57 protein-coding genes (2 of these 57 running past the window's edge) are annotated in these 55,265 nt (G+C 69.5%); 22 read left to right on the top strand and 35 right to left on the bottom strand.

Translation table 11 applies throughout. The features are described from left to right. From HF024_RS05725 to HF024_RS05685, 9 genes are all read right to left on the bottom strand, one after another. Nucleotides 1–968 carry the 5' portion of an argininosuccinate synthase gene (locus tag HF024_RS05725; protein WP_085370009.1) on the bottom strand. Its footprint begins 229 nt before the window's first position, so only the first 968 of its 1,197 coding nucleotides appear in the window; its start codon is at nucleotides 966–968; its stop codon lies off the left edge, out of view. 44 nt (nucleotides 969–1,012) lie between these two features. Then, nucleotides 1,013–1,942 (bottom strand): ornithine carbamoyltransferase, encoded by a 930-nt coding sequence (gene argF / locus HF024_RS05720; RefSeq protein ID WP_168688939.1) that lies wholly within the window; start codon nucleotides 1,940–1,942, stop codon nucleotides 1,013–1,015. Next, the gene (locus tag HF024_RS05715; protein WP_168688938.1) at nucleotides 1,939–3,153 is read right to left on the bottom strand and encodes an acetylornithine transaminase; all 1,215 of its coding nucleotides are present in this window, start codon (nucleotides 3,151–3,153) and stop codon (nucleotides 1,939–1,941) included. Before HF024_RS05715 ends, argF begins: the two co-directional genes overlap by 4 nt. After that, nucleotides 3,150–4,085, bottom strand: coding sequence for an acetylglutamate kinase (gene argB, locus HF024_RS05710; RefSeq protein ID WP_168688937.1), 936 nt, complete (start codon nucleotides 4,083–4,085; stop codon nucleotides 3,150–3,152). The genes HF024_RS05715 and argB overlap by 4 nt, the downstream gene beginning before the upstream one ends. Nucleotide 4,086: 1 nt before the next feature. Beyond that, nucleotides 4,087–5,259, bottom strand: coding sequence for a bifunctional glutamate N-acetyltransferase/amino-acid acetyltransferase ArgJ (argJ, locus tag HF024_RS05705; RefSeq protein WP_168688936.1), 1,173 nt, complete (start codon nucleotides 5,257–5,259; stop codon nucleotides 4,087–4,089). Continuing rightward, the gene (argC, locus tag HF024_RS05700) at nucleotides 5,256–6,299 is read right to left on the bottom strand and encodes an N-acetyl-gamma-glutamyl-phosphate reductase (RefSeq protein WP_168688935.1); all 1,044 of its coding nucleotides are present in this window, start codon (nucleotides 6,297–6,299) and stop codon (nucleotides 5,256–5,258) included. Before argC ends, argJ begins: the two co-directional genes overlap by 4 nt. 279 nt (nucleotides 6,300–6,578) lie before the next feature. Next, the gene (pheT, locus tag HF024_RS05695) at nucleotides 6,579–9,122 is read right to left on the bottom strand and encodes a phenylalanine--tRNA ligase subunit beta (protein ID WP_168688934.1); all 2,544 of its coding nucleotides are present in this window, start codon (nucleotides 9,120–9,122) and stop codon (nucleotides 6,579–6,581) included. Beyond that, the gene (gene pheS / locus HF024_RS05690; RefSeq protein WP_168688933.1) at nucleotides 9,122–10,162 is read right to left on the bottom strand and encodes a phenylalanine--tRNA ligase subunit alpha; all 1,041 of its coding nucleotides are present in this window, start codon (nucleotides 10,160–10,162) and stop codon (nucleotides 9,122–9,124) included. The genes pheT and pheS overlap by 1 nt, the downstream gene beginning before the upstream one ends. Before the next feature lie 24 nt (nucleotides 10,163–10,186). Next, nucleotides 10,187–10,834 (bottom strand): TetR/AcrR family transcriptional regulator, encoded by a 648-nt coding sequence (locus HF024_RS05685; protein WP_210724028.1) that lies wholly within the window; start codon nucleotides 10,832–10,834, stop codon nucleotides 10,187–10,189. Nucleotides 10,835–10,936: 102 nt separating this feature from the next. Between HF024_RS05685 and HF024_RS05680 the strand changes: the two genes are divergently transcribed. Then, nucleotides 10,937–12,448 carry an MFS transporter gene (locus tag HF024_RS05680; protein ID WP_168688931.1) on the top strand — a complete coding sequence of 504 codons (1,512 nt, stop codon included), beginning with the start codon at nucleotides 10,937–10,939 and terminating at the stop codon, nucleotides 12,446–12,448. An 87-nt stretch (nucleotides 12,449–12,535) separates the two neighbouring features. Here the strand turns inward: HF024_RS05680 and HF024_RS05675 are convergent, their stop codons facing one another. From HF024_RS05675 to infC, 4 genes are all read right to left on the bottom strand, one after another. Next, nucleotides 12,536–13,351, bottom strand: coding sequence for an RNA methyltransferase (locus tag HF024_RS05675; protein WP_168688930.1), 816 nt, complete (start codon nucleotides 13,349–13,351; stop codon nucleotides 12,536–12,538). A gap of 86 nt (nucleotides 13,352–13,437) precedes the next feature. Then, entirely contained in the window at nucleotides 13,438–13,824 is a 387-nt protein-coding gene (rplT, locus tag HF024_RS05670) for a 50S ribosomal protein L20 (protein WP_055891081.1), read from the bottom strand. A 33-nt stretch (nucleotides 13,825–13,857) separates the two neighbouring features. Continuing rightward, entirely contained in the window at nucleotides 13,858–14,052 is a 195-nt protein-coding gene (gene rpmI, locus HF024_RS05665) for a 50S ribosomal protein L35 (protein ID WP_055891076.1), read from the bottom strand. Continuing rightward, a complete protein-coding gene (gene infC / locus HF024_RS05660) occupies nucleotides 14,052–14,708 on the bottom strand; it encodes a translation initiation factor IF-3 (protein WP_085369999.1) in 657 nt (218 codons plus the stop codon). Before infC ends, rpmI begins: the two co-directional genes overlap by 1 nt. Nucleotides 14,709–14,976: 268 nt before the next feature. Between infC and HF024_RS05655 the strand changes: the two genes are divergently transcribed. Beyond that, complete coding sequence (locus HF024_RS05655) at nucleotides 14,977–15,339, top strand: DUF1844 domain-containing protein (protein ID WP_085369998.1); 363 nt, start codon at nucleotides 14,977–14,979, stop codon at nucleotides 15,337–15,339. A 29-nt stretch (nucleotides 15,340–15,368) separates the two neighbouring features. Here HF024_RS05655 and HF024_RS05650 read toward each other — a convergent pair whose 3' ends face one another. Together HF024_RS05650 and HF024_RS05645 are read right to left on the bottom strand one after the other, a co-directional pair. Then, complete coding sequence (locus HF024_RS05650; RefSeq protein ID WP_168688929.1) at nucleotides 15,369–16,772, bottom strand: pyridoxal-dependent decarboxylase; 1,404 nt, start codon at nucleotides 16,770–16,772, stop codon at nucleotides 15,369–15,371. Between the two features lie 19 nt (nucleotides 16,773–16,791). Then, the gene (locus HF024_RS05645; RefSeq protein WP_168688928.1) at nucleotides 16,792–18,219 is read right to left on the bottom strand and encodes an amidase; all 1,428 of its coding nucleotides are present in this window, start codon (nucleotides 18,217–18,219) and stop codon (nucleotides 16,792–16,794) included. Nucleotides 18,220–18,332: 113 nt separating this feature from the next. On the opposite strand from HF024_RS05645, the gene HF024_RS05640 reads away from it, so the two are divergent. From HF024_RS05640 to HF024_RS05630, 3 genes are read left to right on the top strand one after another with little or no spacing between them, the layout of a single operon-like run. After that, entirely contained in the window at nucleotides 18,333–18,695 is a 363-nt protein-coding gene (locus HF024_RS05640) for a GntR family transcriptional regulator (RefSeq protein WP_085369994.1), read from the top strand. Then, the gene (locus tag HF024_RS05635; RefSeq protein ID WP_168688927.1) at nucleotides 18,692–19,609 is read left to right on the top strand and encodes an ABC transporter ATP-binding protein; all 918 of its coding nucleotides are present in this window, start codon (nucleotides 18,692–18,694) and stop codon (nucleotides 19,607–19,609) included. The genes HF024_RS05640 and HF024_RS05635 overlap by 4 nt, the downstream gene beginning before the upstream one ends. After that, a complete protein-coding gene (locus tag HF024_RS05630) occupies nucleotides 19,606–20,382 on the top strand; it encodes a hypothetical protein (protein ID WP_168688926.1) in 777 nt (258 codons plus the stop codon). The genes HF024_RS05635 and HF024_RS05630 overlap by 4 nt, the downstream gene beginning before the upstream one ends. Nucleotides 20,383–20,424: 42 nt before the next feature. Here HF024_RS05630 and HF024_RS05625 read toward each other — a convergent pair whose 3' ends face one another. After that, nucleotides 20,425–20,820, bottom strand: coding sequence for a VOC family protein (locus tag HF024_RS05625; protein ID WP_247597320.1), 396 nt, complete (start codon nucleotides 20,818–20,820; stop codon nucleotides 20,425–20,427). Nucleotides 20,821–20,912: 92 nt separating this feature from the next. Between HF024_RS05625 and HF024_RS05620 the strand changes: the two genes are divergently transcribed. Beyond that, nucleotides 20,913–21,251, top strand: coding sequence for a multidrug efflux SMR transporter (locus tag HF024_RS05620; protein ID WP_168688924.1), 339 nt, complete (start codon nucleotides 20,913–20,915; stop codon nucleotides 21,249–21,251). On the opposite strand, the gene HF024_RS05615 is transcribed toward HF024_RS05620, so the two are convergent. The 5 genes from HF024_RS05615 to HF024_RS05595 all read right to left on the bottom strand — a co-directional run bounded on the left by HF024_RS05615 (nucleotide 21,235) and on the right by HF024_RS05595 (nucleotide 24,868). Then, complete coding sequence (locus HF024_RS05615; protein ID WP_085369989.1) at nucleotides 21,235–21,783, bottom strand: DUF2781 domain-containing protein; 549 nt, start codon at nucleotides 21,781–21,783, stop codon at nucleotides 21,235–21,237. The two genes, HF024_RS05620 and HF024_RS05615, sit on opposite strands and share 17 nt — an antisense overlap. A 56-nt stretch (nucleotides 21,784–21,839) precedes the next feature. Further along, nucleotides 21,840–22,910 carry a hypothetical protein gene (locus tag HF024_RS05610; RefSeq protein WP_168688923.1) on the bottom strand — a complete coding sequence of 357 codons (1,071 nt, stop codon included), beginning with the start codon at nucleotides 22,908–22,910 and terminating at the stop codon, nucleotides 21,840–21,842. A gap of 88 nt (nucleotides 22,911–22,998) precedes the next feature. Next, nucleotides 22,999–23,577, bottom strand: a complete 579-nt coding sequence (locus HF024_RS05605; RefSeq protein WP_085369987.1) for a GNAT family N-acetyltransferase — start codon at nucleotides 23,575–23,577, stop codon at nucleotides 22,999–23,001. 59 nt (nucleotides 23,578–23,636) lie between these two features. Next, nucleotides 23,637–24,290 carry a uracil-DNA glycosylase gene (locus tag HF024_RS05600; RefSeq protein WP_168690787.1) on the bottom strand — a complete coding sequence of 218 codons (654 nt, stop codon included), beginning with the start codon at nucleotides 24,288–24,290 and terminating at the stop codon, nucleotides 23,637–23,639. A 59-nt stretch (nucleotides 24,291–24,349) separates the two neighbouring features. Continuing rightward, entirely contained in the window at nucleotides 24,350–24,868 is a 519-nt protein-coding gene (locus HF024_RS05595; protein ID WP_085369986.1) for a phosphoribosyltransferase, read from the bottom strand. 79 nt (nucleotides 24,869–24,947) lie between these two features. On the opposite strand from HF024_RS05595, the gene HF024_RS05590 reads away from it, so the two are divergent. Next, on the top strand, nucleotides 24,948–26,435 hold the full coding sequence (locus tag HF024_RS05590) for an MFS transporter (RefSeq protein ID WP_168688922.1): 1,488 nt from the start codon (nucleotides 24,948–24,950) through the stop codon (nucleotides 26,433–26,435). 92 nt (nucleotides 26,436–26,527) lie between these two features. Here the strand turns inward: HF024_RS05590 and HF024_RS05585 are convergent, their stop codons facing one another. Then, the gene (locus HF024_RS05585; protein ID WP_168688921.1) at nucleotides 26,528–27,850 is read right to left on the bottom strand and encodes a bifunctional o-acetylhomoserine/o-acetylserine sulfhydrylase; all 1,323 of its coding nucleotides are present in this window, start codon (nucleotides 27,848–27,850) and stop codon (nucleotides 26,528–26,530) included. Between the two features lie 123 nt (nucleotides 27,851–27,973). Between HF024_RS05585 and HF024_RS05580 the strand changes: the two genes are divergently transcribed. From HF024_RS05580 to HF024_RS05550, 7 genes are read left to right on the top strand one after another with little or no spacing between them, the layout of a single operon-like run. Then, nucleotides 27,974–28,753: an SDR family oxidoreductase gene (locus tag HF024_RS05580; protein WP_085369983.1), complete on the top strand. Its 780-nt coding sequence runs from the start codon at nucleotides 27,974–27,976 to the stop codon at nucleotides 28,751–28,753. A 1-nt stretch (nucleotide 28,754) separates the two neighbouring features. Then, nucleotides 28,755–29,456 (top strand): potassium channel family protein, encoded by a 702-nt coding sequence (locus HF024_RS05575; protein ID WP_168688920.1) that lies wholly within the window; start codon nucleotides 28,755–28,757, stop codon nucleotides 29,454–29,456. Nucleotides 29,457–29,496: 40 nt separating this feature from the next. Further along, nucleotides 29,497–30,702, top strand: a complete 1,206-nt coding sequence (locus HF024_RS05570; protein ID WP_168688919.1) for a homoserine O-acetyltransferase — start codon at nucleotides 29,497–29,499, stop codon at nucleotides 30,700–30,702. A gap of 15 nt (nucleotides 30,703–30,717) precedes the next feature. Next, on the top strand, nucleotides 30,718–31,884 hold the full coding sequence (locus tag HF024_RS05565) for an ATP-binding protein (RefSeq protein ID WP_085369980.1): 1,167 nt from the start codon (nucleotides 30,718–30,720) through the stop codon (nucleotides 31,882–31,884). Next, nucleotides 31,881–33,086 (top strand): hypothetical protein, encoded by a 1,206-nt coding sequence (locus HF024_RS05560; RefSeq protein WP_168688918.1) that lies wholly within the window; start codon nucleotides 31,881–31,883, stop codon nucleotides 33,084–33,086. The genes HF024_RS05565 and HF024_RS05560 overlap by 4 nt, the downstream gene beginning before the upstream one ends. Nucleotides 33,087–33,129: 43 nt before the next feature. Continuing rightward, entirely contained in the window at nucleotides 33,130–33,783 is a 654-nt protein-coding gene (locus tag HF024_RS05555) for a response regulator transcription factor (protein WP_085369978.1), read from the top strand. Between the two features lies 1 nt (nucleotide 33,784). Next, nucleotides 33,785–34,465 (top strand): DNA alkylation repair protein, encoded by a 681-nt coding sequence (locus HF024_RS05550; protein ID WP_210724027.1) that lies wholly within the window; start codon nucleotides 33,785–33,787, stop codon nucleotides 34,463–34,465. A 37-nt stretch (nucleotides 34,466–34,502) separates the two neighbouring features. Here the strand turns inward: HF024_RS05550 and HF024_RS05545 are convergent, their stop codons facing one another. From HF024_RS05545 to HF024_RS05530, 4 genes are read right to left on the bottom strand one after another with little or no spacing between them, the layout of a single operon-like run. Beyond that, entirely contained in the window at nucleotides 34,503–35,792 is a 1,290-nt protein-coding gene (locus HF024_RS05545) for an MFS transporter (RefSeq protein WP_168688917.1), read from the bottom strand. 38 nt (nucleotides 35,793–35,830) lie between these two features. Continuing rightward, nucleotides 35,831–36,094, bottom strand: a complete 264-nt coding sequence (locus tag HF024_RS05540) for a hypothetical protein (protein WP_085369976.1) — start codon at nucleotides 36,092–36,094, stop codon at nucleotides 35,831–35,833. Between the two features lie 4 nt (nucleotides 36,095–36,098). Beyond that, nucleotides 36,099–36,407, bottom strand: coding sequence for a thiamine-binding protein (locus tag HF024_RS05535; protein ID WP_085369975.1), 309 nt, complete (start codon nucleotides 36,405–36,407; stop codon nucleotides 36,099–36,101). Between the two features lie 37 nt (nucleotides 36,408–36,444). Further along, nucleotides 36,445–37,794 carry a hypothetical protein gene (locus HF024_RS05530; RefSeq protein ID WP_247597319.1) on the bottom strand — a complete coding sequence of 450 codons (1,350 nt, stop codon included), beginning with the start codon at nucleotides 37,792–37,794 and terminating at the stop codon, nucleotides 36,445–36,447. Nucleotides 37,795–37,895: 101 nt separating this feature from the next. Between HF024_RS05530 and HF024_RS05525 the strand changes: the two genes are divergently transcribed. Continuing rightward, entirely contained in the window at nucleotides 37,896–38,603 is a 708-nt protein-coding gene (locus tag HF024_RS05525; RefSeq protein ID WP_085369974.1) for a YceI family protein, read from the top strand. On the opposite strand, the gene HF024_RS05520 is transcribed toward HF024_RS05525, so the two are convergent. After that, nucleotides 38,584–39,459: an ADP/ATP-dependent (S)-NAD(P)H-hydrate dehydratase gene (locus HF024_RS05520; protein ID WP_168690784.1), complete on the bottom strand. Its 876-nt coding sequence runs from the start codon at nucleotides 39,457–39,459 to the stop codon at nucleotides 38,584–38,586. The two genes, HF024_RS05525 and HF024_RS05520, sit on opposite strands and share 20 nt — an antisense overlap. A 72-nt stretch (nucleotides 39,460–39,531) precedes the next feature. On the opposite strand from HF024_RS05520, the gene HF024_RS05515 reads away from it, so the two are divergent. Further along, on the top strand, nucleotides 39,532–40,149 hold the full coding sequence (locus tag HF024_RS05515) for an HAD family phosphatase (protein WP_085369973.1): 618 nt from the start codon (nucleotides 39,532–39,534) through the stop codon (nucleotides 40,147–40,149). 7 nt (nucleotides 40,150–40,156) lie between these two features. Then, on the top strand, nucleotides 40,157–41,242 hold the full coding sequence (locus HF024_RS05510) for an NADH:flavin oxidoreductase/NADH oxidase (RefSeq protein WP_168688916.1): 1,086 nt from the start codon (nucleotides 40,157–40,159) through the stop codon (nucleotides 41,240–41,242). A 64-nt stretch (nucleotides 41,243–41,306) separates the two neighbouring features. Here the strand turns inward: HF024_RS05510 and HF024_RS05505 are convergent, their stop codons facing one another. The 5 genes from HF024_RS05505 to HF024_RS05485 form a co-directional block, all read right to left on the bottom strand. Then, complete coding sequence (locus HF024_RS05505) at nucleotides 41,307–42,074, bottom strand: alpha/beta hydrolase (protein ID WP_168688915.1); 768 nt, start codon at nucleotides 42,072–42,074, stop codon at nucleotides 41,307–41,309. A gap of 147 nt (nucleotides 42,075–42,221) precedes the next feature. Then, nucleotides 42,222–43,085 carry a hypothetical protein gene (locus HF024_RS05500; RefSeq protein ID WP_247597318.1) on the bottom strand — a complete coding sequence of 288 codons (864 nt, stop codon included), beginning with the start codon at nucleotides 43,083–43,085 and terminating at the stop codon, nucleotides 42,222–42,224. Between the two features lie 30 nt (nucleotides 43,086–43,115). Continuing rightward, nucleotides 43,116–43,493: a VOC family protein gene (locus tag HF024_RS05495; protein WP_085369969.1), complete on the bottom strand. Its 378-nt coding sequence runs from the start codon at nucleotides 43,491–43,493 to the stop codon at nucleotides 43,116–43,118. Between the two features lie 81 nt (nucleotides 43,494–43,574). Continuing rightward, the gene (locus HF024_RS05490) at nucleotides 43,575–44,612 is read right to left on the bottom strand and encodes a hemolysin family protein (protein ID WP_085369968.1); all 1,038 of its coding nucleotides are present in this window, start codon (nucleotides 44,610–44,612) and stop codon (nucleotides 43,575–43,577) included. Then, nucleotides 44,605–45,915 carry a hemolysin family protein gene (locus HF024_RS05485; protein WP_168690782.1) on the bottom strand — a complete coding sequence of 437 codons (1,311 nt, stop codon included), beginning with the start codon at nucleotides 45,913–45,915 and terminating at the stop codon, nucleotides 44,605–44,607. The genes HF024_RS05490 and HF024_RS05485 overlap by 8 nt, the downstream gene beginning before the upstream one ends. A gap of 272 nt (nucleotides 45,916–46,187) precedes the next feature. Between HF024_RS05485 and HF024_RS05480 the strand changes: the two genes are divergently transcribed. Beyond that, nucleotides 46,188–46,553: a hypothetical protein gene (locus HF024_RS05480; RefSeq protein WP_085369966.1), complete on the top strand. Its 366-nt coding sequence runs from the start codon at nucleotides 46,188–46,190 to the stop codon at nucleotides 46,551–46,553. A 1-nt stretch (nucleotide 46,554) separates the two neighbouring features. Here the strand turns inward: HF024_RS05480 and HF024_RS05475 are convergent, their stop codons facing one another. Beyond that, the gene (locus tag HF024_RS05475; RefSeq protein WP_085369965.1) at nucleotides 46,555–47,994 is read right to left on the bottom strand and encodes a GuaB1 family IMP dehydrogenase-related protein; all 1,440 of its coding nucleotides are present in this window, start codon (nucleotides 47,992–47,994) and stop codon (nucleotides 46,555–46,557) included. 136 nt (nucleotides 47,995–48,130) lie between these two features. On the opposite strand from HF024_RS05475, the gene HF024_RS05470 reads away from it, so the two are divergent. Both HF024_RS05470 and HF024_RS05465 read left to right on the top strand, forming a co-directional pair. Then, nucleotides 48,131–51,970 (top strand): multifunctional oxoglutarate decarboxylase/oxoglutarate dehydrogenase thiamine pyrophosphate-binding subunit/dihydrolipoyllysine-residue succinyltransferase subunit, encoded by a 3,840-nt coding sequence (locus HF024_RS05470; RefSeq protein ID WP_210724026.1) that lies wholly within the window; start codon nucleotides 48,131–48,133, stop codon nucleotides 51,968–51,970. A gap of 84 nt (nucleotides 51,971–52,054) precedes the next feature. Beyond that, complete coding sequence (locus HF024_RS05465; protein WP_168688914.1) at nucleotides 52,055–52,822, top strand: VOC family protein; 768 nt, start codon at nucleotides 52,055–52,057, stop codon at nucleotides 52,820–52,822. Nucleotides 52,823–52,858: 36 nt separating this feature from the next. Here the strand turns inward: HF024_RS05465 and HF024_RS05460 are convergent, their stop codons facing one another. Beyond that, nucleotides 52,859–53,101 (bottom strand): zf-HC2 domain-containing protein, encoded by a 243-nt coding sequence (locus tag HF024_RS05460; protein WP_085369963.1) that lies wholly within the window; start codon nucleotides 53,099–53,101, stop codon nucleotides 52,859–52,861. Then, a complete protein-coding gene (locus tag HF024_RS05455) occupies nucleotides 53,098–53,691 on the bottom strand; it encodes a sigma-70 family RNA polymerase sigma factor (RefSeq protein ID WP_247597317.1) in 594 nt (197 codons plus the stop codon). The genes HF024_RS05460 and HF024_RS05455 overlap by 4 nt, the downstream gene beginning before the upstream one ends. A 114-nt stretch (nucleotides 53,692–53,805) precedes the next feature. On the opposite strand from HF024_RS05455, the gene aroA reads away from it, so the two are divergent. Both aroA and rsgA read left to right on the top strand, forming a co-directional pair. Then, on the top strand, nucleotides 53,806–55,173 hold the full coding sequence (gene aroA, locus HF024_RS05450) for a 3-phosphoshikimate 1-carboxyvinyltransferase (protein WP_168688913.1): 1,368 nt from the start codon (nucleotides 53,806–53,808) through the stop codon (nucleotides 55,171–55,173). A gap of 13 nt (nucleotides 55,174–55,186) precedes the next feature. Then, nucleotides 55,187–55,265, top strand: partial view of a ribosome small subunit-dependent GTPase A gene (gene rsgA, locus HF024_RS05445; protein ID WP_168688912.1) — the start only. 980 nt of this gene lie beyond the right edge of the window; only the first 79 of its 1,059 coding nucleotides appear in the window; it begins with the start codon at nucleotides 55,187–55,189; its stop codon lies off the right edge, out of view.

Below are 55,265 nucleotides of genomic sequence, written 5' to 3'. Positions count from 1 at the left end.
AGGGCGCGCTTCAGGCCGGAGAACCAGAGGCCGTCGTAGACGAGCTCCGACCACTTGGCCTCGACGGTCCGCTTGTAGCGGGCGACGTCGCGCTCGACGGTCATGTTCTCGAGCTCCTCGTGGGCGGCGATCAGCGCGATGCCGGCCGGCGACTCGTAGACCTCGCGGCTCTTGATGCCGACGAGGCGGTCCTCGACGATGTCGATGCGGCCGACACCCTGACCACCGGCGACGGTGTTCATCAGCTGGACGGCCTCCAGCGGGGTGACCGGCTTGCCGTCGATGGCCACGGGGATGCCCTCGCGGAACGAGATGACGACCTCGACGGGGTCGCGGGTCACGGCCGGGTCCTGCGTGTAGGTGTACAGGTCTTCGATCGGGGCGTTCCACGGGTCTTCGAGGAAGCCGGTCTCGACGGCGCGGCCCCACACGTTCTGGTCGATGGAGTACGGCGACTTCTTCGACTGCTCGATCGGGAGGTTGTGCTCGGCCGCGTACACGATGGCCTTGTCGCGGGTGAGCGCGAAGTCGCGGACGGGGGCCAGCGAGGTCAGCTCGGGGGCGAGCGCTGCGACGGCGGCCTCGAACCGGACCTGGTCGTTGCCCTTGCCCGTGCATCCGTGGGCCACGCTGTCCGCACCGAGTGCCTTCGCGGTCTGCGCGAGGTGCTTGGCGATCACCGGGCGGCTGAGCGCGGAGACCAGCGGGTAGCGCTTCTGGTACAGGGCGTTGGCCTTGAGCGCCGGCATGATGTAGTCGTCGGCGAACTCGTCCTTCGCATCCACGACCACGGACTCGACCGCGCCGCAGTCGAGCGCGCGCTGACGGATGGCCTCCATGTCCTCTCCGCCCTGTCCGACGTCGACCGCCAGGGCCACGACCTCTTTACCGGTCGCGTCTTTCAGCCAGCCGATGCCGACCGAGGTGTCGAGACCGCCCGAGTACGCGAGAACAACACGTTCCGCCATGATTCTCCTTCAGTTCTGTTTCGTAAAGATTCTAGGGAGTGCCGCTATGCGGCGTTCTTCGCGAGCAGCCAGACCAGCAGGGCCTTCTGGGCGTGCAGGCGGTTCTCCGCCTCGTCCCAGATGACCGACTGGGGGCCGTCGATGACGTCGGCCGTGACCTCGTAGCCACGGTCGGCGGGAAGACAGTGCATGAACAGCGCATCCGGCTGGGCGAGCGCCATCAGGTCGGAGTCGACGCGGTAGCCGCCGAAGACAGCGATGCGCTCCGCCTTCTCGTCCTCCTTGCCCATCGACACCCAGGTGTCCGTGATCATCACGTCCGAGCCGGCGGCCGCCTCGCGCGGGTCGGCGAACAGGGTGACGGACCCTCCGGTCTGCTCCGCGATGGCCTCCGCGTCGGCGACGACCGCTGCGCTCGGGGCGTATTCGGCCGGGGAGGCGACGCGCACGTGCATCCCGGCCGTGACGCCGCCGAGCAGGTAGGACTGGCCCATGTTGCTCGCGCCGTCGCCGAAGAAGGTGAGGGTGAGCCCCGCGAGCGATCCACGCTTCTCCCTGATCGTCAGGAGGTCGGCGAGGATCTGGCACGGGTGGAAATCGTCGGAGAGGGCGTTGACGACGGGGACCGTGGTGCCCTTCGCCATCTCCTCCAGGCCGGACTGCGCGTATGTCCGCCAGACGATCGCGGACACCATGCGCTCCAGCACGCGAGCCGTGTCGGACGGGGTCTCCTTGCCGCCGAGCTGGCTGTTGGCCGTCGAGATGATCAGCGGGCTGCCGCCGAGGTCGGCGATGCCGACGGCGAACGAGACGCGCGTGCGGGTCGACGACTTGTCGAAGATCACGGCGACCGTCTGCGGACCGGCGAGCGGCTTGGCGCCGAAGCGGTCCTGCTTCAGCTGCACGGCGAGATCCAGGATCTCGGCCTGCTCGGAGGGGCTGATGTCGTCGTCGCGCAGAAAATGCCTGGTCATGATTTCTTTCCGGTGGTGGGGATGGAGGCGAGGGCTCGGCCGAATCGCTCGCGGAACTCCGCCAGCTCGTCGTCGCCGACGATCAGCGGCGGGGCCAGCCGGATGCTCGACTCGTTGGGGGCGTTGATGATGAGCCCGTTGGCGAGCGCGGCATCGGAGAGCCGGTGCGCTTCCCCCTCTGTCAGGCCGATGCCGACGAGGAGGCCCTGGCCGCGCACGTCGCCGATCAGCGGGGAGTCGTAGCCGCGGATGATCGCCCGCAGCTCTTCCCCGCGGCGCTCGGCGTTGCCGACCAGGTCGGAGCGCTCGATCTCGCCGAGCACGGCGTTGCCCGCCGCGGTCGCGAGCGGGTTGCCGCCGAAGGTCGAGCCGTGCTGGCCCTGCGAGAACAGCTCGGACGCCCAGCCGAAGGTGACGAGCGCGCCGATCGGGACGCCGCCCGCGATGCCTTTGGCGACCGTCACCGCGTCCGGAAGGATGCCGGCGTGCTCGTAGGCGAACCAGCGTCCCGTGCGTCCGACGCCGGTCTGGATCTCGTCGATGATGAGCAGCACCCCGTGCTGCTCTGTCAGCTCGCGCGCACGCTTCAGGAAGCCGTCCGGCAGGTCGAGCACGCCGGCCTCGCCCTTGATGGGCTCGACGAATAGCGCGGCGACGCGCTCGTCGATGGCTGCTTCGAGCGCCTCGATCGTGGTGTCGATGTGCTCGACCCCAGCCGGCAGCGGCTCGAACGCCTCGCGCATCGGCGGCTTGCCGGTGAGCGCCAGCGACCCCATCGTGCGGCCGTGGAACGCGTTGTTCAGCGCGAGCACGCGGGTGCGGTGACCGCCGGACCTGTTGAGCCTGGCCAGCTTGAAGGCCGCCTCGTTCGCCTCAGCTCCCGAGTTGCAGAAGTACACGCGCCCGGCGTCGCCGGCCCCGGTGATCCTGGTGAGACGCTCGGCCAGTTCCAGCTGCGGCGGGGTGGCGAAGTAGTTGGAGACGTGCGCGAGCGTCGCGATCTGGCGGGAGACCGCATCCACCAGCACGGGATGCGCGTGGCCGAGCGAGTTGACCGCGATCCCCGCGAGGAAGTCGAGGTACTCGTTGCCGTCCACGTCCCAGACGCGGCAGCCCTCTCCGCGCGCCAGCATCAGCTTGGGCGTGGCGAGCGTGCGCATCATGGTGTGGCCGAAACGGTCGGTCCAGCCGGTCGTCGTGCTGGTGCTCACGATGGCACCACCTCCGTTCCGATCCCCGATTGGGTGAAGACTTCGAGCAGGATCGAGTGCGGGATGCGCCCGTCGATGATCGCGGCCTTCGCGACGCCGCCGTCGACGGCGTCGAGGCAGGCGGACATCTTCGGGATCATGCCGGACTCGAGCGTCGGCAGCAGTTCGCGCAGCTCGCCTGCGTCGATCTTGGACAGCAGCGAGTCGCGGTTCGGCCAGTCGCTGTACAGCCCGGCGACGTCGGTCAGGATGACGAGCTTCGCCGCCCCGAGAGCGACGGCGAGGGCCGCGGCCGCCGCATCCGCGTTGACGTTGAGCGAGTGCCCTGGGTCGTCGATGTCCGGCGCGATCGAGGACACGACCGGGATGCGCCCGGCGTCCAGCTGCGCGTGCACGGCCTCCGGGTTCACACCGATCACGTCGCCGACCAGCCCGAGGTCCACCTCGACGCCGTCGACGACGGTTCCGCGCTTGCGCCCCTGGAACAGCCCGGCGTCCTCACCGGAGATACCGGCGGCGAGCGGACCGTGCTTGTTGATGTTGCTGACGAGGTCGCGGTTGATCTGGCCGGTGAGGACCATGCGCACCACATCCATCGCCTCCGGCGTCGTCACCCGGTACCCGCCGCGGAACTCGGACTCGATGCCGAGCCTGTCCAGCATCGCGGAGATCTGCGGGCCGCCTCCGTGCACCACGACCGGCCGGATGCCCGCGTAGCGCAAGTAGACCATGTCCTCGGCGAACGCCTGCTGCAGCTCCTCGCTGACCATCGCGTTCCCACCGAACTTGACCACGATGATCTGGTCGTGGAACCGCTTCAGCCAGGGAAGCGACTCGATCAGCGTCTCGGCCTTGGCCGAGGCGCTCCTGCGCTCCTCCGCCTCCGCCGCGTCGGTCTCTGCTCTCGTGTCGAGCGTGCTGTCGTCTGTCATCTCAGCTCGCGTACGCACTGTTCTCGTGCACGTAGTCGTGCGTGAGATCGTTGGTCAGGATGGTCGCCGTCTCGCCCCCGGCATGCAGATCGATCAGGATGTGCACGGCGCGCGGCGTCAGGTCGACCAGCTCGCGCGGCTGGTCCGGCTCCCCCGCCGTACAGATCTGGATGCCATTGATCGCGACGTCGATGCCGTACGGATCGAACACCGCATCGGTCGTGCCGACCGCTGCGAGCACCCTGCCCCAGTTGGGATCGTTGCCGAAGATGGCCGCCTTGAACAGGTTGCTGCGGGAGACGGCGCGGCCGACGGTCACGGCGTCGTCCTCGCTCGCCGCGTTGACGACCTCGATGGCGATGTCGTGGGATGCGCCCTCCGCGTCGGCCTGCAGCTGCTCGGCGAGATCGCGGCACACCGCGGTGAGCGCCGCGGCGAACTCCGCCTCGTCTGCTGCGACGCCGCTCGCGCCGGAGCCGAGCAGGGCGACGGTGTCGTTGGTGGACATGCAGCCGTCGGAGTCGAGCCTGTCGAAGGTGACCCTGGTCGCGGCCCGGAGCGCCGCATCCAGCCGGGCGGAGTCGAGGACGGCGTCGGTGGTGATGACGACGAGCATGGTCGCGAGGCCGGGCGCGAGCATCCCCGCTCCCTTGGCCATACCCCCGACCGTCCAGCCCGCCGGGGAGCGGTGCTCCGCCTGTTTGGGCTTGGTGTCCGTCGTCATGATCGCCTCGGCGGCGGCGAGTCCGGCATCCGCGCCGAGGCCCGTTCCCTCGGCGAGGGCTGCCGCGGCGTCCGTGACGCCCGCCGTGAGCTTGCCGAGGTCGAGCTGGTCGCCGATCAGGCCGGTCGAGCAGACGAGCACGTCTCCGGCGGAGACGCCGAGCCGTTCGCCGACCGCCTCCGCGGTGGCATGGGTGGTCTGGAAGCCCTGTGCACCGGTGTAGCAGTTGGCTCCGCCCGAGTTGAGGACGATGGCGGAGACCACGCCGTCCGCGATGACCTGCCTGCTCCAGATGACCGGGTTGGCCTGACACCTGTTGGTCGTGAACACCGTGGCCGCCGCGCTGAGCGGGCCGAGGTTCTGCACGATCGCGAGGTCGCGCTTGCCGCTGGCCTTGAGGCCGGCTGCGACCCCCGCCGCGGCGAATCCGGATGCTGCTGTGACGCTCACGGTGCCACTCCGTTCACGGTCAGGCCGGCGGTCTCGTCGAGACCGAGGGCGATATTGGCGGACTGGATGGCGGCGCCGGCCGTCCCCTTGTAGAGATTGTCGAGAGCGAGGACCGTGACGACGCGGCCCGCCGCCTCGTCGACGGCAACGGCGATCAGAGCGGTGTTCGCACCGAGCACGTCGGCGGTGCGCGGCACGGTGCCGGCCGGGAGCACCTGCACGAACGTCTCGCCCGCATAGGCGGACTCCCATGCGCTCTGCACCTGCTCGGCCGTCACGCCGGGCTTCAGCCGGGCGGTGGAGGTGGCCAGGATGCCCCGCGACATCGGAACGAGCACCGGGGTGAACGAGACCGTGGGGTTGGCGGCCCCCGCCTTGCGGAGGTTCTGCTGGATCTCCGGGATGTGGCGGTGGGTCCCGCCGACCGCGTACGGGTTGGCCGAGCCCAGGATCTCGCTGGCCAGGTACATCGTCTTGAGGCTCTTGCCTGCGCCGGACGGGCCGACGGCGAGGACGGCGACGATGTCCTCCTCCTCGATCAGCCCGGCGGCGATGCCCGGGGCGAGCGCGAGGGAGACGGCGCTGGCGTTGCATCCCGGTGCTGCGATGCGCTTCGCTCCGACCAGCGCATCCCGCTGCTTGCCGTCGCCGACGGGCAGCTCGGGCACACCGTACGCCCAGGAGCCGAAGTACTCGCCGCCGTAGAACGCGGCCCACGACTCCGGGCTCTCCAGCCGGTGGTCGGCGCCGCAGTCGACGACGAGCGTCTCCTCCGGCAGCAGCGCGGCGATCTCGCCGGACTTGCCGTGCGGAAGGGCCAGGAAGACCACGTCGTGACCGGAGAGGTTCTCCACGGTCGACTCGACCAGGGTCAGGTGGCTGAGGGAACGGAGGTGGGGCTGGTGCGAGACGAGCGTCTGCCCGGCGTTCTGATGCGCCGTGACCGTGCGGACCTCGAAGTCTGGATGACCGGCGAGGATCCGCAGGAGCTCTCCGCCCGCGTAACCGGATGCTCCGGCGACGGCTACCGAGAAAGTCATGCTTCTACCTTATTGAGTGGACGACAGGGGGCCTCGACGAAGGCGGCACCCACGAGTCCCTCGGAAAGGGTCGCGCCAGCGCCGCCTAGATTCGGCGGTCGCGCAGGCGTCGGCGCATGGCGCGGGCGGCGGAAGCCGAGCGCGTGTCCTCAATGCACCGAACGAAAAGCATGCGCCAACCCTATCGTCACTCCCCACCTCCGCACCAAATCGGGCGCCGAACGCGCGAGAGCGCGGCCCCGGCAGACGGGGCCGCGCTCTCGCACTCTGGGTGGTCGATCAGTCGCGGATGTGCGCTCCGAACAGCTCCCCGGCGCGCGCCGCTCCCGCGAGCTTGGCCTCGCTGGCCTCGGCCGCGGTGAGCGTGCGGTCGTCCGCGCGGAACCGCAACGCGAACGTCAGGCTCTTGTGCGCGGCGGGCAGGCCGTGGCCGCGGTAGTCGTCCACCAACCGGATGTGCTCCAGCAGCGCCCCTGCACCCTCCCGCACCGCACGCTTGACGTCGCCGGCCGGAACCTCCTGGCGCACGACGAGCGAGAGGTCCTGGGTGGCGGCGGGGAAACCGGAGATCGTGCCGGCGACGATGTCGGCGGGCGCGACCGCGATCAGCGCATCCAGGTCGAGCTCGAACACCGCGACGACGCGCGGCAGGTCGAGCTCCTCGGCCAGCGCCGGCAGCAGTTCGCCCGCGTAGCCGACGGGCACCTCGACGCCGTCTGCTCCCCGGGCGATCAGCTGCGCCGTGCGGCCGGGGTGCATCGCCTGGTGCGTGCTCTGCACGGGGTCCACCTCGATGCCGAGCGCCGCTGCGGTCTGCGCCACCATCGTGAGCGCGTCGGCGACACCGGCGGCGATCGCCTCCTGACCTGGCTGCTTCTGCACGGGATGCCCGAGCACCAGCCCGGCGAGGTGCCTCGGCTGCGCCGGGATGCCGGCGTTGAGCCCGGCGAGCACGTCGTCGGACGGCAGAGCAGCGCCGAGCGGGAGCGTCTCGCTTCCGAGGCCGTCGCCGGACGGACGGAAGACGGTGCCCAGCTCGTAGATGCTCAGATCGACCAGGCCGCGGGCGAGGTTGCGCTTGGCCGCGTCGACCAGGCCGGGGAGCAGGGCCGTCCGCAGGTACGGCGCCGTCGCATCCAGGGCGTTCGCCAGCTTGACGGCAGGGACGCCGCCCGCCTCCGGCGAGCCGAAGAGGTCGTTCGCCTTCTCGCTCACGAACGGGAACGCCAGGATCTCGGTGGCGCCGTTGTCCGCGAGGGTCTGCGCGACCGCGCGGCGCAGCTTCTGCTCACGGGTCAGGCCGCGGCCGGGAGGCGCGACGGGCAGCTCCGACGGGATGCGGTCGTAGCCGACGATGCGCGCCACCTCCTCCGCTAGGTCGGACTTGTCGCGCAGGTCCGGACGCCAGGTCGGAGGGACCACCGCGAGGTCGCCATCGGACTCGGAGACGGCTCCGCCGATCTCGGCGAGCGCGCCGCGCACCTCGTCGTCGGTGAACTCGACGCCGATGAGGGAGGCGATGTACGTGCGGGGAAGGCGGATCGCCTCCGGAGCCTCCGCGGCATCCAGCACGGAGCCGAGCGCGTCGGCGTGGCCGCCGGCGAGCTGTTCGAGCAGCTGAACGACGCGTCCGGCGGCAGCGACGGCGACGCGCGGGTCGACGCCGCGCTCGAAGCGCTTGGACGCCTCGCTCGGCAGCTTGTGCCTGCGCGCGGTGCGCGCGATCGACACCGGGTCGAAGTTCGCGGCCTCGATCAGGACGTTCGAGGTCTCTGCGCCGATCTCGGTGGATGCGCCGCCCATCACGCCGGCGAGGCCGATGGGACCGGAGTCGTCCGTGATGACGAGGTCTTCCGCATCCAGCGTCCTGGTCTGGTCGTCCAGGGTCACCAGGGTCTCCCCCTGGTGCGCCCTGCGCACGACGATGCCTCCATGCAGCTTGTCCAGGTCGTAGCCGTGGATGGGCTGGCCGAGCTCGAGCATCACGTAGTTGGTGATGTCGACCACGAGCGAGATGGAGCGGATGCCGGCCAGCTTGAGCCTGGCGATCATCCACGCGGGCGTCGGACGGGAGCCGTCGACGTCGCGGACGACGCGGGTGACGAACACCGTCGCCCCCGAGCGGCCGCGGATCGGCGCCCTGTCGTCGATCGCGACGCTGAAGCCGTGCGCGTGCGCACCGGCCGGCAGGATGCCCGCCGCGTCGGCGGGGTCGCGGAACGCCGCACCGGTGGCGTGCGAGTACTCGCGGGCGATGCCACGGATCGAGAACGCGTATCCGCGGTCGGGCGTCACGTTGACCTCGACGGCGGTGTCGTCCAGGCCGAGCAGGGCGATCGCGTCCGCTCCCACCTCGGGGTCGAGCCCGAGGGTGGAGAGGCGCAGGATGCCGTCGTGCTCGTCGCCGAGGCCCAGCTCGCGGGCGGAGGCGATCATGCCGTCGGAGACATGGCCGTACGTCTTGCGGGCGGCGATCGGGAACGGCCCGGGCAGGACGGAGCCCGGCAGGGTCACCACGACCTTGTCGCCGGGGAAGAAGTTGCCGGCGCCGCAGACGATGCCGTGCACGGCGTCTCCGCCGTCCGCAGCCTTCTCACCCTCCGGCGCGACGCGCACCTGACACCACCGGATGGTCTTGCCGTTGCTCTGCGGCTCCTCGACGAAGTCGAGCACCTCGCCGACGACGACGGGTCCGGAGATCTCGAACGAGTGGATCTCCTCCTCTTCGAGACCGACGGAGACGAGGGCCGCGTGGACCTCCTCGGGGGTCGTACCCGGCTCGAGGTCGACGTACTCGCCGAGCCAACTCAGGGGGACGCGCATCAGACCACCATTCCGAACTGCTGAGAGAACCGGACATCGCCCTCGGCCATGTCACGCATGTCTTTGACGTCGTTGCGGAACATCAGCGCCCGCTCGACGCCCATCCCGAACGCGAAGCCCGAGTACACCTCCGGGTCGATCCCCGCCGAGCGGAGCACGTTGGGGTTGACCATGCCGCAGCCGCCCCACTCGATCCAGCGCGCCCCGCCCTTGAACGTGGGGTGCCAGAGGTCGAGCTCGGCGCTCGGCTCGGTGAACGGGAAGTAGTTGGGGCGCAGCCGCACCTTCGCCTCGTCGCCGAACAGCGTCTTGACGAAGTGGTCGAGGGTGCCGCGCAGGTGCGCCATCGTGAGGCCCTTGTCGACCGCGATGCCCTCCGTCTGGTGGAACACCGGAAGGTGGGTCGCGTCGAACTCGTCCGTGCGGAACACCCGGCCGGGCGCGATCCGGTACACCGGCAGCTCGTTGCCCAGCAGGGCGCGCAGCTGCACCGGAGACGTGTGGGTGCGCATCACGAGGTGCGCGTTCGTCGGCTCGACGAAGAAGGTGTCCTGCATCGCACGCGCCGGGTGGTCCTCATCGAAGTTGAGGGCGTCGAAGTTGTACCACTCGCTCTCCAGCTCCGGGCCTTCCGCGACCTCCCAGCCCATGCCGACGAAGACGTCGGCGATGCGCTCCTGCAGCAGCGAGAGCGGGTGACGGGCGCCCGGGGTCCAGCGCGTAGGGAGGGCGGTGACGTCGAGCGCCTCCGCTGCGAGACGAGCCTCGTTCTCCTCGCGCTCGATCTGGGCCTCCTTGGCCGCGAACGCCTGGTTGACGGTTCCCCTCGCCTGGCCGACCAGTTTGCCGGCGGAGGCCTTCTGGTCGTTGGGCACGGAGCGGATGGCGGCGTTCAGGCGCGCGAGCGGCGAGCCCTCGGCCGTGTGCTCTGCGCGCACGACCTTGAGTGCAGCCGAGTCGGCCGCGGCGTCGATCGCCGCGAGGGCCGACGCGACCGCCGCCTCGACGGCGGCTTCGGAGATTTCGGAGGATTCAGACACGAGACCCAAGTTTAGTGGGCAGCGCTAGCCGGCACTCCCCTGGTGCGCACCGAGCCCGACCGCCGGCAGCAGCACGCCGTCGATCAGCGAGATGAGGAACTCCCTGTCCACCGGCTTGTGCAGGATGAGGGTGCGGTACGAGGCCATCGACGGCGTCACGAGCGCGAGCGTCTCGATGTCGCAGTCCGCGGAGATCTCCCCGCGCTCGATCGCCCTGCGCATGAAGAACCGGTTGACGGATGCGCGGGGCTCGACGATGGCGGCGTTGACGGCCTCCGCCAGGTCGGGGTCCTGCGCGAGCATCGAGATGAGCCCGGCCATCACGCGCAGCTTCCTCTCCGCGTCTTCGAGGCTGTGCGGCTTGATCATCGCGATCATGTCGCCGCGGAGCGTCCCGGTGTCCGGCAGCGCATCCTGGTCGACGTCGATCTTCTTCATGCACGCGACGGCCTCGATGACCAGTTCGGCCTTGGAGCCCCAGCGGCGGTAGACCGTGGCCTTCCCCGCCTTGGCGCGGGAGGCGACCATGTCCATCGTCATTCGTTCGTACCCGGTCTCGGCCAAGACGTCGAGGGCGGCGGCGAGGATTTCGGGGTCGCGCGTGTGGTCGCGTTTGCGGCCCAGCTTCGCGGGCGCCGTCCGCGTTTCGTCAACGGTGTCGAGCTGCGTCATTGCGGCTTCCTTCGTGTTGTGGCTGTCCATCCAGACCATTGTAAGGTTAATTTTAGAACTTGGGAGATCCGGAACTGCTTAGTTTCGTATATAGTGACCTCCATGTCGCAGAATCCCCCTCCCGTTTCGACCCGCCGCTGGTGGACGCTCGTCACCGTCGCCCTCGCGCAGCTCATGGTCGTCCTCGACTCCACGGTCGTGAACATCGCCCTCCCGTCGGCACAGGCCGACCTCGGTTTCAGCAACGCCGACCGCCAGTGGATCGTCACCGCATACTCCCTCGCCTTCGGCAGCCTGCTGCTGTTCGGCGGAAGGCTCTCCGACCTCATCGGCCGCAAACGCGCCTTCATCATCGGCCTCATCGGCTTCGCGGGGGCGTCCGCCCTCGGCGGGGCCGCCGGCAGCTTCGGGATGCTCGTGGGCGCCAGGGCACTGCAGGGCGCGTTCGGCGCACTGCTCGCCCCCACCGCCCTCGCCGTGCTCACCACCACGTTCACCATCCCCAAGGAGCGTGCCCGCGCGTTCGGCATCTTCGGAGCCATCGCCGGAGCAGGCGGCGCGGTCGGCCTGCTGCTCGGCGGCTTCCTCACCGAGCAGTTCGACTGGCGCTGGAACCTCTACATCAACGTCGTCATCGCCATCGTGGCGATCATAGGCGCGACCATCTTCGTCAGCAGCGTCGCCCGCTCCGGCCCGCGGCCGAAGCTCGACGTGCCGGGCACGATCCTCGTCTCCGGCGCGCTGTTCAGCCTCGTCTACGGATTCTCGAACGCGGAGACGGACGGCTGGGACTCCCCGCAGAGCTGGGGGCTGCTCGCCGCATCCGGTGTGCTGCTGATCGCGTTCGTGCTCTGGCAGCGCAGGGCGGCACATCCGCTGCTGCCGCTGTCGATCGTGCTCGACCGCAACCGCGGAGCCTCGTACTCGTCCATCCTGATCGCCGGGGCGGGGATGTTCGGCATCTTCCTCTTCGTCACCTACTACCTGCAGACCACGCTGAAGTTCAGCCCCATCCAGACCGGCCTCGGCTTCCTGCCGATGATCGTGATGCTGGTGATCGCCGCCCAGCTGTCGACCAACATCTTCGTGCCCAGGTTCGGGCCGAAGGTGATGGTGCCGATCGGCATGACCATCGCCGCGATCGGCATGGTCTACCTGACCCACCTCGGCGTCACGGCCAACTACGCGACCGACGTGCTGCCCGCGCTGATGATCCTCGGAACCGGCATGGGCTCGATCATGCCCGCGGCAATCCAGACCGCGACCCTCGGCGTCGACCGGCACTTCGCCGGGGTCGCCTCCGCGATGGTGAACACCAGCCAGCAGGTCGGCGGATCCATCGGCACTGCACTGCTCAACACGCTCGCGGCTACCGCGGCGACCGACTACATCGCCTCGCACCTGCCGCCCACCCCCTCGGTGGCGGCGGAGGCCGCCGTGCACAGCTACGCGACCGCGTACTGGTGGGGCGCAGCGTTCTTCGTGTTCGGCGCGATCCTGTCCGCGCTGCTCTACCGCCGCCGCGGAGACGGGGCATCGCTCGGCAACCCGGGCGGCACGGCGGGGGCGGCAGCGGACGCACCGGAGCCGACCGAGCCGGTCGTCGCGCACTGAGGTTCTGACTCACTGACGCACTGACGCACGAACGCCCTGCGTGGATATTCACGCAGGGCGTTCGTGTGTCGCTGGCCGGGACGACGCTCAGTCCGTCACAGCGGCCGAGCGCTGCGCGAACGCGGACTCGTAGAGGCACACGCTCGCGGCGGTCGCCAGGTTCATCGACTCCGCCTTGCCGTAGATCGGCACGGTGACGACGCGGTCGACCAGGGGAAGCAGCTCGTCGGCGAGGCCGTGCGCCTCGTTGCCGAACACCCACGCGGTGGGGCGGGCGAGCTGCCCGTCCGTGCGCGCGGCGAGAAGGTCTTCGCCCTTGATGTCGGCGGCAAGCACCTGCAGTCCGGCGCTGTGGGCGCGCTGAACCACGTCGTCCAGAGTGGCGCCGACGGCGACGGGGACGTGGAAGAGCGAGCCGGTGGTCGAGCGGACCACCTTCGGGTTGTAGAGGTCGACGGTGCGGCCGGTGAGCACGACGGCGTCTGCGCCGGCGGAGTCCGCGGCGCGGATGATCGTGCCGGCGTTGCCGGGGTCGCGGACTTCCTCCAGGACCGCGACCAGGCGCGGCTCGTCCCGGAAGATGTCCTTCACCGAGGTGGGGAACTGGCGGCACACGGCCACGAAGCCCTGCGGGGTGACCGTGTCGGCCATCGCATCCAGCACCTGCTCGGTGACGAACTCGACGTCGACACCCGCATCCACGGCGGTCTGGCCGATGTCGCTGTACCGTTCGAGCGCCGTCGGCGTCGCGTACAGCTCGACCACGAGCTCCGGACGGAACGACAGAGCCTCGGCGACGGCCTGCGGCCCTTCGAGGAGGAACAGGCCGGTCTCAGCCCTGGCGGCGCGCTTCGCGAGTTTGGCGACGGCCCGAACGCGCGGTGAGCGCGGGTTGTCAAGCATGTCCCCAGCTTAGAGGGATGCGCCCGCACAACGAGAGAACCCGGCCGACACGATGGTCGACCGGGTTCTGACGTGGTGGGTGCGAGTTACGCAGCAGCCTTCGGCGCCGAGGTGTCGGCGGGGAGAGCCTTCTTGGCGGTCTGCACGAGAGCCGCGAAGGTGGCGGGCTCGTTGACGGCCAGCTCGGCGAGGATGCGACGGTCGACCTCGACACCCGCGAGACCCAGGCCCTGGATCAGACGGTTGTACGTGAGGCCGTTCGCGCGGCTCGCGGCGTTGATGCGCTGGATCCACAGGCGGCGGAAGTCGCCCTTGCGCGCACGGCGGTCACGGTAGCTGTAGACCAGCGAGTGAGTGACCTGCTCCTTGGCCTTGCGGTAGAGGCGCGAACGCTGTCCGCGGTAGCCCTCGGCACGCTCGAGGATGACCCGACGCTTCTTGTGAGCGTTGACCGCCCTTTTTACTCTTGCCATGTCTTCTTTACTTCCTTAAAAAGTCGGGTGGGGTTACTTGCCGAGCATGCGGCGGATGACCTTGGCATCCACCTCGGGAACGACCTGCTCCTGGTTGAGGCGACGCTTGCGGTCGCTGGACTTGACCTCCAGGTTGTGGCGCATCCCGGCCTGCTGCTTCATGACCTTGCCGCTTCCGGTGATCTTGAAACGCTTCTTGGCCCCGGAGTGGGTCTTCTGCTTGGGCATTATTTCTCCTCGTTCGTCGCCTCGGCGGGCGAACTCTCTTCGGACTGAGCAGAGTCGTCTGCGTCAGCAACCGCCTCGGTGTCGCGGCCCTGGGCCCGCGCTTTCGTGGCGGCACGTTGTGCGTTGGCCTCGGCCTTGGCCTCTGACTTGTTCTTCAGAGGGCCGATGACCATGACCATGTTTCGACCGTCGATGGTCGGGTTGGATTCGACCGAGCCGAACTCGGCCACATCTTCTGCGAAACGCTGGAGAAGACGCACACCCTGGTCTGGGCGCGACTGCTCGCGACCCCGGAACAGGATCATCGCCTTCACCTTGTCGCCGGCCTTCAGGAAGCCTTCGGCGCGCTTGCGCTTCGTCTCGTAGTCGTGCTTGTCGATCTTGAGGCGGAAACGCACCTCTTTGAGGATGGTGTTCGCCTGGTTGCGCCGGGCCTCCTTGGCCTTCTGCGCAGCCTCGTACTTGAACTTGCCGTAGTCCATGATCTTCGCGACAGGCGGCTTGGAGTTGGGAGCAACCTCAACCAGATCCAGGTCTGCTTCCTGCGCGAGTCGGAGGGCGACCTCGATTTTGACGACGCCGACCTGCTCACCGCTGGGGCCGACAAGTCGAACTTCGGGGACGCGGATACGGTCATTGGTACGGGGATCGCTGATGCTTTTCTCCTCTGATCAAGCGATACTTCGCGGCCGCGATCTCGTCGGGTGACGACACCGGCGAAAGAGGATTTTCCACGCACCAACGCATTCCCGCGATTTCTCGCAGGCCTGGTACAGCACCCTGACTACCCCCGCGCTTGCGCGCGTTGGCGGAGTGCAACAACCCGGTAACCTAATAAAGCGGTCAAGCGCGGGTGGGAGGAATCTCCACTTTCGTACCGAGACAGATGTCCCGGAGCCCGAACGATTCTAACAGAGGAAAGCAGTGAGCGACACACCCCACGTCTTCGACGACACCGACGACGTCAGCGCGGCCACCCGCGACATCTCCGAAGTGCCCGCCGTCGAGGTCATCACGACCACCGCTGTGCACCTGATGAGCGCCGCGGCGGTCAAGTGCGGACTGGCAGACGACCCGGATGCGCAGACCGACCTCGACGAGGCCCGCAAGCTCATCGACGCCCTCGCCGGCCTGGTCACCGCGAGCGCGGCTCACCTCGGCGACCAGCACGCCCGCAGCCTCCGCGACGGCCTGCGCTCCCTGCAGCTCGCGTTCCGCGAGGCCTCCCCCATCCCGGACGAACTGGGCAAGGGGCCGGGCGAGAAGTACACCGGCCCGGTCAACTAGCTCGCGTCTAGCTCGCGTCTAGCTCGCGTCTAGCTCGCGTCGGCCGGCACGCTCGCGAGCGCGTCCGCGACGGCAGCGGCCGTCCGCGCCGCCTCGGCGCGGTCGGTCTGGAAGTTGCTCACCGAGAAACGCAGCACGGCCTGCCCGCGCCAGCGCGACGGTGAGCCGAAGGCGACCCCCGCACCGTTCAGCGCGGCGGTCACGGCCCGCGTGCGCTCGTCGCTGCCGAAGGTCGCACAGACCTGGGTGAACACCACGTCGTTCAGGATGCGCACCCCCGGCAGCGCGGACAGCCGCTCCCGCAGCTCGGCCGCCGCATCCGCCAGCCGCTCCACGAGGTCGGCGACGCCGTCGCGGCCCAGTTGCGCGAGCACCGCGTACGCGGGAACGCCGCGCGCCCTCCTGGAGAGCTCCGGCACCCTGTCGTTCGGGTCGGAGCCGTCCACCGACGCCGGCAGGTAGGCGGCCTGCTGCGCGAACGACGCGTGCAGCGCCTCCGGTCTCGCCACGATGGCGATGCCGCAGTCGTACGGCACGTTCAGGGTCTTGTGCGCATCCGTCGCCCAGGAGTCGGCCGCCGCCATCCCGGCGGTCAGGTGCCTCAGGCGCGGCGATGCAGCCGCCCACAGCCCGAACGCGCCGTCGATGTGCACCCAGGCTCCCGCCGCGTGCGCGACCTCGATGGCGTCGGCGATGGGGTCGAACGCTCCGGAGTGCACGTTGCCCGCCTGCAGGCAGACGATGGCGGGGCCGGAGCCGGTGCCCGTGCCGCTCGCGAGCGTCTCGCGCAGCGCGTCCACGCGCATCCGCCCCTCGTCGTCGGCGTCGACGAGCTGCGGCCTCCCCAGCCCGGCGAACCGGCCGGCCTCCTCGAGGGAGCCGTGGCATTCCGCGCCCGCGATGAAGCGCACGCGGGGACCGCCGGAGAGACCGTTGGAGGCGACGTCCCAGCCGGCGCTACGCAGCACCTGGTCCCTGCCGGTGACGAGACCGACGAAGTTCGCCATCGTCGCGCCCGTGACGAACCCGGCCTCCGCGGTCGACGGCAGCCCGAGCAGATCGACGATCCACTCGCCGGCCAGCTCCTCCGCAGCGACGACGCCGGGCGTCACCGTGCGCAGGGTGGCGTTCTGGTCCCACGCGGAGACCAGCCAGTCCGCGGCGAGCGCCACCGGCTCCGCTCCCCCGATCACCCAGCCGTGGAACCGCGGGGAGTGCATCCTGAGCAGCCCGGGCTCGATGGCGTCGCCCATCCGGCGCAGCACAGTGGTGGCTGGCTCCCCGCGGTCGGGGAGGCTCCTGCCGAGCGCATCCTTGACCTGGTCGATGCTCGCGGTCGCCGGGATACTGCCCTCGCGGACGCCGTCGAGCCATCGCCCGGCGAGCTGCGACGCTTCGCCGAGCGCTGCATCGAACGGGTCGTCCGCGCTCACGCCGGTTATCGTACGCCGGTCACCAGAGCGGCGGGTAGCGGAGCTGCCAGCGCACCTTCCGTTCGAGCTGGGCGGCCAGGGACAGCAGCGTGCGCTCCCCTCCCGGCCTCCCGATCAGCTGCACGCCCATCGGCAGGCCGTCGTCGGTCTGGGCGATCGGAAGCACGATGGCCGGGAGGCCGGACACGTTGAGCATCGACGTGAACGGCGTGTACTGCACTTGCTGCTCGAAGTTGCGTTCTCCGTCCTCCTGGTCGTACCAGCCGACCGGGCGCGGGGTCATCGCCATCGCGGGGGTGAGCACGGCGTCGAAGCTCGACAGTTGCCGGATGAGGGAGCGCTCGTATGCCGTGAGCGCCGACAGGGCCTCGCTCAGCTCCCTGGCGCTGAGCGCCCTGCCCCGGCGCAGCAGCCAGGCGGTGAGCGGTTCGAGCAGGTTCTCCGCGTCGCCCTCCGCCGGGATGCGCGCAGCACCCGCCTGCCAGATCGTGCGGAATGCGGGCGCGTACGTCGGGTCGGAGACCAGCGCCGTCTCCTCCATGCCGTGCCCCATGTCGCTGAACGCCTGCACGGCCGCGTCCAGCGCCGCCAGCGCCTCCGGGGCGATCACGATGTCGTACGCGTCGTCCCAGGCGGAGGTCGTCATCACGCCGAGCTGGAAGCGGCCCTCTCCGCGGACGGCGGTGCCGAGGAAGGGGCCGTCGTCGTCGTACGGGGCGCGGAGTGTGTAGTGGTGGTCGATGCGGCCGTCGCGGCGCGCGATCATCCCGTCGAGCAGGAGGGCGGCGTCCGCGGTCGTGCGCGCGAGCGGTCCGTCCACCACGAGGCCCGCGAGCGAGTCGATGCCGCTGCCTGCCGGCACGAGGCCCCGGCTCGGCTTCAGCCCGACCAGCCCGCACGCGGCAGCCGGGATGCGCACGGAGCCTCCGCCGTCCGAGCCGGGCGCGAACGGGAGCATCCCGCTGGCCACGGCCACCGCCGCTCCCCCGCTCGACCCGCCGGAGCCGAGGGACGGGTCCCACGGGTTGCGGGCGGGAGGCGCCGCGAGCGACTCGGTGTATGCGGGGAGCCCGAACTCCGGGGCGTTGGTCTTTCCGAGGCTGACGGCGCCCGCCGCATCCAGGGTCTCGACGATCTCGTCGGAGGCGTCCGGCACGAACTCCGCCATCAGGCGGGAGCCGAAGCCGGTGCGGACGCCCGCGCGCATCCACAGGTCTTTGTCTCCGGAGGGGAGGCCCCAGAGCGGGGCGGTCTTCGGCACCGCGTCGGCGACGTGATCTGCGCGCTGCAGGGCGAGGTCGCGGGTGACGGTGACGAACGCGCCGAGCTGCGGGTTGAGCCTCTCGATGCGGTCGAGGTAGTGGGCGGCGAGTTCTCGGGGGGAGACCCGGCCGGTCTGCAGTTCCTGCCAGAGGGCGAGGGCGGTGAGCTCGTGGAGTTCGGCCATGCTCCGAGGCTATCCCCGATCCGCACGAAGAAATCTCTTGACAATGCAGGCCGAGCCTGGTTGGTTAGTTACATCAGTAACTAACCCATGAGGGTGCAGAGCCGGAGGTACCGATGATCGAAGAGGGAAAGCCGATCTTCGTACAGATCGCCGAACAGATCGAGAACGACATCATCGACGGCGTATACCCCCCGGAGACCCAGGTGCCGTCAACCAACGAGTTCGCGGCCTTCTACCGCATCAATCCCGCAACAGCAGGCAAAGGCGTCAACATCCTGGTGGACGACGGGATTCTCTACAAGAAGAGAGGAATCGGCATGTTCGTTGCCGAAGGCGCCCGCGAGCGCCTCATCGCCAAGCGGCGCGACGCGTTCCGCGACGAATACCTCCGCCCCCTGCTCGCCGAGGCGGCGAAGCTCGGGATCGGACCCCAGCAACTCACCGAGATGATCACCACGGAAGGAATCAGCGCATGAGTGCCACAGCGACACCCACCTCGATCGCGCCGGCCGTGCACGTCGACGGCCTCACCAAGCGGTTCGGATCGTTCACCGCCATCGACGACGTCAGCTTCACCGTCAAGCCCAACAAGATCTACGGGCTCCTCGGCCGCAACGGCGCGGGCAAGACCACCATCATGCAGCTGCTCACCGGCCAGGTCTTCGCCTCGGCGGGCGAGGTCAGGGTGTTCGGGGAGAGCCCGGTCGAGAACGCCCGGGTGCTGCAGAACCTCTGCTTCATCAAGGAGAGCCAGCGGTATCCGGACGACTTCCAGCCGAAGCACGTCTTCCGCAGCGCCCCCTGGTTCTTCGAGAACTGGGATGCGGAGCTCGCCGAACAGCTGATCGCCGACTTCCGCCTGCCGGTGAACCGCCGCATCAAGAAGCTGTCCCGTGGTCAGCTCTCCGCCGTCGGCGTGATCGTCGGGCTCGCATCCCGTGCCCCGCTCACGTTCTTCGACGAGCCGTACCTCGGACTGGATGCGGTGGCCAGGCAGATCTTCTACGACCGCCTCCTCGAGGACTACGCGGAGCATCCCCGCACGATCATCCTGTCGACTCACCTCATCGACGAGGTCGCCAACCTGCTCGAGCACGTCATCGTGATCGACCAGGGGCGCATCCTGATCGATCAGGATGCGGAGGAGATGCGCGGATCGGCCACCACCGTGGTAGGCCAGCGCAGCGTCGTCGACCAGTTCGTCGCCGGGCGCGACGTGATCCACCGCGACGGCATCGGCGGGCTCGCGTCCGTCACCGTCGCCGACCTCTCGCCGGCCGACCGCGCCCAGGCGGCCACCGCAGGGCTGGAACTCAGCCCCGTCTCCCTCCAGCAACTCATCGTCCGCAAGACCAACGTCCGAGCGACAGAATTCGAGCAGAGCGCATGACCGCCGTCACACCGGAGTCGGTGAACCTCCGCACAACGCCCGCGTCCGCCCACCGCATCTGGAGGGTGGTGAGGCTCAACCTGGTCAACAAGTGGTCGACCATCTGGGTGCCCATGATGATCATGGCGTTCATCTGGCTGATCAACTATCTGATCTGGTGGATCATCTGGCTGGCCACCGCCCCGGCGGACCGGGCGCACGCGTTCGAGGGGACGCAGTGGAGCGGCGGGGCGTCGTACATCTTCGTCTACATGCTGGTGATCGGCATCCAGGTGATCTCGATGACCTTCCCGTTCGCGCTCGGATACAGCGTCACGCGGCGCGACTTCTACCTGGGAGCAGCCCTCACGTTCCTCCTGCTCGCCGCCGGATACTCGATCGGCTTCACCGTGCTGTCCGCGATCGAGGAGGCGACAGGGGGCTGGGGCCTCGGAGGCCACCTGTACACGTCGATCTACTTCGGCGACGGCGGGTTCTTCTCGCGCCTGTTCATCGTGTTCGCGCTGATGTCGTTCTTCTTCTTCACCGGCTCGATCAGCGGAACCCTCTACATGCGCTGGCGGATGAACGGCGTGCTCGTGGCCGGAGCGATCCTCGCCCTGATCATCGTGGGTGCGATCGCGCTGATCACCTTCACGTCGAGCTGGCCGGCGGTCGGCGACTGGTTCGCCACGATGGGCCCGACCGGTGTCGCGGTGTGGCTGCTCCTGCCGACGGCGGTGGCGGCGGTCGCCGGCTACTTCGTGATCAGCAGGGCGACGCCGAAGAGCTGAGCCGGGCATCCATTCGCGGCCCCAGTCGCATCGCGGCCCCTGTCAGGGTTGCTCGCCGAGTTCCTGGAACACGGTGAGCTGCAGCCCGGCGGGGGCCGCGAGCCGTGCGTTCAGGGAGTTCCACGGGGTGCGGGTGGGCGGCGCGATCAGGTCGGCGCCCGCATCCACCAGATCGGAGGTGACGGCCTCGCTGTCCTCCACCTCGAACGCCAGCCGGATGCGCGGGGCGACGGGCCTGCCCACCTCCACCTGGTCGATCATGGCCTTCTGCGCCGGGTTCGCGATCTCCAAGGTCGCTCGCCCGGCGTCCAGGATCGACACCAGCGCTCCCCCGTCGCCCGCGTACGACTCCTGCTCCTCGAGCCCGAGCGCATCCCGGAAGAACGCCAGCGCCTCGTCGTAGTCCTCCGCCTCGACGACGATCCTCAACTGCCTCACCCTCGCGCGCTTCTCGCCCTGGCCCATCGTGTCGTCCTCCCGCTAGCGTGTGTACTGCCCGGCGCCCCGCCGGCTGACGGGAGCGACCAGCTGTGCTCGGTTACCTCTACCTCGGCATCGCCATCGCGACCGAGGTCATAGCCACCACTTTCCTGAAGTTCACCTCGGGAGACAACCCCCGGTGGTGGGCGTACGTCATCGTGGTGGTCGGCTACGTGGCGTCGTTCTTCGCCCTCTCCCTGTCGCTCGGCCGCGGCGTGCCGCTCGGCATCGCCTATGCGATCTGGTCGGCGATCGGCGTTGTCGCAATCGTGCTCATCTCGTGGATCTTCTTCAAAGAGAACCTCACGTGGGTGCAGCTCGCGGGCATCGTGCTCGTGATCGGCGGGGTGGGCCTGCTGGAGCTGGGCGGGGCTAGAACTTCCGCGTGAACGGCAGCGGTTTCCGCATCCGGATCAGCAGTAGCAACGGCACGAGCACGTACGGCCCGTTGTAGAGCAGGAAGATGAATGGCTGCGGGGTGCGCTGCGCCGCGTCGCCGAAGAACTCGACGCCGAAGATCGGGATGCCCGTGAGGCTGATGATCATGGTCGCGTAGATCACCGCGTACAGCTGGATCCAGTTGTATCCCTTGGACAGGCAGATGACGAGCAGCACGTAGAACGGCAGGTAGATGAACGCCGAGGTGCCGGTGATGAAGCGCAGCCAGATCGGCGGGTTCTGGTAGAGCGGGTCGTACTGCGAGGAGTACGTGTAGTTCCACTGCGCGAACAGGTTCGTGGTGGTCGAGGTCTGCGGGATGCCGAGCGTCGGGATGGCGTCGCTGATGATGCAGGTCACGATGAACAGCGAGAACATCACGATGAAGAAGATGTCGACGGGGCGTTTGCGCAGCGGCAGGTTCGCGGGCGTCGCGGGAGCGGCGGAGGCGACGCGGCCGTTGTCCGGAGTCACGGTGGTCACCTTCGACACCTTAGTCACGGGAGCGGCCGCCCGTGCGCTGGGCGGCCGCCCGCGTGTCACGTCGTGCCGAGGTTGGCGATGACCTGCTTCGCGAGGGCCACAAGCTGCTCGTGCGAGATGTCCTTCCCGTCCGGCACCGCGTGCACCTGCAGCCAGCCGGAGTCCACCACGATGTTGAGGTAGCCGTTCGGCGCCCAGTATGCGGCCTGGCCGACGCCCGGCTGCTCGACGGCGTCGCTGCCGCGCAGGTGTTCCAGATACGTGGCCCCTCCCGGAAGCACGCCGACGGAGACGCTGGCCGTGCCGTCGTCTTCCACCCAGACGCACCAGTACGCGCCGACCTGGTGGCCGACATCGAGTTTCGAGTTCGAGTACTCGCCGTCGTCCGACTTCACCTCGCGGGACGGGCCGAAGCCGATGGTCTGCGTGAGCTGGGCTGTCGTGGCGAGGCCGTCGCAGGTGGTCGCCCCTCTGAGCGCGGGCGCAGCGGGCTGCCAGACCGGAGCAGGGGCATCGAGAGCCGACACCACTCCGTAGCTCTGCGCGAGCAGTGCGGCGACCGCCGAGGTGGCCGCATCCGGCGACGCATCGCTGCCGAACACCGTGCCGACGATCCCATAGCCGGGCAGCAAGGCGTGGAAGCCGCACTGGGTCACCGGGGTGCCGAAGCAGTACGTGTACGCGTCCGGTCCGACGGGCGACGGCGTGTCCTGCGACGCGACCGCCTCTCCCGTCCGGTACGCCTCGAATCCGGCCCTGGATGCGCCGGGGACGACGGCGATCCACACGGCGGGTGCCGTCGGGCTGGCCGGGTCGGTGGTCGACCATTGGCAGGTGAGCACCCCCATCCGCTCGTCCGCGTACCCGGTCGGGGTCGCGGTGCGCTCGGGTGTCGACGTCACGAGGTGCGCGCCGCCCGCCTGGTCGACGAGTGCCTGCGTCGCGAGGGCGTCGCAGGTGGTCGCCACGCGGACCGTCGGTGCCGCTGCCTGCGTCGCGGTGGGCGTGGGCGTCGGTTTCGCGGTGGTGGCGACCGGTGCGGCCGGCGCTCCCTGCGCGCATCCCGAGAGTGTGAGGACCACCGCGACGGCGACGGCCCCGAGAACGGATACGGCTGAACGCTTCATATATTCCCCCCAGAGTATGTGCGCATTTCAGCGCCCGCCGTCAGCGTACTGCGACCGGCCGCATCCTGGTCGTCGCGATGCCGAACCGTTACTTGAGGGAGCGCTGCATCAGCACGGTGCCGAGCCAGCGGTCGAACTTGTAGCCGACCCTGCCCATCCGGCCGATCTCGGTGAAGCCGAAGTTCTCGTGCATCTTGATCGACGCCTCCGCGCCCTTGTCGGCGATCACGGCGATCATCTCTTTGAGCCCCGCCGCCTTGGAGCGGTCGATGAGTTCCTGCATCAGCACGGGGCCGAGGCCCTTGCCGGTGGATGCCGCGCCCAGGTAGATCGAGTTCTCCACCGTGAACCGGTATGCGCGCTTCTGCTTCCACGGCGAGACGAGCGCGTAGCCGAGGATCTGGCCGCTCGGCGAGACGGCGACGATGAACGGCATGTTCAGTTTGTGCAGGTAGGCGTACTTGCTCTTCCACTCGCGCAGCGTCATCGCGTCCTCGTCGAAGGTGACCGTGCTGTTGGCGACGTAGTGGTTGTAGATCTCGCGGACCCACGGCAGGTCGGCGGGGACCGCATCCCGGATCGTGTAGTCGAACGGCGCCTCGGCCGGTTCCGACTTCCTCAGGTGACGCGGCAGCTCCCTGCGCGGCTGGTATTCCTCTTCAAGCACGGCACAAGCCTACGCGCGCGGCGGTTTCGGGGAGGTTACGAGTCGGGCAGGCCCACGACTCACGGTTCGAGCGACCAGTCGACCGGGTCGACGCCGCGCAGCCGCAACGCCTCGTTCGCGCGGGAGAACGGCCGGGACCCGAAGAACCCGCGCGACGCGGACAGCGGGCTGGGATGCGGTGACTCGATCGACGGGTTGCCGCCGAGCATCGGTTTCAGCGTCGCAGCATCCCTACCCCACAGGATGGAGACGAACGGCGTCCCCCGCTCGACCAGGCAGCGGATCGCGTGCTCGGTCACCGGCTCCCAGCCCTTGCCCCGGTGCGAGGCCGGCTCGCCGGGGCGCACGGTGAGCACGCGGTTCAGGAGCATGACGCCGTGCCGCGACCACGCGCTCAGGTCGCCGTGCGGCGGAGGGGTGACACCGAGGTCGTCGCGCAGTTCGCGGTAGATGTTCTGCAAGCTGCGCGGAACAGGGCGCACGTGCCGCTCGACCGCGAAGGACAGGCCGATCGGATGCCCGGGCGTCGGGTACGGGTCCTGGCCGACGATGAGCACGCGCACATCGGCCAGCGGGGCACGGAAGGCGCGCAGCACGTTCTCGCCCGCCGGGAGGTACGGACGGCCTGCTGCGACCTCCGCGCGGAGGAAGTCGCCCATCCCCGCGATGCGGTCGGCGACGGGAGCGAGCGCGGACGCCCAGCCGGGATCCATCGACCCGTCGGCGGCCAGGTCGTCGAGAGACTTCGGGACCACGATTCAGGATGCCCTGCTCAGGCTCCGGCGGTGACCGGAGGGAGCGCAGACCAGGGGAACGTGATCCAGCGGTCGGTGCGGCGCCAGACGAAGTCGGGGTCGAGCACCGTGCGCGGCTTCGAGTACAGGCAGACCGTGCGCACGTCCGCACCGGATGCGGCGATCAGGTCGACGACCATCGCCAGCGTCCTGCCCGAGTCGGACACGTCGTCGACGAGGAGGACGCGCTTGGACTGGAGGGCGCTCTGGTCGAGCATCGGCGGCAGCACCACCGGCTCGGGCAGGCGCTCGTCGACGCCGGTGTAGAACTCGACGTTGAGGGCGCCGCACGACTTGATGCCGAGCGCGTACGACATCGCTCCGGCCAGCAGCAGACCGCCGCGCGCGATGGCGACCACCAGATCCGGTTCGAAGCCGGATTCGACGACCTCGCCTGCCAGGTGCCTGGCGGCCTCACCGAACTCGAGCCAGCCCAGGACCTCTCGCTCGGTCTCCTGGAGAACGGCTGATCCTGAGTCGTCGAGTTCGCCTGCCATCCTCCTACCGTACCGGCCAGCACACCTCCCCGCGAGACACGGATACCGGTCGCGGTCGCGCTGCTGTTAGCATCCAGAAATGGTGTCAGGGAGGACAGGGTCCAGGGTCGCGCTCGGCGTGACCGCCGGACTGATCGGGTGGCTCGCCTTCGTCGAGGTCACGAGCGGGATTCTGCAGGGATACTACGTTCCGCTGATCTCCGACATCGTGCAGCATCTGGGCATCCACGACGCCGACTACAACTGGTTCGAGGCCGCTCAGCTGCTGCTGTCCGCCCTGGTGGTTCCCGTGCTCGCCAAGCTCGGCGACATGTTCGGGCACAAGCGCATCCTGCTGGTCGCCACCGTGCTCACCGCCCTGGCGACGTGGGCGCTGGCGTTCTCCAGCAACTTCACGACGTTCCTCATCGCCTTCGCCCTGCAAGGCTTCTACGTGGTGTGGCTGCCGCTCGAGGTCGCGCTGATCTTCGACCGTGGCCGCCGCACCGGCACCGCAGCGTCGCAGACGCGCAAGGCGGCCGGGCTCCTGGTGGTCGCGCTGGAGGGCGGGGCGATCGTCGGCGCCGTCGGCGCCGGCCTGCTGTTCGAGGCGCTGGGCAAGAACGTGACCCTCACGCTGATCGTGCCCGCCGTGGCCGTCACGCTCGTCTTCTTCGCCATCCTGTTCGGCGTGCCGGAGTCCGAGCCGGTGCCGGGCAGACGACTGGATGCGGTGGGCTTCACCATCCTGACGCTCGGCCTCCTGCTGATCACCTCAGGCCTCACGTTCCTGCGCATCAACGGCGTCGGCACCTGGTGGGTCTGGGTGCTGATCGCGGTCGGCGTGCTCACGTTCATCCCGTTCGGCCGCTGGGAGCTGAAGCAGGACGACCCGGCGATCGACCTGCGGGTGCTGCGCCGCCCGAACATGTGGCCCGTGCAGCTCACGGCCGGTCTCATCGGCATCAGCCTGCTGGGCGCGCAGGCCCCGCTCAGCACCTTCGCGGGCACAAACCCGGTGAACGGCTACGGGCTCGGCCTGTCCGCCGGTCAGCGCAGCATCCTGATCGGCGCATACCTGATCTCGATGATCGTCGGCGCCGTGCTGTTCCCCGTGGTGTCGTCGTGGCTGAGTCCCCGGGTGACCCTGATCGTCGCCGCGTTCCTGGTGGGAATCGGCTATTTGCTGTTCCTGCCGTTCCACGCCGAGACGTGGCAGGTGTTCACCAACATGGCGATCGCGGGCATCGGCTCCGGGGCGCTGGTCGGCGCGCTCCCCGCGGCGGCCGCCGCGGCTGCTCCGCGCGGCCAGACCGGGATCGCCACGGCCCTCACCAACACGACCAAGACCATCGGCGGCTCGTTCGCCTCCGCCGTCTTCGGCGTCGTCCTGCTGACCGGGGCCGCGACCGTCACGGCGACGGCCGCGAGCCTGTTCGGGTACATGCTCGTGTGGACCATCTGCGGGCTCGGCGCCATCGTCGCCGCCGTGCTGCTCTTCTTCGTCCCGAAGCTCGCCTTCGCCGACGCAGACGCGGGCGCGGAGCCCGAGCCGGACGTCGTCGCGGCGGAGTCGCCGGTGATCTGACCACGCCGCAAACGCGAGATGCCAGCAACTGTCGCGAATCGCCCGGGATTCGGCACAGTTACTGGCATCTCGTCGATGCGGTGCGGCGGCGGCTAGGCGCGCGCTGCCTCCACGACGGAGCGGGCGGCCGTCAGGCCGGCCTGCAGGTCGGTCTTCAGGTCGTCGATGTTCTCGAGTCCGACCGAGAGGCGCACCAGGCCGGGCGTGACGCCGGCGGTGAGCTGCTGCTCGGGAGTCAGCTGCGAGTGCGTGGTCGACGCCGGGTGGATGACCAGGCTGCGCACGTCGCCGATGTTGGCGAGGTGGCTGAACAGGCTGAGGTTGTCGACGAGCGCGCGGCCCGCATCCACCCCGCCCTTGAGCTCGAACGAGAGCACGGCTCCGACGCCCTTGGGGGCGTACTTGTTGGCCGCCGCGTACCAGGGGCTGGTGGGCAGCCCCGAGTAGTTGACGCTCGCCACATCCGGGTGGTTCTCGAGGAACTCGGCGATCTCCTGCGCGTTCTGCACGTGGCGCTCGACGCGCAGCGACAGGGTCTCGATGCCCTGGATGAGCTGCCACGCGCTGGCCGGGGCGATGGCCGCTCCGAGGTCGCGGAGCAGCTGGACGCGGGCCTTGATGATGTATGCGAGGCCGTCGCCGACCGCAGCCGTGTACACCGCGCCGTGGTACGACGGGTCCGGCTGGGTGAGGCCGGGGAACTTTTCCGCGTTCTCGGTCCAGGCGAACTTTCCTCCGTCGACGATCACGCCGCCGATGACCGTCCCGTGTCCGCCGAGGAACTTGGTGGCGGAGTGCACGACGATGTCCGCGCCGTGCTCGAACGGGCGGATGAGGTACGGGGTCGCGATGGTGTTGTCCACGATCAGCGGGACGCCGGACTCGTGGGCGACGTCCGCGACCAGCGCGATGTCGAGGATGTTGATCTTCGGGTTGCCGATGGTCTCCGCGAAGAACAGCTTGGTGTTCGGGCGGACGGCGCGGCGCCACTCGTCGGCGTCGTCCTGGTTCTCCACGAACGTGGTCTCGATGCCGAGCTTGGCGAGGGTGTACTTGAAGAGGTTGTACGTCCCGCCGTAGATCGAGCTGGACGACACGATGTGGTCGCCGGCCTGCGCGATGTTCAGCACGGCGAAGGTCTCCGCGGCCTGGCCGGAGGCGACGAGGAGGGCGCCGGTGCCCCCTTCGAGCGCGGCGACGCGCTCCTCGACGACGGCCTGCGTCGGGTTCTGGATGCGCGTGTAGATGTTGCCGAACTCGGCGAGCGCGAACAGGTTCTTGGCGTGCTCTGCGTTGTTGAACACGTACGAGGTGGTCTGGTAGATCGGCGTGGCGCGAGCGTTCGTCACCGGGTCGGGTGCTGCACCGGTGTGGATCTGCTTGGTCTCGAACTGCCAGTCGGCGGCGTCGGTCATGGCTCACTCCTTCGGGTGGGATGCGTGTCGAGCGGTCTGCCACCGCCTCAACAGCAGGCTAGACGCGCGGGCAGGTGCGGGCAATGCGCGCGCAACATGCCGTAATCCGTGAAGAATAGGCGCATGAGCGTGAGACGGGTCGTTGTGACGGGTGCCAGTTCCGGGATCGGGGAGGCGGCCGTCCGGCTGTTCCGGTCGCACGGGTGGGATGTGGTCGGGGTGGCCCGCAGGGCCGACCGGCTCTCCGCACTGGCCGAAGAGACCGGCGCCGACGTCTTCGCCGCCGACCTCACCAGGCAGGAGGACGTGGATGCGCTGCGCTCCCACCTCGAGGCGACCGGCCCCATCCACGCGCTCGTCAACAACGCGGGAGGCGCGCGCGGCCTCGACTCCGTCGAGAAGTCGGACGTGGACGACTGGGTGTGGATGTACGAGATCAACGTCATCGCGACCAAGCGCGTCATCACCGCGCTGCTCCCCCTGCTGAGGGAGGGCGCGCGGCAGACCGGCCACGCCGACATCCTGAACCTCACCTCGATCGCCGGGCACACGGCGTACGTGGGAGGCGGAGGGTACAACGCGGCGAAGTTCGCCGAGCACGCCCTCACCGAGGTGCTGCGGCTGGAGCTGAACGGCGAGCCCATCCGGGTGATCGAGGTCGCGCCGGGCATGGTGGCGACCGAGGAGTTCTCTCTGGTCAGGTTCGGCGGAGACAAGCAGAAACGGGATGCGGTCTACGAGGACGTGCCGGAGCCGCTGTCGGCCGACGACGTGGCGGCGACCATCGTGGATGCGCTGGAACGGCCACGGCATGTCGACCTCGACCTGATCGTGATCAAACCGGTCGCACAGGCCGCGCCGTACCGGTTCCACAAGGGCGAGCTGCGGGTCGACGGCGACTGAGATGGCGGGCGACGAGAGCAGGAGGACCGTCTGGGAGGACCGGACGGCGTGGCCGCTGCTCGTCGCCAGCGTGCTGTTCCTCGTCGCGTACTCGTGGTCGATCCTGCAGCCGTCGCGCCCGGCGTGGCTGGGCGCGCTGCTCAACGGCGTGCTGTTCGTCGTGTGGGTTGCCTTCCTCGTCGACTACGTCGTGCGGCTGGTGCTGAGCCGGCAGAAGTGGCTGTTCGTCAGGAAGAACCCGATCGACCTGGCCTCCGTGCTGTTCCCCGTGGCGAGGCCGTTCCGGCTGCTGCGCGAGCTGCACCGCATCCCGTTGCTGCGCGGCCGGTCGCCGTCGCATGTGCGCAGGCGGGTGCTGATCGTGGCCGCGACGACGGTGGTGATGTTCGTCTACGTCATCGCGCTGGCGGTCTACCAGGCGGAGCGGTATGCGCCGCACGCCACGATCGTGAGCTTCGGCGACGCGGTGTGGTGGGCGTGCGTCACGATGGCGACGGTCGGCTACGGCGACTTCGTGCCGGTGACCGTCGCCGGGCGCATCCTGGCCGTCGTGCTGATGATCGGCGGCATCGCCATCGTCGGCACGGCGAGCGCGACGATCGTGTCGTACATCAACGAGCAGTCGCAGCGCCTGCGCCCGCCGAAGGACCACGAGCAGCACGACGAGCACGAGCCGGAGCACCAGCCGGACGAGCCCGCGTAACACGCACGCCCTCCCTCCCGCACTGAGCCAGTATGGAGACATGGAGTGGCAGACATCCGCCGATACGGCCCCGTCGAGTTTCATCACGGACGCCCAAGCGAGGTCGCTCCTCGGCAAGCCTCCGGCGAGTGGCGCCTGGAAGGAGTCGGACCCCGAGGGCTCCCGCTCGTTCGCCGGCATCGGCGAGTTCGCCTTCGAGAGCGGGCAGCGCATCCCGTATGTGCGCGTCGCGTACGAGTCCTGGGGCACGCTGTCCGCTGAACGCGACAACGCCGTGCTGGTGCTGCACGCCCTCACCGGCGACAGCCACGCGGTCGGCAGCGCCGGCCCTGGACACCCGACCGCCGGGTGGTGGCAGGGCATCATCGGGCCGGGCAAGGCGATCGACACCGACCGGTTCTTCGTGGTCGTGCCGAACATGCTCGGCGGCTGCCAGGGGACGACCGGACCCGCCTCCATCGCCCCGGACGGCACGGAGTGGGGGCCGCGCTTCCCGTTCACGAGCATCCGGGACCAGGTGAACGCGCAGGCCGCTTTCGCCGACGCGATCGGCATCGACCGCTGGGCGGCCGTGGTCGGCGGTTCGATGGGCGGGATGCAGGCGCTCGAGTGGGCGGTCAGCTACCCGGAGCGCGTCGAACGGCTCGCCGTGATCGCCGCTCCCCCGTTCTCCACGGCCGACCAGATCGCGCTCAACTCCGTGCAGATCGAGGCGGTGCGCACCGACCCGCTGTTCCGCGGCGGCCTCTACTACGACGCCGGAGACGGCAACGGACCGCACCAGGGTCTCGCGCTCGCCCGCCGGATGGCGCTGATCAGCTACCGCAGCTCGTCCGAGCTGAACGGACGGTTCGAGCGCGCATGGCAGAGCGAGATCAGCCCGCTCGGCGACAACGGACGCTTCGCCGTGGAGTCGTACCTCGACTTCCACGGGAACAAGTTCACCAGGCGCTTCGACGCGAACAGCTACATCACCCTGGTGCAGGCGATGAACTCGCACGACATCGGCCGCGACAGGGGCGGGCTCGCCGCCGCGCTGGCACGCGTCACCGCGCGCACCCTGGCGGTCGGCATCGACAGCGACAGGCTGTTCCCGGTCGAAGGGCAGCAGCAGATCGCCGCGCACCTCCCCGCCACCATCGACGGAACGGAGCCGGTCGTAATAGAGTCGGACTTCGGGCATGACGGATTCCTCATCGAGGACGATGCCGTGAGCGATCAGCTGCGCAGGCTGTTCGCCGCCTGAGCGGAACGGAGGAGCATGTCGCGCATCCAGAAGGAGCGTGATCGTCTCCTCGCGATGACGGCGAGGAACATCGGCCTCACTGCGACTGCGACCTCCCTGCTCTGCCTGAGCATCCCGGGCACCCTCCCGCTTCCGCTGTATCTGGCGGCCGTCGTGCTGCTCGCCTGCCTCGCGTACGCGCAGTTCCAGCTGGCGTCGCTGGCGCACACCGAGGTCTGGGTGGTGGTCATCGTCGTCGCTGGCGCGGCGATCGTCCTGCTCAACCTGCTGCCGGATGTGCCCCTCGGCCCCGCGGCGCTCAGCGCGGTCGGGATGATCGCGGGAGCGGCCGTCGCGAGCGTCGCCATCCCGACCGTGACCTCGCGCGGGAGGGTCGGGCTGCTGGTCGGCGCCTCCGTCGTCACCCTCGCGGCCGAGTCCGCAACGCTCGTGCTCACCGACTCCCAGCGGGGCGAACCGCTGATCTTCACGGTCGCAGGCTGGGTCGCCCTCACCGCCACGGGCGTGTGGCTGTCGCGCACCGTTCCCCGCACCCTGACGCGCATCTCGACGATGAGCCGCGCATACCGGGTCGAGCGCCAGGCGAGCGAGACGGAGGCGCGTCGCCGCCAGGGGGCGCGGCTGCTGCACGACACGGTGCTGGCGACCCTGACGCTGCTCGCGCACTCCGGCGTCGGCGTCAGCGCCGGCGCGCTCCGCGAACAGGCCGGCGAGGATGCCGCACTGCTCCGCCAGCTGCGACTCGGCTTCACCCCGGACCCCACCCGCTCCGGCGACTACAAGCTCAAGCCGGTCGAGGAGTCGACGCTCGGCAACACGCTCGAGTCCGTCAAGCAGCGGTTCCGCAGGATGGGCCTCGAAGTGAACTGGCACGGCACGGGTCAGGTGCTGCTGCCGAGCGACATCCTGGATGCGTTCCTGCTGGCGCTCGGCGAGTGCCTGGAGAACGTGCGCAGGCACTCCGGCGTCAACGAGGCGCACGTCACGATCACCGATGACGAGACGACGGTGCGCGCGATGGTCACCGACTCCGGCAAAGGCTTCGACGTGAGCACGATCGAACAGGGCAGGCTCGGCTTCACCGAGTCGATCGTCGCCCGGCTGAGGGAGGTGGGCGGCAACGCCCGCCTGTTCTCCTCGCCGGGCAGCGGCACGACCGTCGTCCTCGAGGTGCCGAAATGACCCGCACGACGGAGGAGACCCTGTCCAGGCGCGTCGGCAGCGACAGCGAACGGGATGCGCTGGGCCGCGCCAGGCTCGACATCGGCTTCAACGTGGCCGCCTTCGCCCTCATCGCGTTCCAGCTAGCCGTGATGCTGATCAACCTGGGCAGCTACACCGCCCTGCCGCTCTCCCTGGCGGCGTGGGCGGGGCTGCTCGTCACCCTCGTCGCCGCCGTGATCGTCCGGCCGCGGCTGCCGGACGAACTGCCCAACGGGATGTTCTACACGGCCATCGCGATCTGCGCGGCGGTCGTCGCCCTCGACGTGGTGGGGACCTGGGCTCCCGGCGACACGGGTGCGCAGCCGACCGCCGCCGTCGCCGTCGGGTCCGCGCTGCTGCTCTGCGTGGCCGCGCGTCCCCCGTCGGACATCGTCGTCGCATCCATCGGCCTGGGCGTCGTGCTCGCGGGCGAGTTCGCCCTCCGCGGCCAGCACGACCTCTCCGCGCTCGGGCCGGCGTTCGTCACCATCGCGCTGAGCGTCGCTCCCCCGCTGCTCGGCGTGCAGATCGTGCGGTCGCTGCGCACGCTCATCCAGTTGGAGCTCGACCTCGTGCAGGTGCAGAGCACGGTCTCCTCCCCCGGATACGCGGTCGGGATGCTCGCCTCCGAGGAGCTGGCCAGGCTCGACCTCGCCGCAGAGCGCCTGCTCGACGGCGTCGCGAGCGGACGCACCACCCTGCCGCTGAACGAGGAGACGGCGTCTGCGGCGTCGAGCATCGCCACCGAGCTGCGCTTGCACCTCATCCAGGGCCGCAAGGAGACCTGGCTGTACCACGCCGTGACGGAGTCCGCGCTGCTCGGACCGGCGGTGGCGCTGACCGACAGCGAGGGGCTCGCCGCTGCGCTCACCCGCGATCAGCGCGACGGGCTGCTGACCGCGGTGTGGCTGCTGATCAGCGATCCGGTGCGGCAGGGAGCGTCCCAGCCGCGCAGTCTGACGCTCGACCTCAGCCGTCCCAGCGCGCCAGAGCACGGCGACCCCAATCCGGGTGCCAGAATATCGATCGTGATTTCGACCACCGGTGTGCCGCGAAACGGGGTGGACCCCGCCGCATGGCAAGCTATCCGTAAGGTGGGCCGGTACGTCGAGACCTTCGCGGGATCGACGCTGCGCATCGAGATCACCAGTGTGAGCGACAGCTCGGCCGATCTCGCCTGACAGCAGCACCGTCGGCTCCCTCTACCGTCAAGAAAGGCAGCCCGTGACCGAGGCACCTCCCATCAGAATCGCGATCGTCGACGATCACAAGATGCTGCTCGGGGCACTGACCGAGTGGATCCGCAACGCCGCGGACGACATCCGGATGGTCGCAGCCGTAGCCAGCTGGCCCGAACTCCTCACGCACCCCGAGTTCCCCGTCGACGTCGTCCTGCTCGACCTCGACCTCAAAGACAACATCCCCGTCTCGCTGAAGCTGTCGACCCTGAAGACCACCGGCGTCCGCACCGTCCTGATGAGCACGTACTCCGAGCCCGCCGTGGTGCGCGAGGCCATCGCGGCCGGCGCGCTCGGCTACCTGGTGAAGAGCGAGGACGCGGAGATGATCGTCGAGGCGATCCGCGCCGCCCGCAAGGGCGAGTCGTTCATCTCGGCCGAGCTCGATCTCGCGCTGAACTCGGGAGAGGTCGGCGGCGCGCCCAAGCTGAGCGCGCAGGAGCGCCGCGTGATGGCGCTGTACGGCGCAGGCGAGCCGGTGAAGGCCGTCGCCTTCCAGCTCGGCATCTCCGACGAGACCGCCAAGAGCTACCTCAAGCGCATCCGCGAGAAGTACCGCGTGGCCGGGTACGACGTCGGCACGAAGGTGGCCCTCCGCAAGCGCGCCATCCAAGACGGCATCCTGCTGCAGAACGACTGACGTGTCCGTGAGGAGCGGCGCGGTGCTCGGCGACGTGCTCGCCGAGCTCGCGGCTCTCGAAGACCCCCGCGTCCGCGCCGTCAACGAACGGCACGGGGACGACCACGGCGTCAACCTCACGAAGCTGCGCGCTGTCGCGAAGAACGTGGGAACGGACCCCGCCCTCGCCGCGGAGCTGTGGGACACCGGCGGCACGGCGGCGCGCCTGGTCGCCATCCTGATCGGCCGACCTCGGGAATACATCGCCGCCGACCTGGATGCGATGATCCGGGATGCGCGCGTGCCCAAAGTGCACGACTGGCTGATCTCTTACGTGGTCAAGAAGAGCAGGCACGCCGAGGAGCTGCGCGTTTCGTGGCTGGCCGACGACGATCCCGTGGTGGCGAGCGCCGGCTGGGCGCTGACCAGCGACCGCGTCGCGAAGAACCCGGACGGCCTCGACCTCCCCGGCCTGCTCGACAGCATCGAGGCCGAACTGAAGGACGCCCCCGACCGCCTGCAGTGGTCGATGAACGAGTGCCTGGCGACCATCGGCATCCACGACGGCGCGTTGCGCGCCAGAGCGATGGCCATCGGCGAACGCCTCGGAGTGCTCAAGGACTACCCGACGCCGCCCGGCTGCACCTCGCCGTACGCCCCGCTGTGGATCGCGGAGCTCGTCCGGCGCCGCGAGCAGGCGTAGCGGCCCAGGCGGCTTCGGCCTCCGCGGCCTGCGCCGCTCAGTCCACCGGCAGCGGGTCTGGACGCTGCGCGTGCACCACGCCGGTGTCGACGCCGCGGCGCTCGCGCGAGCGGTCGATCGAGAACGACACGACCGCGAGCGCGATCCCGGCGACGCAGAGGATCGCGCCGACCACCACCGGCGACAGATAGCCGAAGCCCGCCGCGATCGTCAGGCCGCCGAGGTACGCTCCCGCCGCGTTCGCGATGTTGAGGGCGGAGTGGTTGAGTGCTGCCGCGATCGACTGGCTCTCGTGCGCCACATCCATCAGCCTGGTCTGGATGGTCGGGGACATCGCACAGCAGGCGGCCGAGATCACGAACAGCGACACGAGCAGCCCCACCACCGTGGAGGCGGTGAAGTAGAGCGCGCCGAGGCCGAGCAGCAGGATGACGAAGAACGCGAGCATCCCGGGTCTGAGGGCGCGGTCGGCGACGCGTCCGCCAATCAGGTTGCCGACCGTCATCCCGAGGCCGATCAGGATGAGCACCAGCGGCACCGCCGACTCTTTCAGCCCGGTGATGGTCGTCACCATCGGCGCGACATACGTGTACACCGCGAAGAAGCCACCGAATCCGATGGCACCGATGAGGAGCGCCAGCCAGACCTGCAGGCGGCTGAACGCCTTCAGCTCGTTCGCCATCGTCGCCTTCGGGTTGCCGGCCTGCCAGGGCACGAGCGTGGCCACCGCGACGAACGTGAGAGCGAAGATCCCCGCGACCACGAGGTATGCGGCACGCCAGCCGTGCGTCTGCCCCAGCCAGGTGATCAGAGGGACGCCGATCACGTTCGCGATCGTCAGCCCGGAGAGCACGAACGCGACGCCCTGCCCGCGCTTGCCCGGCCCCATCAGCGACGCGGCCACGAGGGAGGCGATCCCGAAGTACGCGCCGTGCGGCAGCGCGCTGATGAACCGGGCCACCAGCACCAGCTGGAAGGTCGGCGCGAGCGCGGACGCCACGGTGCCGAGGGTGAACGCGACGAGCAGCCAGAGCAGCAGCTGCTTGCGCGGCAGTCGGGCGGCGAACGCCGCGATGGTCGGGGCGCCGACCACGACGCCGAGCGCGTATGCCGAGATCGCCCAGCCCGCCTGCGCGTTCGCGTCGGACGGGGAGGCCGCGTAGACGGCGGGCAGCAGGTCGTGGGCGATGTTCGGCAGCAGCCCCATCGCGACGAACTCGGTCGAGCCGATGCCGAAGCCGCCGAGAGCGAGCGCGAGCAGCGCCAGCCTGGTGCGCGCAGGAGTGAGTCGGGGTGTGGAGGTCTGGGTGGTCGGGGCGGCGCTCACGCGCTCGGCCCGGAAAGCGTCGGGGTCACCCGAAAATCCTATATCGAATCGTTTCGAGCGGTGACACCAGTGACGCGCTCCTCCGGATGCGCGCCCAACCCCTCCAGCTCGCTGAACAGCTCGTCGGTCGCCTCCTGGTCGTCCTCCTCCCGGCCGGCGACGCCCGCGCGGATCGCTCCGACCACGGCGACGATCACGAACCCGAGCAGTGGGCCGAGCACCAGGATCGCCACGACGGCGACCACCGGCCAATACAGGTAGAACGCCACGACGATGGGAAGCACCCAGTCCGACACGGTCACGGCGTCACGCCTCGCGGTCGAGCGCCGCTTCGAGCCGCTCGACCTTGCCGGAGAGCTCCCCGGTGTAGCCCGGCCGGATGTCCGCCTTCAGCACGAGCGACACCCGTGTGCCGAACGCGGCGACGGCCTCCGTCGCCCGTTTGACGACGTCGAACACCTCATCCCACTCGCCCTCGACGGTGGTGAACATCGCGTCGGTGTGGTTCGGCAGCCCGGACTCGCGCACGATCCGCACCGCTGCGGCGACCGCATCGTGCACGGAGGCGTCCGGCCCCTCTCCCCCACTCGGTGCGACAGAGAACGCGACCAGCATGATTCCTCCTCGCGCAGCCGCTGCACTCCGGCCGCGACTACAGCCTAGCCACCGGGTCGGCCGATGGCTCCTGCTTCGGAGCGCGGAACGGCCACGCGTGCTGCGGCAGCGAGTCCGCATCGGCCTCCGTGCCGCGCGGCCCGCGCCAGAGCGCCGCGATCGCCCAGCCCAGCACCACGAAATACATCAGGTTGCGCACGGTGAGCACCGCGACCATCGCGGGATGCACGCTGAGCAGCCAGTCGTAGAGGTACGGGTAGATGAGCTGCGTGAGCGCCGCCGTGACGGTCACCAGGATGGCCGGGATGCGGAACCCGCGCCCCTGGTACACCAGCCCGAGCACCACCGGCACCGCCAGCCAGGCGACGTACTGCGGCGAGCCGACCTTGTTGAACGCGATGAAGGCGCTGACCAGCGCCAGCGTCAGCTCGGGCAGGATGCGCGTGACCGGCGTGCCCCTCCGCACCGCCCGGATCCCGATCAGCGCGACGACCACCGAGCAGACGGCGAGCAGCGGGTTCATCAGCGATGCCGCCGTGACGCTGCCTGCGCCGGTGACCTGGAAGGTGAGGATGTCCCTGTCGTAGTACACGACGGCATCCGGCACGTGGAAGGCGGCCTGCCACATCCAGATCGTGCTGACCGGCGCCTCGATCTGCAGCCCGCGGCCGGTCTGCGCCGTGATGAAGCTGAGCACGTGCATCCCGGCCCCGAAGATGAGCGGGACGATCACGATCACCAGGCTGGTCACCGCGGCGGTGACGACGATGCGCCACCTGCTACGCAGGGCGATCACGGCGGCCACGATGAGCGCGGCGGGCCAGACCTTGATCCAGGTGGCGACGGTGAGCGTGACGACGGCGGCGCGCTCGTGCAGCGTCAGCCAGAGCAGCCCGACGATGGCGAGCGCGACGGAGACGGCGTCGAGGCGTCCGACGGCGATCGGACCGAGCAGCAGGAGGAAGGCGAGCCACCACCAGCCTGCGGCCAGCCGCCTGCGCTCCCTGCCGCCGATCAGCACGGCGAACGCAGCCGCATCCACCAGCAGCACCAGGGTGAGCCAGCCGCCGACATAGTTGTCCGCCCCGGCCAGCAGCGGCAGCATGATCGGGACGAGGGCGGCGAACGGGTAGACCCAGTCCGTGCTCACGCCGACGATGGAGGTGCCCTGCGCGGCCAGCTGCGCCCACGGCTTGTAGACGAGGTAGACGTCGCCGAGGCCCATCCCGTTGCCGTGCAGTGCGAGCCCGCCGAGCAGCAGGTGCACGGAGAGGAAGGCGATCCACAGGCTGAGCGGGCTGGCGGCGACGCGCCGCAGCGTGCTCGGGGACGCCGGAGCAGGAACCCGTGTCGCCTCGATCCCCATGCGGTCATCGTAGCGGCCCACTCCCCCCTCCTGCCGCTCCGACGGGATGCGCGGCCGACGATCCAGGCACTCCATCGAACACTCTCAGGAAGTCGACATGCCCGTTCCATACGCTCGATGACATGTCACCTTTACGGACCTCGTCGAAAGTCTGGATCGGCGTCGCAGCCGGAGTGCTCGTGCTCGGGGTGGCAGCGGCCATCGCCGGCCCGTACGTCTACCGCGACCTGATCTCCGCGCCTCCCGCCGCCGTCCCGACCATCTCGCTCACGCCGGACCCGGATGCGAAGACCACCATCGACACCTCCGACCTGAGCGGCGCGTGGACGGTTGGCGACGGGTCGTTCGCCGGGTACCGCGTGAAGGAGGTGCTCAACGGCGTCGACGTCACCGTCACCGGGCGCACGGAGAAGGTCACGGGCGACCTCACGGTCGACGGCCTCACGCTGACCGCGGCGACCGTGACCGTGGATGTGGCGAGCATCGCCACCGACGAGCCGGCCCGCGACAGCTACTTCCGCTCGACGGCGCTGCAGACGGACAGGTATCCGACCGCCACCTTCACGCTCACCCAGCCGGTGACCGCAGACGGCGCACCGAAAGCCGGTGCCGTCCAGACGCTGAAGGCGACGGGCGACCTCACCATGCACGGCGTGACCAAGACGGTGACGGCGGACCTCCAGGTGGCCCTGAACGGCAACGGCGGCACGCTGACGGGCAGCATCCCCGTCACGTTCTCCGACTACGGGGTGGATGCGCCGAGCCTCGGCTTCGTGACGGTGGAGAAGACCGGTTCCGTCGAGTTCCTGCTCACCGTGAAGAAGGGCTGACGCCTCCGTCGTCCAGGAGCTCCCTGACCGCATCCGGGAGCGCCTCGGCGATGTCGAGCGCGACGATCGGGCCACCCCTCGACGCAGCCGTGCCAGCTCTGCCGTGCAGGTATGCGGCGGTCGCCGCCAGGGCGGCCACCGTGGATGCGGGCGCCTGGGCGATCTCGTCGGCGTGCGTCGCCACGAGGGCGCCGAGCACCCCGCCCAGCACGTCGCCGCTGCCCGCCGTCGCGAGCCACGCCGGTCCGGCGGTGACGGCGTAGCGCGCGCCGTCCGGCCCGGCGACGTAGGTGGTGTGGCCTTTCAGCAGCACGGTGACACCGAGGCTCTCACTCGCCCGCACGGCCCAGCCGGCCGGGTCGGCTGCGATGTCGTCCGCCGTGACGGCATCGGAGTCGTCGTCGGCCGCGCCGGCGAGCACCCCGGCGAGTTCGCGGTAGTGCGGGGTGATGACGACGGGGCCGGTGGCGCGGTGGACGAGGTCGAGCGCACCGGCGTCGATCACGACGGGAGCGCCGTCGGCGAGCGCCGCCTCGAGGCGGTGGGCGTCGTCGGCCGGGCGCTGGGACGCATCCATCCCCGAACCGATCAGCCAGGCCTGCACCCTGCCGGGAGCCGTGACAGCCTCCGGCCGCCTGCGCAGCACCTCGGCGGCAGCGCCCTTCGCGCCGAGGTAGCGGATCATCCCGAGCCCGGTGCGCGCTGCGGCCTCGACGCCGAGGACGGCTGCTCCGGGGTACAGGTCGGAACCGGTGACGACGCCGAGCACCCCGCGCGTGTACTTGTCGCTGGCCTCGCCGGGCACCGCGATCCAGGGCTCGCTCTCCACAGCTCCCCAGTTCTGCCAGTTGTCCACCGTTCCTCCGTTCGCCGCCGACCGTTCGCTCACTCCACGATAGGTTCAAGAGGAAGGAAAGAGGTCGGTTCTATGGGTATCAGCATCCCGGGCAAGGTCATCGTGTTCGACTACGGCGAGGTCATCTCCACATCGCCGTCCGAGGCGGACAGGGAGCAGCTGGCCGGTCTGGCCGGCGGGGACTCCGAGGTGTTCTGGCCGGCGTACTGGCGGCATCGTGACGCGCTCGACCAGGGCACGCTGAGCATCCAGCAATACTGGCGCGGCATCGAGAGGGAGCTGGGCGAGCAGTGGGGGGATGCGAAGATCCATCGGCTCTGGCTGGCCGACTTCCGCAGCTGGCTGAGCATCGACCACGACACCCTGGATGTGCTGGTCGACCTGCACGAGGGCGGCACGCGGATGGCGCTGCTGTCGAACGCGGGCAGGGACTTCGGCTCGTACTTCCGGCACGGCACCCTCGGCGACCTGTTCGAGCAGGTGTTCGTCAGCGGTGAGCTCGGCACCATCAAGCCGAGTGCGGAGATCTTCGAGCACGTCATGCGCGAACTGGGCATCACCCCGGCCGAGATGGTCTTCATCGACAACAAAGAGGTCAACGTGCGCGGTGCGGAAGACCTCGGCATCGCCGGTCATGTGTTCACGACGGGTTCCGACCTGCGGGCATATCTCGAAGCGCTGGCGGCTTAGAACCAGCATGGCAACACTTTTCGACCCATTGACCCTGCGCGACGTCACGGTCCGCAACCGCATCTGGACCTCGCCGATGTGTCAGTACTCTGTGCTCGACGAATCGGGCATCCCGCAGACCTGGCACCTCGTGCACCTCGGCTCCTTCGCCACCGGAGGAAGCGGACTCGTCATCACCGAGGCCACCGCGGTGAACGCCGAGGGACGCATCTCGCCGCGCGACACCGGCATCTGGACCGACGAGCAGCGCGACGCGTGGAAGCCGATCGCCGCGTTCATCGCCTCGCAGGGCGCCGTGCCGGGCATGCAGCTCGCTCACGCCGGCCGCAAGGCGTCGAGCTGGCCCGCGTGGGGCTACGAAGACCGCACCGGCAGCGTCCCGCCCTCCGAGGGTGGCTGGCGCACGGTCGCCCCATCCTCCGTCGCGTTCGGCGACATGGACACCCCGGCCGAGCTCCTCCCCTCCGGCATCGACAAGATCGTCGACGACTTCCGCTCAGCGGCCCGCCGCGCCGTCGACGCCGGATTCGAAGTGCTCGAAGTGCACGCCGCCCACGGCTACCTGCTGCACCAGTTCCTCTCCCCCATCGCCAACAAGCGCACAGACGAATACGGCGGAAGCCTGGAGAACCGCGCGCAGTTGCTCCTGCGCATCGTCGAGGCCGTGCGCGCCGAGGTCGGCGACGGCGTACCCCTGTTCGTCCGGTTCTCCGGCAGCGACTGGACCCCCGGCGGCTGGGACGAGCAGCAGACCGCGACGGTCGCCGGCTGGGCCCAGGATGCGGGAGCCGACTTCTTCGACATCTCGAGCGGCGGCATCCAGAGCGGCATCCGCATCCCTCTGGAGCCCGGCTACCAGGTGCCGTTCGCCGAGCACGTGCGGTCGTCCGCAGAGGTGGAGGTGAGTGCCGTCGGCCTCATCACCACACCGGAGCAGGCGGCCGAGATCGTGGAGAGCGGCAGGGCGGACGCCGTCATGCTGGCGCGCGAACTGCTCCGAGACCCGCACTTCCCGCTCCGCGCCGCGCACGAGCTGGGCTACGAGGTGGACTTCTGGCCGCCGCAGTACCTGCGCGCCCGCTGGCGCCGGTAGTCCAGGCGCGCAACTGAACGCGGCGGCAGCGCATCCGGGCGGGATGCGCCGCCGCCGTGTCAGCTCACTTCAGGTGCCGGACGAAGAACCGGGCGGCGTCCTCGCCGGCGTAGGCCGGGACGCCCCGGTGTCCGCCCAGGTTGGCCTGCAGCGTCTTCTCGGCGGAGCCGAACGCGTCGAACAGGTCGAGGGCGAGCTGCCGGTCGTTGCCTTCGTCGTCCCACTGCAGCAGCACGTGCAGCGGGACCGTGATGCGACGGGCCTCGTCGAACATCGATAACGGCACGTAGCTGCCGGCGAAGAGCCCGGCAGCCGCGATGCGCGGTTCGACGAGAGCCAGCCGCATGGCGATGGCGATCACGCCGCCGGAGATCGCGACGGGGCCGCCGATCTCCGGGAGCGCCAGCAGGGCATCCAGTGTCGTCTGCCATTCGGGGACGGCAGCGTCCACCAGCGGGAGGACCAGCCTGTCGACGATCCCGTCGACGGGCTCCCCCGCCGCCAGTGCCGCGTGCAGGTCGGCGCGGGCCTGCTCGGCCTCCGCCGTGCGCGGGCGGTCCCCGCTGCCCGGCAGCTCGATGGTGGCCGTCGCGAATCCGCTCGCGGCGGCGCTCCTGGCCCGTCCGAGCAGCCGCTGGTACATCATCCCGAGCCCGCCGGGATGCCCGAGCAGGATCAGCGGTGCCGGTGTGGATGCGTCGGCGGACGGCGGCGTCCAGAGGATGCCGGGGATATCGCCGATGGTGAATTCGCGTTCGAGGATCTCGTCCGCGGTGCCGTCGTCAAGACGGTGGTGTGTTGTGCGGTGATGTGTTGTGAAGGGGAGGTTCATGGTCGTGCCTTTCGGGAGTGCTCAGCTGATGGCGCTCCCGGGCGACCTACCGCCCGACCGTGACCCCAGGAAGGAGCACCCACGTCGATTCGTTCACGGGTACCACCTCCTCTGTCGTCGTCCGGTCCTCGCACACCCTAGCAGTGGCTAGCCGTCGAGCGCGATGACCGCGTGCACGACGGGTGCGTGGCGCCGGGCGTCTGCGTCGTCCCATCGGCCGAGCAGGTGCAGCGTCGCCATCCGGAACACCAGCGCGCGCAGCAGCAGCTGCCGCCACCGGCCCATGCCGAAGTCCTCCGCCAGCCGCTCCACCGGATGCGCGTGCCAGCACACGGCGTCGGCCACGGCTACCGCGGCGGAGAACCCCGCCGGCCGCCAGTACGGCGCCCAGTCGATCACCGCGGGAGGGCGCCCCGGCGCGAACAGCACGTTGCCCAGCAGGTCGGCGTGGATGACCTGGCTCGGTGCATCCACGCCGCGGTACTCGGCGGCGAGCGCCGCCAGCAGCGGGTCGGCAGCCAGCAGCGCCGCGTCGCGGTCCGGCTCGCCCCACGCCAGCCGGTCTGCGCGCGCCCAGGCATGCTCCGCCCGCGCGATGAACCCCGGCTCCGGATGCCCCGCCAGCGCCTCCTGGAACGCCAGGCCGGCGCGCACGACGTCCCCCACCCTCGTCGGATCCGCCGCGCCGGGCACCCACCGCAGCGCCTCCCAGCCGTCGCGGATCCACTCGCCTGCGTCGTCGCGGAGCGGAGTGGGCACGGTGAACGCCGACGACTCCGGCAGGCGCGACAGCGCCTCCGACTTCCACGTCGTCTCCTCGTCCGGCTCCGCAGGGCGCAGCACGACGTCACCGGCACGCCAGGTCAGGCCGCGGCCGCCGGGGAGCAGCACGGGCACGCCCGACGCGCCGAACGCGCGCAGCACCTCCCGGGCAGGCGGGAGTGCCGCATCCACTCGGTGCGGCTGCCGGACGGCGTCCTCCGCCGACGCGTGCACCTCAGCGGGATGCACGCGCGCGGTCTGCCGTCGTACCCGGGTAGCTCAGGAGCGCTGCGAGATGCAGAGGATGTTCCCTTCGCTGTCCGTGAACCACGCCGCCCGCTCTTCCGCGTTCGTCGCGATCCCGTTCTCCGTCTTCAATCCGGGGAAATCGTAGTCCTCGAAGACCACGCCGCGCCCGCGCAGGTGCTCGACCGCCGCGTCGATGTCATCGACCATCCAGCCCATCGCGGTGTTCTGCGCTGTTCCGGCGTTCTCGGTCTCGTAGACCTGGATCTTGGCATCCGTCCCCGTGCCGTAGACGGCACTTCCTTCGCCCGTCCGTTCCGGTTCGAGCTCGAGCTTGTCGCGGTACCAGTCCACGGCTCGCTGCAGGTTCGAAGCTGGAAGGACGGAGTACGTCACCGACGACTCCAACATGAGTGTTCCTCTCTTCCGCTCCCGAGCGTCACGCTACTCGCCCGACTCACCGGGAAGGAACTGGAACAGCGGTTCTAGGCGTCAGGACCGGCGGGTCGCATCCTGCACCTCGCCGACCAGCTCCTCGATGATGTCCTCCAGGAACAGCACGCCGACCGTCCTGCCCTCCGCGTCGACCACGCGCGCCAGGTGGCTGCCGGAGCGGCGCATGGTCGCCAGGGCGTCCTCGAGGTCGCTCTCCGCGAACACCGTCACCAGTCTCCGGATGCGCTTGGCCGGCACGGGAAGCTCGAACCCGGTCTCCTCCAGGTCCAGCACATCCTTGAGGTGCAGGTAGCCCGTCGGCTCTCCGGACTCGTCGAGCACGACGTAGCGAGAGAAGCCGTTCTTCGACACGGCCTTCTCCACGTCGGCCGGGGTCGGCTGCGCCGGGAGCGAGACCAGCTTGTCGAGTCCGAGCGCGACCTCGTTGACCTTCTTCTCCGTGAACTCGAACGCCGCGGTGAGCGCCCCCGTCCTGTCGGTGAGCACGCCCTCCCTGGTCGAGCGGTTGACGATGCTCGCCACCTCTTCGAGTGTGAACGTGCTCGCCGCCTCGTCCTTCGGCTCCACCCCGAACAGACGCAGCACGCTGTTGGCCGTGGCGTTCAGTGCCACGATGATCGGCCGCACCACGCGTCCGACGGCGACCAGCGGCGGTGCGAGCAGCAGCGCGGCCTTGTCCGGCATCGAGAACGAGATGTTCTTCGGCACCATCTCGCCGAACACCACGTGCAGGAACGACACGAGCACGAGCGTCACGATGAACGCGACGGTGCCGATGACGTCGTCCGACCATCCTGTCGCGTGCAGCGGCACCTCGAGCAGGTGGTGGATCGCCGGCTCCGAGACGTTCAGGATGAGCAGCGAGCACACGGTGATGCCGAGCTGCGTTGTCGCGAGCATGAGCGTCGCGTGCTCCATCGCGTACAGCGCCGTCTTCGCGCTCCGCTTGCCCCGTTCGGCCAGCGGCTCGATCTGCGACCGCCGTGCGGAGATGACAGCGAACTCGGCGGCGACGAAGAAGGCGTTGACCACCAGCAGCACCACCAGCCAGGCGATTCCGGCCCAATCACTCATGGCCGTTCACCTCCTCGCCGGGAAGCACGGGATCCGGGGTGTACCGGATGCGGTCCACCCTCCGCCCTTCGAGTCGCTCGACCCGCAGAGTGCCTCCGTCGATCTGCACCTCGTCGCCCACCTTCGGCAGCCGGCCGAGCTCGTTCATCACGAATCCGGCGACCGTCTCGTACGGACCGTCCTCCGGCACGGTGACGCCTGCCCGTTCGAGCAGCTCGTCCGGCCGAAGGATGCCGGGGAAGGTCAGGGAGTCGCGGCCGCGGACGACGCCCGCCCTGGTGCGGTCGTGCTCGTCCGCCACCTCGCCGACGATCTCCTCCACCAGGTCTTCGAGCGTCGCGATGCCGGAGGTTCCCCCGTACTCGTCCACGACGACCGCCATCTGGTATCCCCGTCCGCGCAGCTCGCCGAGCAGCGTGTCGAGGTTCATCGTCTCCGGCACGCGCAGCGCGTCCGTCTGCAGCGCAGACACCGGCACGCGGGCTCGCCGCGGCCGCGGGACGGCGACGGCCTGCTTCACGTGCACGAACCCGACCACGTCGTCGATGTCGTCGTCGACGACGGGGAACCGCGAGTACCCGGTCGACCGCGCGAGATCGAGCACGGCCTGCGCCGGCTCGCTGCGCTGCACGGTCGCGATGCGCGGCCGCGGGGTCATCACGTCGGACGCCGTGTGGTTCGAGAACGCCAGCGTGCGGCTGAGCAGCGTGGCGGTGTCCTCTTCGAGCACACCGGCGCTGGCCGACCTGCGCACGAGCGACGACAGTTCCTCGGCCGTGCGCGCGCCGGACAGCTCCTCCTTCGGCTCGATGCCGAGCATCCGGAGTATGCCGTTGGCCGTGCCGTTGAGGACGACGATGAACGGCCGGAAGATCGCGGTGAACACCGTCTGGAACGGGATGACGAGCTTGGCCGTCGCGAGCGGGAGCGCGAGGGCGAAGTTCTTGGGGACGAGCTCGCCGAGGATCATCGACAGCAGGGTCGCCACGACGATCGCAACGGTGGTCGCGATCGGCCCGACCGCCCCCTCCGGGATGCCCACGGACGTCAGCGGCCCGTTCAGCAGCGAGCTGATGGCCGGTTCCATCGTGTAACCGGTGAGCAGAGTCGTCAGGGTGATGCCGAGCTGTGCACTCGACAGGTGCGTCGACGTGATCTTCAACGCGGCGATGGTCATCGTGAGCCGGGACTCCCCACGCTCACGCCGCGCTTCGAGGTCGCCGCGGTCGAGGTTGACCAGCGCGAACTCGCTCGCGACGAAGAGACCGGTGCCGACGGTCAGCAGCAGACCGACGCCGAGCATGATCCACTCATAGAGCACGGCGGTCACCCCGCTCGGGCCTCAGGCCGCGGGTGGGCGGCGAGATCGTGGAACTCGCCGGGGCGAATGGGCTATCAGAAGGAGGGTCGTCCATTTCCCGCTCAGTATACCGGCGCGGTTTCCGGGAAAAGGGTGTGTGCCGCAGCGGATTCGTGGCCGCTCCCAGCGCATCCGTAATCGGTTCATAGCGAACCGAGAACGTCCGGCGGCACACTCGCACAGACAGCCGAGCACGATGGCGGAAGGACGCGACGATGACCACCAGCCCCGAGTACGCACCACCCACCGGGCAGCCGTGGCAGCCTGCAGCCCCGGCTCAGCCCCAGCAGCCGCCGTATCCGCCGGTCGCGGCGACACCCGCATCCGGTGGATACGTGCTGCATCGCTGGCCGCGCTGGGCTCAGAACACCGCGGTGATCGTCGGAGCGGTCGCCGTGCTGGTCGTCGTGTTCTTCGCGGGGTTCTTCACCGCGCACGCGACGGACGGCGGTCGCCCGGGCATCGGGAACCGGCAGGAGTTCCAGCCGCGCCAGTTCGGCAACGGGTTCGGCCAGAACGGCGGCCCGTCGCAGAACGGCGGCCAGACCCAGAACGGCGGCCAGACCCAGAACGGCGGATGACCTACCAGGAGACCGGCAGCGCCTTGCCCTCCTCGTAGCCGGCGGCCGACTGGATGCCCACCAGCGCGCGCTCGTGGAACTCCGGCACCGAGCGCGCGCCCGCGTACGTGAACGAGCTGCGCACGCCCGTCGTGATCATGTCGAGCAGGTCTTCGACGGACGGGCGCTGCGGGTCGAGGTAGATGCGCGAGCTGGAGATGCCCTCCGCGAAGAGGGTCTTCCTGGCCAGCTCGTACGCGTCGAGTCGCTCGAAGCGGCCCTTGACCGCCTTGGTGCTCGCCATGCCCCAGCTCTCCTTGAAGAGCTGGCCGTTCGCATCCCGGTCGAGGAGGCCCGGCGCCTCGATGGTCCCGGCGAACCAGGAGCCGATCATCACGGACGCCCCTCCGGCGGCGAGCGCGAGGGCGACGTCGCGCGGGTAGCGCACTCCGCCGTCCGCCCAGACGTGGGCGCCGAGCTCGCGGGCGGCCTCCGAGGTCTCCAGCACCGCGGAGAACTGCGGGCGGCCGACGGCGGTCATCATGCGGGTGGTGCACATCGCGCCGGGTCCGACGCCCACCTTGAGGATGTCGGCGCCGGCGGAGACGAGGTCGCGGACGGCCTGCTCGGTGACCACGTTGCCCGCCACGATCGGCAGGCCGAGCCCGAGGCCCTTGACCGTGTGGATGGCGCGGCGCATCCCGTCCTGGTCGCCGTGCGCCGTGTCGATGACCAGCACGTCCACTCCTGCTGCCGCGAGCGCCTTCGCCTTGCTCGCGACGTCGCCGTTGATGCCGACGGCGGCCGCGACGCGGAGTCGGCCGTGCGCATCGAGAGCCGGCTGATAGATCGTGGAGCGCATGGCGCTCTTCTGGCTGAGGGTGCCGACCACGCGGCCGTGGTCGAGCACGGGGGCGAACTCGAGTCCGGCGGCGCTCATCACGTCGAAGGCGGCGCGGCCGTCCGGCAGGTCTTCTGCGTCGAGGGCGGTGAGGGCTCCGTGCAGGAGGTCGCCGAGGCGCGCATCCGGGAGGGCTGAGCCGAGCTGCGTCGCGGCGAGGCAGCCGAGGTACTTCCCGTCGGTGTCGTGGATGACGATGCCGTGGCCCTCGACAGCCGGCACGCGGCGGAGCGCGTCGGCGACCGTCTCCTCCGGAGACGCGGAGTACGGGGTGTCAAACGCGACGGGCTGCGCCTTGACCCAGCGGATCGCGTCGTCGAGGTCCTGCAGGTGCATGTCCTGCGGCAGCACCCCGAGACCGCCGCGGCGGGCGAGGGTCGCGGCAAGGCGTTTGCCGGTCACCGAGTTCATGTTGGCGGACACGATCGGGATGGTCGCCCCTGTGCCGTCGTTGGGCGCGAGCGACACGTCGAGGCGGCTCGTCACGTTGGATCTCGACGGCACGAGGAACACGTCGGAGTATGTGAGATCGTGGCGCGGGGTCGTTCCATAGAACTGCATGGGAATAACGGTATCCCTCACGGGCGAGCGCCCGCACCAGGCGCCGGAAGGGATTAGGCTTGATGACTGGATGGAAACGGGTGGTGACCGTGCTGCCTGGCAACAAAGAATCAATGGAGAGAGTGGGCGAGCGGCTGTGTCGAGCCAACTGACCGGAGTGGGAACCGACGACGGATCGTCGGGCGAATTCGGAGCCAATGAATGGCTCGTCGACGAACTGTACGAGCAGTTCGTCGTCGACAAGAATTCGGTCGACAAGTCCTGGTGGCCGATCCTCGAGAGCTACCAGCCGACCGTGAAGGACGACGGTCAGGCATCCACCCCCTCCCCCAGCGAGACCCCGGCCCCCACCCCGGCAGAGCCGACAGCGCCGTCCCCGACGGAGCCCCTGGCCCCCACGCCGGCGGAGCCGACAGCACCCACCCCTGCCGAGCCGTCGACGCCGGCAGGCGACGCACATCCCGTCACCGCGCCCATCCCGGTCATCGGCGCCCAGCCCGTCGCACGCACCACGTCGATCGCGCCGAAGCCGCAGCCCGTGCCGGCCGACGCCCCCGTCACCGCCCCGCAGACCGTCGTCTCCGGCGAGGACGGCGCGCCGGAGACGCAGGACAAGATCACCCCGCTCCGCGGCATGTCCAAGACGCTCGCCACCAACATGGATGCGTCGCTCACCGTGCCGACCGCCACCAGCGTCCGCACCATCCCGGCCAAGCTGATGATCGACAACCGCATCGTCATCAACAACCACCTGAAGCGCGCCCGCGGCGGCAAGGTCTCGTTCACGCACCTGATCGGCTGGGCGCTGATCCAGGCGCTCAAGGAGTTCCCGAGCCAGAACGTGTACTACGACGTGATCGACGGCAAGCCGTCGCTCGTCGCGCCTGCGCACGTCAACCTCGGCATCGCGATCGACCTCCCCAAGCCGGACGGCACCCGCGCCCTCCTCGTCCCGAGCATCAAGCGTGCGGACACGATGGGCTTCGGCGAGTACCTCGCCGCATACGAAGACCTGGTCAGCCGCGCCCGCAACAACAAGCTGGGCGCAGGCGACTTCGCGGGAACCACCATCTCGCTCACCAACCCGGGCGGCATCGGCACCGTGCACTCCGTGCCCCGCCTGATGAAGGGCCAGGGCGCCATCATCGGCGCCGGCGCCCTCGAATACCCTGCCGAGTTCCAGGGGTCGAGCGAGAAGACGCTCGCCGGGCTCGCCATCGGCAAGACCATCACGCTCACCAGCACGTACGACCACCGCGTCATCCAGGGTGCAGGCTCCGGCGAGTTCCTGAAGATCGTGCACGAGATGCTGATCGGCAAGCGCAGCTTCTACGAGGACATCTTCGCCGCGCTGCGCATCCCGTACGAGCCGATCCGCTGGGCGCCCGACATCAGCGTCGACCTCGCGAGCGCCGTCGACAAGACCGCCCGCGTGCAGGAACTGATCAACGCGTTCCGCGTGCGCGGCCACCTGATGGCCGACATCGACCCGCTCGAGTACGTGCAGCGTTCGCACCCCGACCTCGACATCGCGAGCCACGGCCTCACCTTCTGGGACCTCGACCGCGAGTTCGTCACCGGCCAGTTCGGCGGGGACAAGCGCAAGATGCTGCTCCGCGACATCCTCGGCGTGCTGCGCGACTCGTACTGCCGCACGGTCGGCATCGAGTACATGCACATCCAGGACCCCGCCCAGCGCAAGTGGATCCAGGACAAGGTCGAGCGCGGCTACGAGAAGCCGTCGCACGACGAGCAGCTCCGCATCCTCGGCAAGCTGAACGAGGCCGAGGCGTTCGAGACCTTCCTGCAGACCAAGTACGTCGGGCAGAAGCGGTTCAGCCTCGAAGGCGGAGAGTCGACCATCGCCCTCCTGGATGCGATCCTCGAGGGTGCGGCGACCGAGAAGCTCGACGAGGTCGCGATCGCGATGGCCCACCGCGGCCGCCTCAACGTCCTCACCAACATCGCCGGCAAGACGTACGGTCAGATCTTCCGCGAGTTCGAGGGCACGCAGGACCCGCGCACGGTGCAGGGCTCCGGCGACGTCAAGTACCACCTCGGCACCGAGGGCACCTTCCGCGGGGCCGACGGCGAGGAGATCCCGGTCTACCTGGCCGCGAACCCGTCGCACCTCGAAGCCGTCGACGGCGTGCTGGAAGGCATCGTCCGCGCCAAACAGGACCGCCGCCCGCCGAACACCTTCCTCACGCTGCCCGTGCTCATCCACGGTGACGCCGCGATGGCCGGCCAGGGCATCGTCGTCGAGACGCTGCAGATGTCGCAGCTGCGGGCATACCGCACCGGCGGCACCATCCACGTCAACATCAACAACCAGGTCGGCTTCACCACGCCGCCCACTGAGTCCCGCTCATCGGTGTACTCGACCGACGTGGCCAAGACCATCCAGGCGCCGATCTTCCACGTGAACGGCGACGACCCGGAGGCCGTCGTCCGCGTCGCCCAGCTGGCGTTCGAATACCGCCAGGAGTTCAAGCGCGACGTGGTCATCGACCTCATCTGCTACCGCCGCCGCGGCCACAACGAGGGAGACGACCCCTCGATGACGCAGCCGCTCATGTACAACCTCATCGAGGCCAAGCGCTCCGTGCGCCGCCTGTACACCGAGGCCCTCGTCGGCCGCGGCGACATCACAGAGGAAGAGTACGAGCAGGCGCACCGCGACTTCCAGGAGCGCCTGGAGCGCGCCTTCATGGAGACGCACGCCGCGCAGACCAACTCGACGCCGGTGGTCACCGGCGACGGAGCGGTCGCCGACCTCGAACTGCCTGCCGCCCAGCAGGAGGACAACGTCGGGGAGCCGGAGACCACGGCCGTCAGCGAGCAGGTCATCCACCTCATCGGCGACGCGTTCAACAACCCGCCTGCCGGCTTCACCGTGCACCCGAAGCTGCAGCAGCTCCTCGCCAAGCGCGGAGAGATGAGCCGCAACGGCGGCATCGACTGGGGCTTCGGCGAGCTGCTCGCCCTCGGTTCGCTGCTGCTCGAGGGCACCCCGGTCCGCATGGCCGGCCAGGACACCCGGCGCGGCACCTTCGTGCAGCGTCACGCCGTGTTCCACGACCGCTCGAACGGCCAGGAGTGGCTGCCGCTGGCGAACCTCAGCGACAACCAGGCCAAGTTCTGGATCTACGACTCGCTGCTGAGCGAGTACGCGGCGATGGGCTTCGAGTATGGATACTCGGTCGAGCGACCGGATGCCCTCGTCCTGTGGGAGGCGCAGTTCGGCGACTTCGCCAACGGTGCCCAGACGATCATCGACGAGTTCGTGTCGTCCGCCGAGCAGAAGTGGGGCCAGCGCTCGTCGCTCGTCCTGCTGCTCCCGCACGGCTACGAGGGTCAGGGACCTGACCACTCCAGTGCGCGCATCGAACGCTACCTGCAGCTGTGCGCGGAGAACAACATGACCGTCGCGCGTCCGTCGACGCCCGCGTCGTACTTCCACCTGCTGCGCCGTCAGGCGTACGCCCGCCCCCGCCGCCCGCTCGTCGTCTTCACCCCGAAGGCGATGCTGCGACTGCGCGGAGCATCCAGTGAGGTCGGCGACTTCACGCAGGGCAAGTTCGAGCCGGTCATCGACGACGCCAGGATCAGCGACAAGGGCGCCGTCAAGCGCGTGCTGCTGATGGCGGGCAAGCTCTACTACGACCTCGCCAACGAGCTGCAGAAGAACCCGAACCCGGAGATCGCCCTCGTGCGCGTCGAGCAGTACTACCCGCTTCCCGCCGCCGAGCTGAAGGCCGTCGTCGACTCGTACCCGAACGCCGAACTGGTGTGGGTGCAGGACGAGCCGGAGAACCAGGGCGCCTGGCCGTACATGATCCTCGAGACCTCCAAGCTGGGCCCGCGCCCGCTCGGTGTCATCTCGCGGGCTGCGTCGGCGTCGCCCGCCGCCGGTTCGGCCAAGCGTCACGCGCAGGAGCAGAGCGTGCTGATCCAGCGCGCGCTCACGCTGTAACCGCATCCCGGTCCTGTCAGGGGCGTCTCGCGTCAGCGCGAGGCGCCCCTCGCCGTTTGCGGCGGCCGCGCGTATGGTGACGGCATGACTGTCGTGACGAAGCACCGCCTCGGGGAGCCATGCTGGGTCGACTATGCGAGCTCAGACGTTCCCCGGGCCACGGAGTTCTACACCGCCCTGTTCGGCTGGACGGCCGAGGAGGCGGGCGGGGAGTATGGCGGCTACGTCACGTTCCGCCGCGACGGGCACGCCGTCGCCGGTCTCGGAGCCGTGATGGGCGACGCGCAGCCGAACTCCTGGCTCACCTACCTGCTGGTCGAGGACGTGGATGCGTCCGAGCGAGCGGCCGTCGACGCCGGGGCGGAGGTCTACTCCCCCGCGATGACCGTCGGCGATCAGGGCAGGATGGCCGTCATCGCCGACCCGGGCGGCGCTGTGATCGGGCTCTGGGAGCCCGGAGCGCACCGCGGGTTCGAGCTGGTCGCGGAGATCGGCGGGCCGGCCTGGCACGAGCTGTACGCGCGCAGCTACGCGACGCAGGTCGACTTCTACACGAAGGTGTTCAACTGGCAGACGCAGGTGCTCGGCGACACCGCCGACTTCCGCTACTGCACGTTCGGCCCGGACGGGATGCCGGCGGGCGGCGTCTACGACGCGGACAAGATGCTTCCGGAGGGCGTGCCGTCGCACTGGGTGGTGTACTTCGGCGTGCAGAACGCCGAGGAGTCGTGCGCCCGCGTCGTCGAGCTGGGCGGGACCGTCATCCGCGACCCGTGGGACAGCGAGTTCGGACGGTTCGCGCAGGTCACCGACCCGCTGGGCGGGCTGTTCCTCCTGCACCAGGTGCGGTAGCGGGAGCTGCCGTCGCCGCGGTCGGTGCCGGCTCGCTCAGTGGGTGGCCTGGAAGCCCCGGATGCGCAGCAGCACTTCCTCGCGCAGCGTCTCCGGCGCCGTCTCTTTGCACGCCCGCTGCACCACCTCGGTGAGGACGACGCTCAGGTGCGCTTCGTCAGCGCATCCATTGCAGGTGGCGAGGTGCTCGCGGATGTCGGCAGCATCTTCGCTGCAGAGTTCGTTGCGCAGGTATTCCTCGAGGTCCTGTTTGGCCTTGTCGCAGCCGCAGTCGGTCATTTCGTGCTCCTGGGTGTTTGCACGGCGGAAAGTCCCCGCTCGTGCGCGTAGTCGGTGAGAAGCTCCCTCAGCATCCGGCGGCCGCGGTGCAGGCGGCTCATCACGGTGCCGATCGGGGTCTTCATGATGTCGGCGATCTCCTGATAGGAGAAGCCTTCGACATCAGCGAAGTACACGGCCATCCTGAAGTCCTCCGGAATGGCCTGCAGCGCGTCTTTGACGGCGCTGTCTGGCAGGTGGTCGATCGCCTCAGCCTCAGCCGAACGGCTGGTGGATGCGGTGGTCGACTCTGCGCCGCCGAGCTGCCAGTCCTCGAGCTCGTCGATCGTGCCCTGGTACGGCTCGCGCTGCTTCTTGCGGTAGGTGTTGATGAAGGTGTTCGTGAGGATGCGGTACAGCCAGGCCTTCAGGTTCGTGCCCTGCTGGAACTGGTTGAACGCCGCGTATGCCTTGACGAAGGTCTCCTGGACCAGATCTTGCGCGTCGGCAGGGTTTCTAGTCATGCGGAGAGCCGCTGCGTACAGCTGGTCCATGTACTGCAGCGCCTGCTCTTCGAAGAGCGGACCGAGGTCGTCAGTTGCGGTGGTCATCACGGGCAAGTCTAGTTCCGCGCGTGTATCCACGCGCGGAGAGTCCAGGACGGCGCTCGTGAGGGTCACAGACTTTCCTTCCTTCGGTCGAAAACGCGGATACCCTTGACAACGATGCTGATCTCGAAATATTCCGCGCCAGAGTTCGATCCGTACGGCGACAACCGCGCCGACGAGCCGAACACGCTGTGGCCGGCGCCCGTCGCGGCCGGTCCGCTCACCGCATCCGTGTCGCTGCCAGGCTCCAAATCGCTGACGGCGAGGGAGCTGGTGCTCTCCGCTCTCGCGGACGGGCCGTCGCTGCTGCGCGCCCCTCTGCACTCGCGCGACAGCGAGAACATGGTCGAGGCGCTGCGCGCCCTCGGCGTCGGCATCGAGGCGAAGAAGGGCGCGAGCGAGTTCGGCGACGACCTCCTGGTGACGCCCGCCGACGAGCTGCTCGGCAGCACGACGATCGAGTGCGGCCAGGCGGGCACCGTCATGCGGTTCGTTCCCCCGATCGCCGGCCTGGCGCTCGGGCCGACGATGTTCGACGCGGACGACTCGGCCCGCGGCCGGCCGATGTCGTCGATCATCTCCTCGCTGCGCGACCTCGGCGTCGACGTCAACGACGACGGCCGCGGCTCCCTGCCGTTCACCGTGCACGGCACGGGCACGGTTGCCGGTGGCGCCATCACGATCGACGCATCGTCGTCCAGCCAGTTCGTCAGCGCGCTGCTGCTCTCCGCCAGCCGGTTCGAGAACGGCATCGACCTCACCCACTCCGGCGAGCGCCTCCCGAGCCTTCCGCACATCGAGATGACCATTCAGACGCTCGCAGCGCGCGGCGTGACGGTCGAGTCGCCCGAGGTGGGCCGCTGGGTCGTCGCGCCTGGCACGATCGGCGCCCGCGACGTCGACATCGAGCCGGACCTCTCCAACGCAGCGCCCTTCCTGGCCGCGGCGGTCGTCACCGGAGGCTCCGTGACGTTCACCGGATGGCCGGAGCACACGACGCAGGTCGGCGCAGACCTGGCCGACCTCCTCCCGCTGTTCGGCGCGACGGTCACCCGCGACGGCGACCGTCTCACGGTGACCGGCGGAGACCGCATCCCGGGTGTCACCCTCGACCTGACGACGGGCGGAGAGCTCGCTCCCGCACTGGTCGCCATCGCCGCACTGGCGGACGGACCGAGCGAGATCACCGGCATCGGGCACATCCGGCACCACGAGACGGACAGGCTGGCGGCGCTGGTCGCCGAGATCAACGGCCTCGGAGGTGCGGTCACCGAGCTCGAGGACGGCCTGCGCATCGAGCCGCGTCCGCTGACCGGCGGCGTGTGGCGCAGCTACGAGGACCACCGGATGGCCACGGCAGGCGCGATCATCGGCCTGGTGGTTCCCGGCGTCGAGATCGAGAACGTCGCCACGACCGCGAAGACCCTCCCCCAGTTCACGCAGCTCTGGGCTCGCCTGGTCGAGGAAGGCACCGCCCCAGCGTGACGGAGAACGCAGCGTGACGGAGAACACCGGGTCGTGGTGGGACGACGACGATGACGACGACGAGGCGTACTCCGAGTTCGACGAGTCGAGCA

The sequence above is a fragment of the Leifsonia sp. PS1209 genome, from assembly GCF_012317045.1.
Classification (GTDB): Bacteria; Actinomycetota; Actinomycetes; order Actinomycetales; family Microbacteriaceae; genus Leifsonia.
This window is presented reverse-complemented; position numbering and strand designations above follow the sequence as displayed.

Excerpts from the sequence above, each read along its gene's own strand:
- HF024_RS05590 (WP_168688922.1), top strand. The coding sequence starts at position 24,948 with ATGGTGTCAGGGAGGACAGGGTCCAGGGTCGCGCTCGGCGTGACCGCC.
- HF024_RS05640 (WP_085369994.1), top strand. The coding sequence starts at position 18,333 with ATGATCGAAGAGGGAAAGCCGATCTTCGTACAGATCGCCGAACAGATC.
- HF024_RS05680 (WP_168688931.1), top strand. The coding sequence starts at position 10,937 with ATGTCGCAGAATCCCCCTCCCGTTTCGACCCGCCGCTGGTGGACGCTC.
- HF024_RS05565 (WP_085369980.1), top strand. The coding sequence starts at position 30,718 with ATGTCGCGCATCCAGAAGGAGCGTGATCGTCTCCTCGCGATGACGGCG.
- HF024_RS05580 (WP_085369983.1), top strand. The coding sequence starts at position 27,974 with ATGAGCGTGAGACGGGTCGTTGTGACGGGTGCCAGTTCCGGGATCGGG.
- pheT (WP_168688934.1), bottom strand. The coding sequence starts at position 9,122 with ATGCGCGTCCCCCTGAGTTGGCTCGGCGAGTACGTCGACCTCGAGCCG.
- HF024_RS05515 (WP_085369973.1), top strand. The coding sequence starts at position 39,532 with ATGGGTATCAGCATCCCGGGCAAGGTCATCGTGTTCGACTACGGCGAG.
- rpmI (WP_055891076.1), bottom strand. The coding sequence starts at position 14,052 with ATGCCCAAGCAGAAGACCCACTCCGGGGCCAAGAAGCGTTTCAAGATC.
- HF024_RS05505 (WP_168688915.1), bottom strand. The coding sequence starts at position 42,074 with ATGAACCTCCCCTTCACAACACATCACCGCACAACACACCACCGTCTT.
- HF024_RS05485 (WP_168690782.1), bottom strand. The coding sequence starts at position 45,915 with ATGCTCGGCGTCGGTCTGCTGCTGACCGTCGGCACCGGTCTCTTCGTC.
- HF024_RS05685 (WP_210724028.1), bottom strand. The coding sequence starts at position 10,834 with ATGACGCAGCTCGACACCGTTGACGAAACGCGGACGGCGCCCGCGAAG.
- HF024_RS05595 (WP_085369986.1), bottom strand. The coding sequence starts at position 24,868 with ATGGCAGGCGAACTCGACGACTCAGGATCAGCCGTTCTCCAGGAGACC.
- HF024_RS05645 (WP_168688928.1), bottom strand. The coding sequence starts at position 18,219 with ATGGCCGAACTCCACGAGCTCACCGCCCTCGCCCTCTGGCAGGAACTG.
- argB (WP_168688937.1), bottom strand. The coding sequence starts at position 4,085 with ATGACAGACGACAGCACGCTCGACACGAGAGCAGAGACCGACGCGGCG.
- argC (WP_168688935.1), bottom strand. The coding sequence starts at position 6,299 with ATGACTTTCTCGGTAGCCGTCGCCGGAGCATCCGGTTACGCGGGCGGA.
- HF024_RS05610 (WP_168688923.1), bottom strand. The coding sequence starts at position 22,910 with ATGAAGCGTTCAGCCGTATCCGTTCTCGGGGCCGTCGCCGTCGCGGTG.
- HF024_RS05480 (WP_085369966.1), top strand. The coding sequence starts at position 46,188 with ATGACCACCAGCCCCGAGTACGCACCACCCACCGGGCAGCCGTGGCAG.
- rplT (WP_055891081.1), bottom strand. The coding sequence starts at position 13,824 with ATGGCAAGAGTAAAAAGGGCGGTCAACGCTCACAAGAAGCGTCGGGTC.
- argF (WP_168688939.1), bottom strand. The coding sequence starts at position 1,942 with ATGACCAGGCATTTTCTGCGCGACGACGACATCAGCCCCTCCGAGCAG.
- HF024_RS05465 (WP_168688914.1), top strand. The coding sequence starts at position 52,055 with ATGACTGTCGTGACGAAGCACCGCCTCGGGGAGCCATGCTGGGTCGAC.
- aroA (WP_168688913.1), top strand. The coding sequence starts at position 53,806 with ATGCTGATCTCGAAATATTCCGCGCCAGAGTTCGATCCGTACGGCGAC.
- HF024_RS05585 (WP_168688921.1), bottom strand. The coding sequence starts at position 27,850 with ATGACCGACGCCGCCGACTGGCAGTTCGAGACCAAGCAGATCCACACC.
- HF024_RS05675 (WP_168688930.1), bottom strand. The coding sequence starts at position 13,351 with ATGCTTGACAACCCGCGCTCACCGCGCGTTCGGGCCGTCGCCAAACTC.
- HF024_RS05525 (WP_085369974.1), top strand. The coding sequence starts at position 37,896 with ATGTCACCTTTACGGACCTCGTCGAAAGTCTGGATCGGCGTCGCAGCC.
- HF024_RS05570 (WP_168688919.1), top strand. The coding sequence starts at position 29,497 with ATGGAGTGGCAGACATCCGCCGATACGGCCCCGTCGAGTTTCATCACG.
- HF024_RS05475 (WP_085369965.1), bottom strand. The coding sequence starts at position 47,994 with ATGCAGTTCTATGGAACGACCCCGCGCCACGATCTCACATACTCCGAC.
- HF024_RS05490 (WP_085369968.1), bottom strand. The coding sequence starts at position 44,612 with ATGAGTGATTGGGCCGGAATCGCCTGGCTGGTGGTGCTGCTGGTGGTC.
- HF024_RS05575 (WP_168688920.1), top strand. The coding sequence starts at position 28,755 with ATGGCGGGCGACGAGAGCAGGAGGACCGTCTGGGAGGACCGGACGGCG.
- HF024_RS05510 (WP_168688916.1), top strand. The coding sequence starts at position 40,157 with ATGGCAACACTTTTCGACCCATTGACCCTGCGCGACGTCACGGTCCGC.
- HF024_RS05460 (WP_085369963.1), bottom strand. The coding sequence starts at position 53,101 with ATGACCGACTGCGGCTGCGACAAGGCCAAACAGGACCTCGAGGAATAC.
- HF024_RS05535 (WP_085369975.1), bottom strand. The coding sequence starts at position 36,407 with ATGCTGGTCGCGTTCTCTGTCGCACCGAGTGGGGGAGAGGGGCCGGAC.
- HF024_RS05455 (WP_247597317.1), bottom strand. The coding sequence starts at position 53,691 with ATGACCACCGCAACTGACGACCTCGGTCCGCTCTTCGAAGAGCAGGCG.
- HF024_RS05635 (WP_168688927.1), top strand. The coding sequence starts at position 18,692 with ATGAGTGCCACAGCGACACCCACCTCGATCGCGCCGGCCGTGCACGTC.
- HF024_RS05630 (WP_168688926.1), top strand. The coding sequence starts at position 19,606 with ATGACCGCCGTCACACCGGAGTCGGTGAACCTCCGCACAACGCCCGCG.
- HF024_RS05600 (WP_168690787.1), bottom strand. The coding sequence starts at position 24,290 with ATGGATCCCGGCTGGGCGTCCGCGCTCGCTCCCGTCGCCGACCGCATC.
- HF024_RS05495 (WP_085369969.1), bottom strand. The coding sequence starts at position 43,493 with ATGTTGGAGTCGTCGGTGACGTACTCCGTCCTTCCAGCTTCGAACCTG.
- HF024_RS05560 (WP_168688918.1), top strand. The coding sequence starts at position 31,881 with ATGACCCGCACGACGGAGGAGACCCTGTCCAGGCGCGTCGGCAGCGAC.